The organism is Asticcacaulis solisilvae, assembly GCF_017875235.1.
Taxonomy (GTDB): domain Bacteria; phylum Pseudomonadota; class Alphaproteobacteria; order Caulobacterales; family Caulobacteraceae; genus Asticcacaulis; species Asticcacaulis solisilvae_A.
Genome location: NZ_JAGGMI010000001.1, coordinates 625,299 through 676,839, shown reverse-complemented (window position 1 = coordinate 676,839; position 51,541 = coordinate 625,299). Strand labels below are relative to the sequence as shown.

At 62.8% G+C, this 51,541-nt stretch carries 54 protein-coding genes and 1 pseudogene (1 of these 55 running past the window's edge); 32 read left to right on the top strand and 23 right to left on the bottom strand.

Translation table 11 applies throughout. The features are described 5' to 3' along the window. Positions 1-172: 172 nt before the first annotated feature. Genes kdsA through J2X24_RS03085 form a run of 3 tightly spaced genes read right to left on the bottom strand, consistent with a single transcriptional unit; the run spans position 173 to position 2,788 of the window. Entirely contained in the window at positions 173-1,021 is an 849-nt protein-coding gene (gene kdsA / locus J2X24_RS03095; RefSeq protein ID WP_209716352.1) for a 3-deoxy-8-phosphooctulonate synthase, read from the bottom strand. Beyond that, a complete protein-coding gene (locus J2X24_RS03090; RefSeq protein WP_209716349.1) occupies positions 1,021-1,803 on the bottom strand; it encodes a 3-deoxy-manno-octulosonate cytidylyltransferase in 783 nt (260 codons plus the stop codon). Before J2X24_RS03090 ends, kdsA begins: the two co-directional genes overlap by 1 nt. A 1-nt stretch (position 1,804) precedes the next feature. Next, entirely contained in the window at positions 1,805-2,788 is a 984-nt protein-coding gene (locus tag J2X24_RS03085) for a KpsF/GutQ family sugar-phosphate isomerase (protein ID WP_209716346.1), read from the bottom strand. 90 nt (positions 2,789-2,878) lie between these two features. On the opposite strand from J2X24_RS03085, the gene J2X24_RS03080 reads away from it, so the two are divergent. Then, positions 2,879-3,229, top strand: coding sequence for a hypothetical protein (locus J2X24_RS03080; protein ID WP_209716344.1), 351 nt, complete (start codon positions 2,879-2,881; stop codon positions 3,227-3,229). A 469-nt stretch (positions 3,230-3,698) separates the two neighbouring features. On the opposite strand, the gene J2X24_RS03075 is transcribed toward J2X24_RS03080, so the two are convergent. The 4 genes from J2X24_RS03075 to J2X24_RS03060 are packed head-to-tail and all read right to left on the bottom strand — an operon-like array spanning position 3,699 to position 6,526. Next, positions 3,699-3,998, bottom strand: a complete 300-nt coding sequence (locus J2X24_RS03075) for a winged helix-turn-helix domain-containing protein (RefSeq protein WP_209716341.1) — start codon at positions 3,996-3,998, stop codon at positions 3,699-3,701. A gap of 2 nt (positions 3,999-4,000) precedes the next feature. After that, positions 4,001-4,612 (bottom strand): hypothetical protein, encoded by a 612-nt coding sequence (locus J2X24_RS03070; protein ID WP_209716338.1) that lies wholly within the window; start codon positions 4,610-4,612, stop codon positions 4,001-4,003. Beyond that, positions 4,599-5,303, bottom strand: a complete 705-nt coding sequence (locus J2X24_RS03065) for a hypothetical protein (RefSeq protein ID WP_245344384.1) — start codon at positions 5,301-5,303, stop codon at positions 4,599-4,601. Before J2X24_RS03065 ends, J2X24_RS03070 begins: the two co-directional genes overlap by 14 nt. After that, complete coding sequence (locus tag J2X24_RS03060; RefSeq protein ID WP_209716335.1) at positions 5,303-6,526, bottom strand: acyltransferase family protein; 1,224 nt, start codon at positions 6,524-6,526, stop codon at positions 5,303-5,305. Before J2X24_RS03060 ends, J2X24_RS03065 begins: the two co-directional genes overlap by 1 nt. Before the next feature lie 153 nt (positions 6,527-6,679). Between J2X24_RS03060 and J2X24_RS03055 the strand changes: the two genes are divergently transcribed. After that, positions 6,680-7,543, top strand: coding sequence for an alpha/beta hydrolase (locus J2X24_RS03055; protein WP_209716331.1), 864 nt, complete (start codon positions 6,680-6,682; stop codon positions 7,541-7,543). Here the strand turns inward: J2X24_RS03055 and J2X24_RS03050 are convergent. Next, entirely contained in the window at positions 7,532-8,356 is an 825-nt protein-coding gene (locus J2X24_RS03050; protein WP_310002385.1) for a PA0069 family radical SAM protein, read from the bottom strand. The genes J2X24_RS03055 and J2X24_RS03050 overlap by 12 nt on opposite strands. Then, a complete protein-coding gene (locus tag J2X24_RS22465; protein WP_245344383.1) occupies positions 8,242-8,655 on the bottom strand; it encodes a hypothetical protein in 414 nt (137 codons plus the stop codon). The genes J2X24_RS03050 and J2X24_RS22465 overlap by 115 nt, the downstream gene beginning before the upstream one ends. A gap of 97 nt (positions 8,656-8,752) precedes the next feature. Between J2X24_RS22465 and J2X24_RS03045 the strand changes: the two genes are divergently transcribed. Continuing rightward, on the top strand, positions 8,753-9,358 hold the full coding sequence (locus J2X24_RS03045) for a peptidylprolyl isomerase (RefSeq protein WP_209716328.1): 606 nt from the start codon (positions 8,753-8,755) through the stop codon (positions 9,356-9,358). Here J2X24_RS03045 and J2X24_RS03040 read toward each other — a convergent pair. From J2X24_RS03040 to J2X24_RS03025, 4 genes are all read right to left on the bottom strand, one after another. Continuing rightward, complete coding sequence (locus J2X24_RS03040) at positions 9,355-10,350, bottom strand: SDR family oxidoreductase (protein ID WP_281064913.1); 996 nt, start codon at positions 10,348-10,350, stop codon at positions 9,355-9,357. The two genes, J2X24_RS03045 and J2X24_RS03040, sit on opposite strands and share 4 nt — an antisense overlap. A gap of 116 nt (positions 10,351-10,466) precedes the next feature. Then, positions 10,467-11,444 (bottom strand): hypothetical protein, encoded by a 978-nt coding sequence (locus J2X24_RS03035; protein WP_209716325.1) that lies wholly within the window; start codon positions 11,442-11,444, stop codon positions 10,467-10,469. Between the two features lies 1 nt (position 11,445). Beyond that, positions 11,446-12,444 (bottom strand): glycosyltransferase family 2 protein, encoded by a 999-nt coding sequence (locus J2X24_RS03030; RefSeq protein WP_310002382.1) that lies wholly within the window; start codon positions 12,442-12,444, stop codon positions 11,446-11,448. 9 nt (positions 12,445-12,453) lie between these two features. Further along, positions 12,454-13,617 (bottom strand): GNAT family N-acetyltransferase, encoded by a 1,164-nt coding sequence (locus J2X24_RS03025; protein ID WP_245344382.1) that lies wholly within the window; start codon positions 13,615-13,617, stop codon positions 12,454-12,456. Positions 13,618-13,805: 188 nt separating this feature from the next. Between J2X24_RS03025 and J2X24_RS03020 the strand changes: the two genes are divergently transcribed. The 4 genes from J2X24_RS03020 to J2X24_RS03005 all read left to right on the top strand — a co-directional run bounded on the left by J2X24_RS03020 (position 13,806) and on the right by J2X24_RS03005 (position 16,485). Then, the gene (locus tag J2X24_RS03020) at positions 13,806-14,243 is read left to right on the top strand and encodes a hypothetical protein (RefSeq protein ID WP_209716322.1); all 438 of its coding nucleotides are present in this window, start codon (positions 13,806-13,808) and stop codon (positions 14,241-14,243) included. Between the two features lie 3 nt (positions 14,244-14,246). After that, complete coding sequence (locus J2X24_RS03015; RefSeq protein WP_209716319.1) at positions 14,247-14,438, top strand: helix-turn-helix transcriptional regulator; 192 nt, start codon at positions 14,247-14,249, stop codon at positions 14,436-14,438. Between the two features lie 31 nt (positions 14,439-14,469). Continuing rightward, positions 14,470-15,393 (top strand): TraB/GumN family protein, encoded by a 924-nt coding sequence (locus J2X24_RS03010; protein WP_209716317.1) that lies wholly within the window; start codon positions 14,470-14,472, stop codon positions 15,391-15,393. A 105-nt stretch (positions 15,394-15,498) separates the two neighbouring features. Further along, on the top strand, positions 15,499-16,485 hold the full coding sequence (locus tag J2X24_RS03005; protein WP_209716314.1) for a TraB/GumN family protein: 987 nt from the start codon (positions 15,499-15,501) through the stop codon (positions 16,483-16,485). Here J2X24_RS03005 and J2X24_RS03000 read toward each other — a convergent pair. Beyond that, positions 16,482-16,646 carry a hypothetical protein gene (locus tag J2X24_RS03000; protein ID WP_209716312.1) on the bottom strand — a complete coding sequence of 55 codons (165 nt, stop codon included), beginning with the start codon at positions 16,644-16,646 and terminating at the stop codon, positions 16,482-16,484. The genes J2X24_RS03005 and J2X24_RS03000 overlap by 4 nt on opposite strands. Positions 16,647-16,822: 176 nt before the next feature. On the opposite strand from J2X24_RS03000, the gene J2X24_RS02995 reads away from it, so the two are divergent. Further along, positions 16,823-18,043, top strand: a complete 1,221-nt coding sequence (locus J2X24_RS02995; protein ID WP_209716309.1) for an aspartate aminotransferase family protein — start codon at positions 16,823-16,825, stop codon at positions 18,041-18,043. A gap of 131 nt (positions 18,044-18,174) precedes the next feature. Next, positions 18,175-19,113, top strand: coding sequence for an ornithine carbamoyltransferase (argF, locus tag J2X24_RS02990; RefSeq protein ID WP_209716306.1), 939 nt, complete (start codon positions 18,175-18,177; stop codon positions 19,111-19,113). Positions 19,114-19,218: 105 nt separating this feature from the next. Here the strand turns inward: argF and J2X24_RS02985 are convergent, their stop codons facing one another. Next, on the bottom strand, positions 19,219-19,440 hold the full coding sequence (locus J2X24_RS02985) for a hypothetical protein (RefSeq protein WP_245344381.1): 222 nt from the start codon (positions 19,438-19,440) through the stop codon (positions 19,219-19,221). A gap of 227 nt (positions 19,441-19,667) precedes the next feature. Here J2X24_RS02985 and J2X24_RS02980 point away from each other — a divergent pair. From J2X24_RS02980 to J2X24_RS02950, 7 genes and pseudogenes are all read left to right on the top strand, one after another. Further along, a pseudogene (locus J2X24_RS02980) lies at positions 19,668-22,634 on the top strand (SEL1-like repeat protein); the annotation flags it as partial. Between the two features lie 266 nt (positions 22,635-22,900). Further along, entirely contained in the window at positions 22,901-25,843 is a 2,943-nt protein-coding gene (locus J2X24_RS02975; RefSeq protein WP_310002381.1) for an ATP-dependent DNA helicase, read from the top strand. Between the two features lie 97 nt (positions 25,844-25,940). Further along, positions 25,941-26,996: a DUF2125 domain-containing protein gene (locus J2X24_RS02970; protein ID WP_209716301.1), complete on the top strand. Its 1,056-nt coding sequence runs from the start codon at positions 25,941-25,943 to the stop codon at positions 26,994-26,996. Positions 26,997-27,157: 161 nt separating this feature from the next. Next, the gene (locus J2X24_RS02965; RefSeq protein ID WP_310002380.1) at positions 27,158-27,976 is read left to right on the top strand and encodes a chorismate mutase; all 819 of its coding nucleotides are present in this window, start codon (positions 27,158-27,160) and stop codon (positions 27,974-27,976) included. 104 nt (positions 27,977-28,080) lie between these two features. Continuing rightward, positions 28,081-29,169, top strand: a complete 1,089-nt coding sequence (gene hisC, locus J2X24_RS02960; RefSeq protein WP_245344380.1) for a histidinol-phosphate transaminase — start codon at positions 28,081-28,083, stop codon at positions 29,167-29,169. 9 nt (positions 29,170-29,178) lie between these two features. Further along, complete coding sequence (locus J2X24_RS02955; protein ID WP_209716295.1) at positions 29,179-29,580, top strand: hypothetical protein; 402 nt, start codon at positions 29,179-29,181, stop codon at positions 29,578-29,580. Between the two features lie 77 nt (positions 29,581-29,657). After that, complete coding sequence (locus J2X24_RS02950) at positions 29,658-30,752, top strand: aromatic ring-hydroxylating oxygenase subunit alpha (protein WP_209716293.1); 1,095 nt, start codon at positions 29,658-29,660, stop codon at positions 30,750-30,752. Between the two features lie 73 nt (positions 30,753-30,825). On the opposite strand, the gene J2X24_RS02945 is transcribed toward J2X24_RS02950, so the two are convergent. After that, the gene (locus tag J2X24_RS02945) at positions 30,826-31,473 is read right to left on the bottom strand and encodes a TetR/AcrR family transcriptional regulator (RefSeq protein ID WP_209716290.1); all 648 of its coding nucleotides are present in this window, start codon (positions 31,471-31,473) and stop codon (positions 30,826-30,828) included. Between the two features lie 239 nt (positions 31,474-31,712). Here J2X24_RS02945 and J2X24_RS02940 point away from each other — a divergent pair, with 239 nt between their 5' ends. Further along, a complete protein-coding gene (locus J2X24_RS02940) occupies positions 31,713-31,916 on the top strand; it encodes a twin transmembrane helix small protein (RefSeq protein WP_209716287.1) in 204 nt (67 codons plus the stop codon). A 10-nt stretch (positions 31,917-31,926) separates the two neighbouring features. After that, complete coding sequence (locus tag J2X24_RS02935; RefSeq protein WP_209716284.1) at positions 31,927-32,475, top strand: cob(I)yrinic acid a,c-diamide adenosyltransferase; 549 nt, start codon at positions 31,927-31,929, stop codon at positions 32,473-32,475. Here the strand turns inward: J2X24_RS02935 and J2X24_RS02930 are convergent, their stop codons facing one another. Beyond that, on the bottom strand, positions 32,476-32,724 hold the full coding sequence (locus J2X24_RS02930) for a hypothetical protein (RefSeq protein ID WP_209716281.1): 249 nt from the start codon (positions 32,722-32,724) through the stop codon (positions 32,476-32,478). Between the two features lie 206 nt (positions 32,725-32,930). On the opposite strand from J2X24_RS02930, the gene J2X24_RS02925 reads away from it, so the two are divergent. The 6 genes from J2X24_RS02925 (at position 32,931) to J2X24_RS02900 (ending at position 37,865) form a co-directional block, all read left to right on the top strand. Beyond that, entirely contained in the window at positions 32,931-33,677 is a 747-nt protein-coding gene (locus tag J2X24_RS02925) for an electron transfer flavoprotein subunit beta/FixA family protein (protein ID WP_209716278.1), read from the top strand. Between the two features lies 1 nt (position 33,678). Further along, a complete protein-coding gene (locus tag J2X24_RS02920; protein WP_209716275.1) occupies positions 33,679-34,611 on the top strand; it encodes an electron transfer flavoprotein subunit alpha/FixB family protein in 933 nt (310 codons plus the stop codon). Positions 34,612-34,755: 144 nt separating this feature from the next. Further along, positions 34,756-35,631, top strand: a complete 876-nt coding sequence (locus tag J2X24_RS02915) for a 3-hydroxybutyryl-CoA dehydrogenase (RefSeq protein ID WP_209716273.1) — start codon at positions 34,756-34,758, stop codon at positions 35,629-35,631. Continuing rightward, complete coding sequence (locus J2X24_RS02910; RefSeq protein ID WP_209716270.1) at positions 35,631-36,077, top strand: hypothetical protein; 447 nt, start codon at positions 35,631-35,633, stop codon at positions 36,075-36,077. The genes J2X24_RS02915 and J2X24_RS02910 overlap by 1 nt, the downstream gene beginning before the upstream one ends. A gap of 43 nt (positions 36,078-36,120) precedes the next feature. Next, complete coding sequence (locus J2X24_RS02905) at positions 36,121-37,281, top strand: DUF418 domain-containing protein (RefSeq protein WP_209716268.1); 1,161 nt, start codon at positions 36,121-36,123, stop codon at positions 37,279-37,281. Between the two features lie 41 nt (positions 37,282-37,322). Beyond that, entirely contained in the window at positions 37,323-37,865 is a 543-nt protein-coding gene (locus tag J2X24_RS02900) for a hypothetical protein (RefSeq protein ID WP_209716265.1), read from the top strand. Here J2X24_RS02900 and J2X24_RS02895 read toward each other — a convergent pair whose 3' ends face one another. Further along, complete coding sequence (locus J2X24_RS02895; RefSeq protein WP_209716262.1) at positions 37,866-38,615, bottom strand: TlpA family protein disulfide reductase; 750 nt, start codon at positions 38,613-38,615, stop codon at positions 37,866-37,868. It lies immediately after the preceding gene. On the opposite strand from J2X24_RS02895, the gene argH reads away from it, so the two are divergent. Genes argH through J2X24_RS02875 form a run of 4 tightly spaced genes read left to right on the top strand, consistent with a single transcriptional unit; the run spans position 38,614 to position 42,304 of the window. Next, positions 38,614-40,047: an argininosuccinate lyase gene (gene argH, locus J2X24_RS02890; RefSeq protein ID WP_209716258.1), complete on the top strand. Its 1,434-nt coding sequence runs from the start codon at positions 38,614-38,616 to the stop codon at positions 40,045-40,047. The two genes, J2X24_RS02895 and argH, sit on opposite strands and share 2 nt — an antisense overlap. Beyond that, positions 40,044-40,409, top strand: a complete 366-nt coding sequence (locus J2X24_RS02885) for a hypothetical protein (RefSeq protein WP_245344379.1) — start codon at positions 40,044-40,046, stop codon at positions 40,407-40,409. Before argH ends, J2X24_RS02885 begins: the two co-directional genes overlap by 4 nt. 12 nt (positions 40,410-40,421) lie before the next feature. Next, positions 40,422-41,741 (top strand): diaminopimelate decarboxylase, encoded by a 1,320-nt coding sequence (lysA, locus tag J2X24_RS02880; protein WP_209716255.1) that lies wholly within the window; start codon positions 40,422-40,424, stop codon positions 41,739-41,741. Between the two features lie 26 nt (positions 41,742-41,767). Continuing rightward, positions 41,768-42,304, top strand: a complete 537-nt coding sequence (locus tag J2X24_RS02875; RefSeq protein WP_209716252.1) for a DUF4175 family protein — start codon at positions 41,768-41,770, stop codon at positions 42,302-42,304. Here the strand turns inward: J2X24_RS02875 and J2X24_RS02870 are convergent. Beyond that, positions 42,301-42,840: a phosphoribosyltransferase gene (locus J2X24_RS02870; protein WP_209716249.1), complete on the bottom strand. Its 540-nt coding sequence runs from the start codon at positions 42,838-42,840 to the stop codon at positions 42,301-42,303. The genes J2X24_RS02875 and J2X24_RS02870 overlap by 4 nt on opposite strands. 51 nt (positions 42,841-42,891) lie before the next feature. Beyond that, positions 42,892-43,977, bottom strand: a complete 1,086-nt coding sequence (locus J2X24_RS02865) for an MJ0042-type zinc finger domain-containing protein (RefSeq protein ID WP_245344378.1) — start codon at positions 43,975-43,977, stop codon at positions 42,892-42,894. Between the two features lie 111 nt (positions 43,978-44,088). On the opposite strand from J2X24_RS02865, the gene J2X24_RS02860 reads away from it, so the two are divergent. The 4 genes from J2X24_RS02860 to J2X24_RS02845 are packed head-to-tail and all read left to right on the top strand — an operon-like array spanning position 44,089 to position 47,208. Then, positions 44,089-44,844: a cell division ATP-binding protein FtsE gene (locus J2X24_RS02860; RefSeq protein WP_209716497.1), complete on the top strand. Its 756-nt coding sequence runs from the start codon at positions 44,089-44,091 to the stop codon at positions 44,842-44,844. Further along, the gene (locus tag J2X24_RS02855; RefSeq protein ID WP_209716244.1) at positions 44,841-45,737 is read left to right on the top strand and encodes a cell division protein FtsX; all 897 of its coding nucleotides are present in this window, start codon (positions 44,841-44,843) and stop codon (positions 45,735-45,737) included. The genes J2X24_RS02860 and J2X24_RS02855 overlap by 4 nt, the downstream gene beginning before the upstream one ends. Before the next feature lie 33 nt (positions 45,738-45,770). Further along, positions 45,771-46,457, top strand: a complete 687-nt coding sequence (locus tag J2X24_RS02850; RefSeq protein ID WP_209716241.1) for a YdcF family protein — start codon at positions 45,771-45,773, stop codon at positions 46,455-46,457. Positions 46,458-46,479: 22 nt separating this feature from the next. Next, complete coding sequence (locus J2X24_RS02845) at positions 46,480-47,208, top strand: lysophospholipid acyltransferase family protein (protein WP_209716494.1); 729 nt, start codon at positions 46,480-46,482, stop codon at positions 47,206-47,208. A gap of 3 nt (positions 47,209-47,211) precedes the next feature. On the opposite strand, the gene J2X24_RS02840 is transcribed toward J2X24_RS02845, so the two are convergent. From J2X24_RS02840 to secA, 3 genes are all read right to left on the bottom strand, one after another. Then, a complete protein-coding gene (locus tag J2X24_RS02840; protein WP_209716238.1) occupies positions 47,212-48,087 on the bottom strand; it encodes a hypothetical protein in 876 nt (291 codons plus the stop codon). A gap of 101 nt (positions 48,088-48,188) precedes the next feature. Beyond that, a complete protein-coding gene (locus J2X24_RS02835; protein ID WP_245344376.1) occupies positions 48,189-48,767 on the bottom strand; it encodes a hypothetical protein in 579 nt (192 codons plus the stop codon). Between the two features lie 142 nt (positions 48,768-48,909). Further along, positions 48,910-51,541, bottom strand: partial view of a preprotein translocase subunit SecA gene (gene secA, locus J2X24_RS02830; protein WP_209716235.1) — the 3' portion only. Its footprint extends 251 nt past the window's final position; the window shows 2,632 of its 2,883 coding nt (coding positions 252-2,883); the start codon falls outside the window, past its right edge; it ends in the stop codon at positions 48,910-48,912.

Here is a 51,541-nt window from a genome sequence, read left to right as displayed (position 1 = left end):
CCCACCCTCACGGCCGCATAACTCCGGCATCCAAAAATACCCAAACCCAAGTAACGGACAAAAAACAAACCCCGCCAAAAAGACGGGGTTTGTCAACAGTCTGAGCCTGCCCCAAAAGGGCAGGCTTTTTCTTTGATTTTAAAAGACTTGGGGCCACGGGCCCCAAACCCCATTACTTTCCCTTGGCCAAATCGTCGAACGCTCTCAGCGTGCCGATCAGCGCTTGCATCTGGTCGATGAAGATCATGTTCGGACCGTCCGACGGCGCGTGATCCGGGTCCTGGTGCGTCTCGATAAACACCGCCGACACCCCGACCGCACAGGCCGCCCGCGCCAGGATCGGCGCGAACTCGCGCTGGCCGCCCGAGGTGGTGCCCTGGCCGCCCGGCTGCTGCACGCTGTGCGTCGCGTCGAACACGATCGGATAGCCCGTCTGCGCCATGATCGGCAGGCCGCGGAAATCGGTCACCAGCGTATTGTAGCCAAACGAGGTGCCGCGATCGCACAGCAGGATCTTCTCATTGCCGGTAGACGCAATCTTCTTGGCGACGTTCTGCATGTCCCAGGGCGCCAGGAACTGGCCCTTCTTGACATTGATCGCCTTGCCCGTGGCGCCGGCGGCAAGCAAGAGATCGGTCTGGCGGCACAGGAAGGCCGGGATCTGCACGACATCGACAACCTTGCCGACGGGTTCGCACTGATGCGCGTCGTGAACGTCGGTCAGGACCGGGCAGCCGAACCTGTCGCGCACCGCCGCCAGGATATCGAGACCTTCTTCGATGCCGATGCCGCGCGCCGTACCGATCGACGACCGGTTGGCCTTGTCATAGCTCGACTTGTAGATGAACTTCGTGCCCGTCGGCGCACAGGCCTCGGCGATCTTCTCGGCCATCATCAGCGCGTGATCGAGGCTTTCGATCTGGCACGGGCCGGCGATCAGGGCGAAGGGCTCGTCGCCGCCGACCTTGATATTGCCGATCTCGACGATGCGGGTTTTGACGTGCTGGGGGGCGATGGACATCAGATTACACTTTCAATTCGAGCGACGTCGACGGGGTTGTTCAGCTCCCAGAAGACGCGGCCCTGGCCGTCGACTTCGACGCAGCGGATAGGCATGCCGTTTTCCAGGAAGCGCAGTTGCTCAAGTCCTTCCAGCGTTTCCAGCGGTCCGACCGGCCACGAGCCATAGGCCTTGAGCGCTTCGGGACGGTAGGCGTAGACGCCGACATGGTGGAAGACGGGAACGACATCGTCGGGACCGAAGCTGCGGCCCGTATAGGGAATGACTTCCTTGGAAAAATAAAGCGCGTTCATGTGGCGGTCGAAGACGGCCGTCGTGCCGCCGACGCGGCCATTGAGGCGGTCCTCGACGAAGTTGGCGTGGGTCTGGTGATCGCAGCGCAGGACCGGCGTCGCCATCTGCACGTCAGGATTGGCTTTCATTTCGCGGATCAGGTCTTCGACGAACCAGGCCGGCGTCAGCGGCGCATCGCCCTGAAGGTTGACATAGAGATCGGCGGTTTCATCGAGGTTCGACAAGGCGTCGGCCAGGCGCTCGGTGCCATTGGCACAACTTTCCGCTGTCATAACCACCTTGGCGCCGAAGGCTTCGGCGGCCTCGCGGATGCGATCGTCATCGGTCGCGACATAGACCGCGGCAACGTCCTTGACCGCCATGGCGGCTTCCCAGGACCGCTGGATCAGCGACTTCGGCACGCCGTCCTTGCCGGTCAGCACGACCAAAGGCTTGCCGGGATAACGGCTCGAAGCATAACGCGCGGGAATGATAATGATGGTTTTCAAGCTATTGCACTCCGGCGCGCAGGCAGTCGTGGATATGGATCAGACCGACGGGCGTGTCGCCTTCGACCACAAAGAGACAGGTGATCTTGCGCGCATTCATGATGCCGAGTGCCTCCGCGGCCAAGGCGTCGGGCGTGATGGTCAAGGGCCCCTTGTGCATGACGTCCACGGCCGTCTTTTCCATCAGGCCAGTCATGTTGCGGCGCAGGTCGCCGTCAGTGATGATACCCGTCAGTGTGCCCGCTGCATCGGTAATGCCGACGACGCCGAAGCTTTTGGCGGTCATTACTAATAACGTGTCGCTCATCGGCGTCTGTTCGGGCGTCAGAGGCAGGGCATCGCCGGTGTGCATCAGGGCGCTGACCAGCAGTAATTGCGCGCCCAGCTTGCCGCCAGGATGAAAGACCTTGAAGTCGAGCGGCTGGAAGCCGCGCCTTTCCATGACGGCGACGGCCAGGGCATCGCCCAGCGCCAGGGTCATGGTCGTCGAGGTCGTCGGCGCCATGCCGATCGAGCAGGCTTCCGGCGCATTCGGCAAGGTCAGGGCGATGTCGGCGGCCTTGAGCAGGGTTGAGCCCGGGCGCGACGCGACGCCGATCAGGGGAATCTTGAAGCGGCGCGTATGGGCGATGATGTCGCTGAGCTCGGACGTCTCGCCGGAATTGCTGAGGACGATGCAGACATCGTCCGGCGTGACCATGCCGAGGTCGCCATGTGACGCTTCGGCCGGATGGACGAAATAGGCTGGCGTGCCGGTCGAGGCCAGGGTCGCGGCGATCTTGCGCGCGATGTGGCCGGACTTGCCCATGCCGGACAGGATGATGCGGCCGTTGGACGCCAGGATGGTTTCGACCGCGTCGGCAAAGCTGTCGGGCAGGCCTCGCGCGAAGGCCAGCAGGGCCTCGCCTTCGGTGCGCAGCACGCGCGCGCCGGTGGCCAGGATGTCGGCGTGGGTGTCAGGAGATGGCTTGGGTATGGAACGCATTGTGTACCATATGAAAATGTCTGCTCCCTTTAGCAAGGTCGGCCGCATTGAACAATGATTTGATCCTGAGTCGATGGCCCTAGGTTGGGCGTGGGCGCACTTCACCGTGTTGTTACATTTGTCGGGAACGTCAAATTTTTCCGCACCGCAAAGAATCGGGTGGCTGAACCGGCGCGCTTTTTTGGCGACCGCTGTCATTTTTATCGGCTTTATGCGTTTGCTGTACGTATACAGATCATCCGGTATCGGCTTTTTATCGCCCTAAATAACGTCCATGAGGCGGCTGGAACCGATGGTTCTTTCGACATTGCAGCGTTTCATTCGGGCGGAGAAATCGCTGGCAAAGGACAGGTTCGCGACGCAAGGTCGCGATACGCGCGCGAAAAATATTTTCTTTTAATTCAAAGGTATGAGTGGTGTTTGATCCCATCCGGCAACTGACGGTCGGAAGGATTTTCAGACCCGGCTTGGACGCAGTGGACATCGCAAACACATCATGTTGTGGCCACATTCCGGGATTAAGACCGCATATGGAGCGGAATACCGCGAAATAAAGAAATCGACACTTGCGTCGAAAACGTTTGCGATGTAGGCTTTTCAACGAGGAAGCGAATTCCAGTTTGGTGAGACATATAAAAGGTACGTCTTCACCGTTAGTAAAGGGGCGTTGAGTCTAATGAAACCATCACCTGCCGTGTCTGTGTCCGTGCAAGAAGTCCAAACCATGACCCTCAGCAACCCCATGGGTTGGGTCTATGCCTTCTCGTTCGCGTCGGTCTTTTGGATGGTGTTGGCCATGCTCGTATTCGCCGCCACGCATCCGCCGCTGTTTGGCTGATATTCCACACATCTGGAATAAAAAGCGCCAGGTCTGGCATGATCAGACCTGACGCGACTTTGCTGCGCGGCGTCAGCGCTTTTCCACCAGCTTCGACAGAGCTTCCAGATAGTCGGCGAAAGCCTTGCGCCCGGCCGGGGTGATTTGCGCGCGTGTCAGCGGCTTGCGGCCCTGAAAGCTCTTGACGATCTCGATATAGCCCGCGTCCTCCAGCTTGCGCAGGTGGACCGACAAATTGCCCTGTGTCGCGTCGAGCAGGTCCTTCAACTCGTTGAAATCGGCCGCTTCGGCATCCGCCAGATACGCCATGATCCCCAGCCGCATGCGGCCGTGGATGGCGTCGTCCAGGCGATTGATGTCGAACGCGGCCATGGTCAGTCGGCCTTACTGTGCTGCATCATGACATAGCCGGGCGCGGCCATCAGAACGAACATGGCGGCCGTGAACACCAGCAGGTAGCTGCCGGTATCGCGGATGAGGAAGCCCAGGGCTATCGAGGTGGCGAACCAGCCGGCAGAGACGGCGCCCAGCCAAAGTTTCTTACGAATCATGTAGGCAACATACCAGCATGCGCCCTGCAAGGCCGCGACGACGGCAGGGTACAACAGCCAGATCAGAAAGTTGTTCTCGGTGATCGACACCCAGCCGATGGCGACGCACATGCTGAGATTGGCGAGGCCGGCGCTGCTGAAGGCTGCGTTCATGGCGCGCGTCGCGACGCCCTGCATCTTGTCGTGGCGGTTGCGCCACGCCAGCCAGATGATCCAGCCGACGAAAACGACGGTGGGCAGGATGCCATTGACGAGATAGAAAAGTGACGGCAGCTCAAGTTTCATAAGCAGCGGCACGGCATTCGTCAGGCACTGCAGCCCGTAGACCACGCCCCCGACCAGGAACAGTTCGCCCGCCGATCTTTGCGCCTTGGGGCCTTCGTTGACGAGGCCTTTCAGGAAGGCCAGGTCCTTTTGGGTTTCATTGATGTCCATGACGGTCCCCCTGGCGCGTCATCGCATAGCCCGGCGCGACCATCAGAACAAACAGTGCGACACCCAACAGCAGAAGGTAATTGGCAGTGTCGCGAATGAGGAAGCCGAGCGCCATGGCGGTGGCGAACCAGCCGGCGGACACGGCGCCCAGCCATAGCTTCTTGCGGATCATATAGGCGACATACCAGCAGGCGCCCTGCAGGGCCGCGGTCACCGGCGGATAGAGCAGCCAGATCAGGAAGTTCTTCTCACTAGACGAGACGTAGCCGAAGACGACGCACATGGCGAGATTGGCCAGCCCCGCGCCGCCAAACGCGGCATTCATGGCGCGCGTCGCCACGCCGTGCTGGCTGTCCTTGCGGCCACGCCACAGCATCCAGACGATAAAGCCGGTAAAAATAACCACGGGACCGAAGCCCACGAGCAGGAAGACCAGCGGCGGCCAGGCCAGATTGAAGGTGATCTGCAGCCAGTAGAGCACGCATTGCAGACCATAGCAGACGCCCGCGACCATGAAGACGTGCCCGGCAGTCGCCTGGGCCTTCGGGCCTTCGTTGACCAGGGCCTTGAGAAAGGCCAAGTCCTTCTGGGCGTTTTCGGCTTCGGCGTTCATGCGCGTCGTCTTCCTGTGGGAAGCGCCCGCGTCGAAATCGACGCAGGCGCTTTGGCGATAGAGAGCCGGAGGGACCATCAGGCTTCCTGAAGGGTGCCGGACGGCGTCTTTTTCCGGCGGCGTCGGCCGTTGAGAATCGTGCCGATGAAAGTGTAGCGCACGATCAGGCTGTAGCTCAACAGACCGGTCAACAGCGTGCCGAACAGGACAATGGCGACCTTGGCGGCGATGTGCCAGTCATAGTCCTTCACCAGGTACTGGAACAGCAGGACCAGAGGGATGTGGACGATGTAGATCCAGTAGGAGGCATCCGACAGGTAACGGACCAGCGGACTCTCGTTTTTGAGCAGGATGCGCGCGCCGCCGATCAGGAAGAAGGCGTAAGACCAGGCAGTCATGGGATAGGCGATGCAGTAGAGGGCATGGTCCGAACCCTTGACCAGTTCGGCGGTCGGCGCCGAGCCGCCGTTCAGGGTCAGGCAACCCCAGGTGCCGACAGCCGCGGCGATACCGTAGAGCCAGGTGCGGCTGGCCAGGTGATCGAGCAGGTCGGCGCGGCGGTGCAGCCACCAGCCGAACGTAAAGGCGGTGGTGTAGCCGGCGACCGCCATAGTGTTGGGAAACAGGCCCGTATCCGGTGTCAATATGCCCAGCCACATGTTCCAGGCGTCATTGAAGTAGAAGGCGGCGAAGAGCGGCAGGGCCAGGACCGGGATGATGAAGTCGGCCTTGGTCAGCATACCCGTCAATTTGTCGAGCATCCGGCCAAGTGGCGCGCCGATGCGGGTGACGTCGGTGACGATCTTGACGACCGCCGCGCCGGCGTAGAGCAGCAGCAGGACATAAAGGAACCACAGGTGGGTCAGCGGAAAGGTCTGGAGCGTAAAGCCCGGCGGCGGTGGGGGCGGGGCTGCGGCTGCGGGTGTGCCCGGCGCCGGCATATTGGCGACAATCATGATGGCGACGATGGCCACGAAGACGACCGGCCAGAAGGCGACCAGCGGAATGCCGACGCGCTTCAAGCGATTGCCAAGGAAGGCGCCGACATTGCCGTCGCGCTTTTGCAGCAGCAGGCGGGCGAAGAAGCCGGCCAGGACAAAGAAGGTCGTCATCCGGAAGATATGGATGACGTAGAAGGCCAGGTTGGCGCCGGGGTCGGTGACGGCGTCGCCGACGATCCAGAAACGCGGCTCCATGAACGACATGACGCCGTGAAATGCGATGCCCAGCAACAGGGCAAATGCGCGGACGGCGTCGAGGTCGTGCCAGCGCCCTCCTGTACTCTCAACTGAAGTGGTCATGGCGGTCTCTCCTGTTTCCATGACGGACATCACGTCCGATAACGACGATATACGCCAACTAGTTTGTTTTGTAAACTGGTTTGACGATGTCGTGGTTTTCGCCGTCACAAACCTCTGCTACAGAAGGGAAATCGCGATGCGGGGAGGGTAAGAATGGCTGCCAGGGGCAATATTTTCGTGCGCCGTCTGACGATGGCGCTGGGCGTTCTGGCCGCCGTCTTCGCCATCGCCTACCTGGCGGCGGTCGGCTATCTCTATGTCAACCAGCGCAACATCCTCTATACAATCAAGCCGGTGCCGGCGACGCGCGACACTGGCGGATTGCCGATAAAGGAAGTTACGCTCCTTACCCCGGACGGCGAAAAGCTGAATGCATGGTTCGAGCCGCCGCAACCGGGACAGCCGGTCTTCCTGTTCTTTCACGGCCAGGGCGGCACGCTCGACCTGGGCAAATGGCGCTATATCCGTATGCACAAGCAAGGCGTCGGCTACCTGGCGGTCTCCTATCGCGGCTATTCCAACTCGACCGGCAAGCCCACCGAACAGGGCCTGTTCACCGACGGCGTGGCGGCCTATGACTGGCTGAAGGCGCAGGGTTACAAGCCTGAGGACATCGTCATCCACGGCCATTCGCTGGGCACGGGTGTCGCGACCTATGTGGCGACCCAGCGCCCGGCGCGCGCGCTTATCCTGGAAGCGCCGTTTACCGCCACGGTCGACGTGGCGTCCGAACGCTATCCCTTCGTGCCGGTGTCATGGCTGATGAAGGATCAGTTCCGCAGCCATGAACGCATCAAGGACGTCCACATGCCGCTGCTGATCATCCATGGCGATCGCGACACTGTGGTCCCGTTCCATCACGGCGAGCGGCTGTTTGCCCTGGCCAATCAGCCCAAGACCTTTATCCGCATGCCGGGTTCGGAGCACAATACGCTGACGCGCGACGGCGCCTATGTGCGTTACTGGACGTTTCTTGGCCTCAAGCCGGTCCCGTACGCGCCCGACTCAGAAGAGTGACAGCTGGCGGTCGCCGCCGCGAAACAGGCTGAAATCCTTCTCAAAAGTCCACTGGTCGAGGCCATACTTGCGCACGGCGACGTCGAAGCGTTTGGCGATCAGGGCGGCGTGGACGCCGGTGCCGCTCATGCGCTGGCCGAACGCCGAGTCGTTGAGCTTGCCGCCGCGAATCTCGCGGATGTGGTTGAGCACCTTTTGCGCCCGATCGGGAAAGTGCTCGCGCAGCCATTCCTCGAACAGGATCTTGATTTCATACGGCAGGCGAACCAGCGTGTAGCCGGCGCGTCCGGCGCCGGCCTCGGCGGCGGCTTTCAGTATGTTTTCCAGTTCGTGGCAGGTCAGGCCGGGAACCAGCGGCGCCGCCAGCACGCCCACGGGCACGCCGGCCGCATTAACGGCGCGAATGGTGTCGATGCGGCGCTGGGGCGTGGCGGCGCGCGGCTCCATGACACGCGCGATGTCGCGATCGAGCGTGGTGACCGACAGGGTGACGCTGACAAGCTTCATGGCGGCCATCGGCACCAGCAGATCGAGGTCGCGCAGGATCAGGGCCGACTTGGTGATCAGGCTGATCGGATGGCGCAGGTCGAGCAGGACTTCGAGGCACGACCGGGTGATCTTTTCGGTGCGCTCGACCGGCTGGTAGGCATCGGTATTGATGCCCAGCACCATGGGCGCGGCCTTGTACTTCGGCGCCATCAGTTCTTCGCGCAGCAATTTCGCAGCATCGGGCTTGCGGAAGATGCGTGTTTCGAAGTCGAGCCCTGGCGACAGGTCGAGGAACGCGTGGCTCGGCCGGGCGAAACAGTAGATGCAGCCATGTTCGCAACCCCTGTACGATTGATCGACTGGCTGAAACCGACATCAGGCGAGGTGTTGCGGCTGATGATGCTGCGCGCCGTGTCGATGCTTAAGGTCGTCTTGCGCCGTTCAAGCTGCCGCCGGTCCTCGTGCGTCCAGCCATCGTCCCAGCCGTCGTGCACATCGTATCTGTCGGCGGCATGGAAGCGCTGGCTCGGCCGGTTTGACGCCGCGCCGCGCCCCTTGTGTGTGCGCTTGAGGACGGCATTGTCGTCGTTGACTTCGGGATGGTGGGTGACGGCCTTGGGCATGGCGCAAGGCTAAAATCTCGACCGGAACAAATCAAGAACAAAATGCACTTGCGATCAGACTTGGAACATCCGATAGTGCGGCCAAGAGGAGACGCGCATGAGACGGAATTTTCTGGCGGGCAGCCTGGCACTGGCAGGCGTGGCGGCACTGGGCGGCAAGGTTCAGGCGCGAGAGACGCCAGCCGAAAAGCTGGTGCGCATTCGCATGACGACCGGCCTGGGCGACATTGTCCTCGATCTCGACGCCGGCCGCGCGCCGCTGACGACCGCCAACTTCCTGCGCTATGTCGACAGTAAGAAGCTTGATGCCAGCGTCTTTTATCGCGCCATGAAAAGCCCGAACGATCGCGGCCTCGTCCAGGGCGGTGATAGCCGGCGCGCGCTTGCGCCCGTGGCCCACGAACCGACCAGCCAGACGGGCCTTTCGCACACCGACGGCACGATTTCGCTGGTACGCGGGGCGGCGGCGGGCTCCGGCAAGGGCGACTTCTTTATTTGCGTCGGCGATATGACGTTCCTTGACGCCGGGCCGGACGGCACCGACGACAAGCTGGGTTTCGCCGCCTTTGGCAAGGTCGTCGAAGGCATGGATGTGGTCCGCGCCATTCTCAATGCGCCAGTGTCGGCGACCGAAGGCGTCGGCGCCATGCAGGGCCAGATGCTGGCGCCCAAGGTGCCGATCGTGAAGACGCGCAGGGTTTAGCCTATCTTGCCGCCACCCATGGCGCCATAGATCGCGCCTGTCGTATAGGTGGCGTCGGTCGCCGCCAGCTGGACATAGATCGATGCCAGTTCCGCCGGCTGTCCGGGACGGCCAAGGGCGGTATTCTCACCAAACTTGACCAGCTTGTCCGGCGACTGACCGCCCGTGACCTGCAGTGGTGTCCAGATCGGTCCCGGCGCCACGCCGTTGACGCGGATGCCCTTCGGCCCCAGCTGCTTGGCCAGTGATTTGACGTAGTTGGTCGTCGCCGCCTTGGTCTGGGCATAGTCGTAGAGATTGCCCGACGGCTCCTCGGCCTGTTCCGACGATGTGCCGATGATGACCGATCCGGGCTTGAGGTTCGGCAGCGCTGCCTTGATGATCCAGAACGGCGCGTAGATGTTGGTTTTCATGGTCCAGTCGAACTGTTCCGTCGAAATGTCCAGGATCGACTCGTTGCTTTGCTGGCGCGCGGCGTTGAGGACCAGGATGTCGAGCCCGCCCAGGCCTGCGACGGCCTTCGACACCAGCGATGTGCAGAAGGCTTCGTCGCGCAGGTCGCCGGGAATGGCGACGCCCTTTCGGCCAGCCTGCTTGATCAGTGCAATGACTTCCTGGGCATCGGCCTCTTCGTCGGGCAGGTAGTTGATGGCGACGTCGGCGCCTTCACGGGCATAGGCAATGGCGGCTGCGCGGCCCATGCCGGAATCGCCGCCGGTGATCAGCGCCTTGCGGCCCAGCAGGCGGCCGGAACCCTTGTAGGTCTTTTCACCATGGTCCGGCACGGGCTGCATCTTGCCGGCCAGGCCGGGCCACGGCTGCTTCTGGTTCTTGAATGGCGGCTTGGCATATTTTTCGGTCGGATTAGTGACTGGCTGGGCTGTGGGTGCCTGCGCGACGGCGGGCGCCGCCAGCGCTGCCGATGCCGCGGCGGCCACGCCGGCGCCGCTGACGATCTGACGGCGCGACACGCCGCTGTTTGACTTGTCCATCTGGATACACCTTGCCGCCACGCGGCCGTTTGAGGAAAACGTCGCGGATTATCCGGGTGTCTCCGTCAATTTACGATGCCGTCAGGCAGCGCGATCATCAGGTGAGGGCAAAGACTCTATTCGGCAGCTATCGGCGCGCTTGGGCGTTCCGGCGGCGTGACGCCTTCGTCGAAGAGGATTTCGCCCGGGCGGCTGGCATCGAGATGGAAGCTCGGTTTCAGCGGGCTCTTGTTGCCCTTGTAGCCGCCCAGCAGCTTGATGGCGCGGGCATAGGCGATCTTGAACGGCTCCAGCCAGACATTGCGGTTGGCCAGGCTCGGTTTCAGCCCGAAGAAGCGGCGCAACAGGCCATTGGCGTAGATCAGGTTGGCGCGCCAGATCGCCTTAGGCGTCATGAACTCGATCGACAGCGAGACATTGACCATGTCGCGATTGACGATGCGATGCGGCGCGTTCTGGACCCAGGTCAGCATTTCACCGGGCTTCAGGTCGTGGACATAGGCGAGGCGATCATAGGCCGGATCGAACGGCATTTGCTCATCGGATTCCCGCAAGGCAATGCCTTCCAGCGCGGCGTCGCCGACGCACGGTGCCTGGGGCGGATAGAGGTAGACGGTCTTCACGCCGCGGATCTGCCACAGCATGACCAGCGGAATATCCAGGTGATAGAAGACGTGGCCGTTGGGCGATGAGATCAGCAGGCCGAGGTCGGGCTTCAGCGTCGAAATGCCGGTTTTCGCCGTGATTTCCTCGAACATGCGGTCGCACAGGGCGCCCACCAACGGATCATGATGGTTCACCTTGCGCAGGTTCAGCCACAGCCGGCCGGCGCGCACGCCTTCCATCAGCTGGCGGCCATCGAGATCGCTGCCGTCCTTGTGGCTGCGGCGTCCGAAGAACCACTGCTTCCAGTTGGTCGGATCGTAGCCCATGGTGAAGACTTCGACGCCTTCGCGCGGAAAGCGGTCGATCAGCGCGATCAGCGCCTCGTCGGAGAACAGATCCGAGGTGTGCAGGTCGTGCGTGAACAAAAGATTGTCGCGCGTAAAGCGCTTCTGATGTTCGGGTGTCCAGTGCAGCAGGTCGTTTTGCATCTTATCTCCCCGGCGCGTTGGCGCGCAGCAGGGCCTGGCCGTAAAAGCCGATCTTGAACGGCGGGAACCACATCAGCTTGCCGAAGCCGCGCGCCGCCTTGTCGAGGCGCGGGGCGCTGTCGCGGCTGCCCATCAGGTAAAGGGCGCCGCCGATGGCGGAAAAGAGCAGGCCCTGAACCACGCCCTGCAGCATCCAGCCCAGGCATGTCAGCGGCTTATGGCCGAGCGCCGCCGAAAAGCTCGGGCCTTGGCCGTAGGCGAAGGCGCGGCGGAGGGTATAGTTGAGCGTCGAGCGCGACGGCGGCACGTCCTCGAAGACGGTGGCCTCCGCCGACCAGGCCATGCGCACGCCCTTGGCCTTAAGGCCATAGAACAGCTTGTCGTCCTCGCCGCCCATGTCGTTGTGCTCGGTGCAGAAGGGCTTGTTGGCGGGCATGACGGCGCGGCGGATCAGGCTGTTGCCGCAGCCGTAATAGACGTCGATGGCCTGCGAGGCATCGGGCCCCTTGCGCGAAAAGAAGGCTTCGAAATAGTGCGGGTACTGGACGCCATCGTCCATCAGGCGCGCGGCCACGGGGCCGAAGACCACATCGGCGTCGAACCGGGTTTGCGTGGCCAGAAGCGCTGACAGCCAGGCCATCGGCGCCTCCTCGTCGTCGTCGAGAAAGGCGATGAAGTCGCTGTGGGCGGCGGCCACGGCCGTGTTGCGCGCATTGGCCACGCCGGTCTTGGGCTCGTGGACGTAAGCGACGGCGATCGGCGCCGTGGCAGCGAAAGCCGCGACCTGGGCGCGGGCGGAGGCTTCCGGGCTATTGTCGCAGATGATCAGGCTGAGGTTAACGTCATCCATACCCGTCTGCGCGACGACCGAATTCATGGCCAGAGCCAGGCCCTGGGGGCGGCGGAAAGTCGGGATGATGACGCTGACGCTACGCGCAGGCGTGCGGCCGGAAACGGAACTGGCGGGAAACGGGAGGGTGTCCATCGTCACAGTATGCACGAACTCCGTTTAGCCTTGGTGAACCCGCTGGCGTTTTGCGGCGCTGGAAAAGGCAAACGCCACGCCACGCATGCGGCTGAGCGTATCGAGTTCCAGAGTCGCGATATGGTCGAAGCGGCGGTTGAGGCGGGCAACGGCGTCATCGATGCGTGTACCCAGTGCCTTACGCGTATCCAGGGTGATGCGCTCGATGCGGGCCTGCAGGCGGGCCGGCGGCGCGTCCGAATAGACGCGGGCATGGCGGACGGGGAAGGTGGTGTTGGAAAAGATCGCCTTATACTTCTGGTCGCCGGTCGACAGGTCATAATAGTTGACCCCCGCTGCGCGCAACGGCTCCGGGCACAGGTTCAGGAACAGCTGGCCAGGCGAAAAGGCCGAAAAGGCGGGATCGTAGCTTGACACCCAAGGATGGGCGCGGTCGCCAAGCCGGACGCCGAAATGGTAGAGGGTGGGTTTGCCCCCGGCCATCATCGTAATCATAAAGCCGTGCAGGCCGCTTTCCGGGGCGGCCATAAGCTTTGCGAACAGACGCCGGACCCAGTCCGCCGCCAGGAAGTCGTGCAGGCCGGTGTCGCGCGTCTGCTGGCGCTTCAGCGCGATCATGGTCGCGAAATGCGCTGGGTCGCGGTCGCCGACGATGAAGCTTAAAGGTCCGTGCGCCTCTTCGATGTGCCGCGTCAGGCGGCGGATATTCTTCAGCAGCTTCTTGAAGGCGTTGTTCGAGGTATCGCCTTGCGTCATGTCTATGGCAAAGGCGTCGTCGTTTTCCGCGTCCGGCGTGTCCCCGAACACATGGTAAGGGTCAACAAGGCCGATGGCCTGGTAGGAATTGATGCCGGCGGCTTTCAGGACCTCGCCGATGCGCAGGCCCGGCAGCGGATGGGTGATCAGGGCGCTGTAGTCCGAAAACGGCGCGCCGGCGGGGCGGGCAAAGGCGCCGGGGCGAATATGGACCGGCAGGAAACCGACCGTCTTGCCGCCACGGCGCACGACCAGCACGCGCACGTCGTCGCGCACGGAAGCGACGGCCTGGGCGAAGTCAGGAGAGAGCAGGGGCGAACGGAACGCCGGCGTCTGCGACTGCATGGCGCGCCAAAGTGCGATGTCGTGATCCGTCAGATCACCTACCCGGATGCGTTCGCACGTTAGCATGACAGCCTTTGATACACTCATTATCGACAGTCCGTAAAACTGCAAGAGCCGGGCCATGGTTGCACTTTAGCACACGCATTCTGACAGAAAATGCTGCGACGCACGAAAATCGGTCAAGATGTCAATGTTGCGCGACTTTTTGACAAGTGTACTTGACATCGTCAGAAAATGTCGTGTAAAGGGTGCTTGTCATTTTCAAGGGGCACATCATGGATGTTCGGAGTCTCAAGCGTATTTTCCTGGGGCATATGGTCCTGACTCTGGTGCTGGGCGTCGTCGCGGGATTTCTGGCTGGGCGCGGCCTTGTCAGCGGGGTGCTGGCTGCGAAGATGCTGTTTGCTTTTGTCGTCGTCAGTCTGATCGCCGCTCTGCCGCTTATTTTTATGTGGTGGTCGAAAGTCGATGAAGCTGTTCGCGAGGCCCACAAATGGGCTTGGTTCTGGGGCGGAAGCACGGGTCTGTTGCTTGTCCTGCCGCTTAATGCCGCGTTCATGCTGACAGACTGGGCTTTTTATCGGCAGTATCTCGCCTTGCTGCATGCCGGCAGCGGCTTTGGAGAGTTCGCCGCCGGAATACTCACGGCGGTGCTGTGCATGTCGATTGGCTACGTTATTGCCTGGGCGTACTGGTGGTGGAAACGCAGGTAGGCCATGCATAACCGCATCAAGATATTGCGTGCCGAAAGAAACTGGTCACAAGCTGAGCTGGCTGACCGACTGAAGGTTTCGCGCCAGACCGTCAATGCCATAGAGACGGGCAAGTACGATCCGTCCCTGCCGCTGGCCTTTGCGATTGCCGCCCTGTTCGGGCTGAAGATCGAAGACATTTTTTCGCCGGAATGAACCGGCACGACGTCTCAAAAGGGGATATTTCATGATCATCAGAACCTTCGTGGCCAACAGCCTGCACCGGGCGGCCGGATTCGTGCTGGGCTTCGCGGCGCTTGGCCTTGTCTTCACCAGTTTCGCGCCCGTGGAAGCGCGCGCCGAGACACCGACGCCGCTGATGTGGGTCGTCAGGGACGCGGATTCGACGGTTTACCTGTTCGGCAGCATTCACCTGATGAAGCCCGGCACCGAATGGCAGACGCCCAAGGTGAAGGACGCCTTCGCCAAATCGGACACGCTGTGGCTGGAATTGACCGACATGGACGATCAGGCCAAGATGATGGGCCTGGTCCGGCAGTACGGTTTCGATGTCAGCCGCAAGGTGACCGACGGACTGACGCCTGAGGAAATCGCCAAGCTGGAAAGTATTCTCACCTCCAAAGGCATGGCGCTGCAGAGCGTCATGCCGATGCGGAAATGGATGCTCAGCCTGGTGCTGTTGCAGCTGGAGTCGGCGCGGCTGGGCTATGATCCTATGACCGGCGTCGACCTTACCCTGCTCAGACTGGCGCGTGAACGCCAGATGCCGATATCCGGTTTTGAGACGGCCGAGGACCAGATGAAGATGCTGGCGGCGGGCAGCGAGGAAGAAGACCTGGTCGGCCTGCGCCAGATGCTGTCCGAGGTGGGCCAGGCCGACAATACGCTCGATCGCCTGTTCAATGCCTGGAAGCGCGGCGACGAGGCAGGGCTGAACGCCGAAATGAACAAGTTTGACGCCGAAAACGATCCGGCTCTCTATCAGCGCCTGCTCGTCGATCGTAACGCCAAGTGGGTGCCGCAGATCGAGCAGATACTGGCCGGCAAGGGCACCGTCTTTGTCGCCGTCGGTGGTGGACATCTGGTCGGCAAGGACAGCGTCATTGCCATGCTCAGGGCGCGCGGCATCACGGCCGAAAAGGTAAACTAAAGCTTAATATCCGGCATCCGGCTTGCAGGCACGCCCTTCGTCTTCCATCGACGAAGGGCGTTTTGCATGAATTCGAGCCAGATTCGCCAACGGATACGTATTGGCATGGCGGGCACCCCCGAATGGGTGCGCGATACCTGTATCGGACTGCTGGCCGGTGCTTTGGCGGTCATGGCCTGGACGGCCCTTGAGCCTTCTGATGTAACGCAGCGCAATGTGCCTGTGGTCCTGCCGGCGGTGATGTCGGCCGATGCGCGCGAAGCCGTAGCGGGTCCGACGGGTGCGCCGCTGCTGTGGAAGGTGACCAACGGCGAGGCGACCGTCTATCTCTTCGGCAGCGTCCACGCCCTGCCGCCCGGCGTGGAATGGATGGATGCGCGCCTCTTCCAGGCCTTCGACACGGCTGACGCCGCCTGGTTCGAAGTCCCCGATCTCGACAAGATGCCGGAGTTCAAGGGCTTTGAGGAAAAGGCCTTCTCGGCGCGGCCGGGCCTGACCAAAGGCTTAAGCGATATCGAGATCCGCGAACTCGAAACCCTGCTGCATCGCTATAATTCCACGCTGAAGGAGGCCGAGCGCGTCCGCCCTGCGGTGATGGCGGCCTTTGTCGGTCAACTCAGTTCCGCCGCCGGCGGTTTCGATACCGATCGCGGCGTCGACTGGATGCTGTTCAACCGCGCCAAGGCGCTCAAGATGAAGACCGGTGGCTTCGAAAGTCACAGGGCGCACTACGACTACCTCTATGCCCTCGGTAAAGGAGCGGACGAAGGCGGCACGGCGGCGCTGAAACGCGCCCTGGCCATCCATTTCGGCCGCGACCACGACAGTCTCGAAGTCCTGGTCAAGACTTGGCGGACCGGCGACCAGCGCGCGATGACCGAGAGCCTGGCGGAAGAGAAGGCGCGCGGTCCGCAGAGCTATGATTTGCTGCTCACCAGCCGCAACGCCAAGTGGGTGCCGCAGATCGAGACCATGCTGAAAGGTGACCAGACGACCTTTGTCGTCGCCGGCGCCGCGCATTTCACCGGCCCCGACAGCGTCATCGCCATGCTGCGCCAGCGCGGCTATACTGTGGAGCGGGTTGATCCTTAGCGCGTAGTGCCCAGCGTCTCTAAATGGGCTTTGAGGGCCTCAAGGTTGGGAAACTCGATGTACTCGCCGCGTTCGATCGCCCTCACGCCCAACTCGGCAGCTTCGCGCAGGGCCTGGAGTTTCCGGGCATTTTCGGCGGCTTCATCTTCGAGCGGCATCATGTGGCGTATTCAGCAATTGAGATCCCGGCATGATACTCAAATCGCAATATTAACAAAGCCAATATTGACTTTGCCGGCTGTTTTCCTCAAAAGGCCCGCCTAAGCCCCAATCAGCTTAGATGTCTGTCCCTTCCGTTACGTAACGGAGGGGATTTCTCTTTGGGGAGTCCTCGGCCATGAACCAGTCGGCCAACACGTCGGAAGATCATCTGTTCGGAGTCTATGCGCGCGCGCCTATCGAGGTCGAGCGCGGTGAAGGCGCCCGCCTGTATGACCGACGCGGCCGCATGTTCCTGGATTTCGTGCAGGGCATCGCCACCAACGGCCTGGGCCACGCCAATCCGGTGCTGATCGAAGCCATGACGGCTCAGGCGAAGAAGCTGTGGCACGTCTCCAACATCTTCACCATTCCCGGTCAGCAGGAACTGGCGGCAAAGCTGTGCGCCCACAGCTTTGCCGATCAGGTCTTCTTCACCAATTCGGGCACAGAGGCGGTCGAGTGCGCCCTGAAACTGGCGCGCAAGTACCACGCCGCCCGCGGTAACGAAGAGCGCATCGACATCATCGGCTTTGCCGGCGCCTTCCACGGCCGGACCTATGCGGCCGTGACGGCGGCGGGCAACGAGACCTATCTGGCGGGTTTCGGTCCGAAGTTGCCGGGCTATGTCAATGTCTCGCTCGACGACCATGACGCCATCCGCGCGGCGGCCGAGGCCCCGACGGCGGCGGCGATCATCGTCGAGCCGGTGCAGGGCGAAGGCGGTGCGCGTGCGTTGTCCGACGCCGAACTGCAAATGCTGCGCGACCTGTGCGACGCGAACGGCCTGCTGCTGATCTTCGACGAAATCCAGTGCGGCATGGGGCGGACCGGCAAGCTGTGGGCCTATGAATATGCGGGAGTCGAACCCGATGTCATGACGGTCGCCAAGGCGCTGGGCGGCGGTTTTCCGGTCGGCGCCTGCCTGGCCACGCGCGACGCCGCGTCCGGCATGACGGTTGGCGCCCACGGCTCGACCTTTGGCGGCAATCCGCTGGCCATGGCGGTCGGCGAGGCGGCGTTCAACGAGATCGTCCGTCCGGAGTTGCTCGACAATGTCAACCGCGTCTCCGGCTATCTGCGTCAGCAATTGGCCGGCCTGCGTGACGCCTATCCCGACATGATCGAGGACGTGCGTGGCAAGGGCCTCTTGGTCGGCATCAAGGTCAAGCCGAACAATCGCGAGATCATGACGCTGGCACGCGACAACGGCCTCCTGATCGCCGGCGGCTCGGACAACTGCGTCCGACTGCTGCCGCCGCTCAACGTCACCGAGGACGAGGCCCGTGAAGCCATCGGCCTGCTGGAAAAGACCTTCCTGGCCGCCCGCGAAGCCGCAAAGGCCAAGGAAACAGCATAACGTATAAAGAACGCTCTTCGCCCTCCCTACGAAGTGGGGAGGGGGGACCATCTGCGGAGCAGATGGTGGGCGGGGCCCCTTTTTGCCTCAGCGCCCCCTTGGTGGTGAAGAAGATAACAGGGACTATCCGAATGACCCGTCATTTTCTCGACATTTGCGACCTGACGACGGAAGAGCTGCGCGCCATCGTCGACGACGCCCACGCCCGCAAGAAGCTGCGCCAGGGCTGGCCGAAGGGCCGTCCCGATGCCGACGCACCGGCCAGGGACTGCGTCCTGGCCATGATCTTCCAGAAGAACTCGACGCGCACGCGCTTCTCGTTCGACGCCGCCATGCGCCAGCTGGGCGGCCAGGCGATCATCTCGACCGCGTCCGACATGCAGCTCGGCCGCGGCGAGCCGATCGAGGACACCGCCAAGGTTTTGTCGCGCATGGTCGATGCCATCATGATCCGCGCCAACGAGCACGACGATGTGCTGCGCCTGGCGCGTGCCTCGACCATTCCCGTGATCAACGGCCTGACCAATTTCAGCCATCCGTGCCAGATCCTGGCCGACATCCAGACGATCGAGGAGCATCGCGGCGCCATCGAGAACAAAACCCTGGCCTGGATCGGCGACGGCAACAATGTCTGCAATAGCCTCATACACGCCGCGGCGCGCTTCGGCTTCACGCTGAACATCGCCTGTCCGGACGCCTATAAACCTGCGATGGCCGCCATGGTCTTCGCCTCGGAATCGCGCGCGAAAGTCACCGTGACCAGCGACCCATTCGCCGCCGCCAAGGACGCCGACGTCGTCCTGTCCGACACCTGGGTGTCAATGGGTGATCTCGACCATGACGAGCGCCTGGCGGCCTTCCAGCCCTACCAGGTCAATGCCGAGCTAATGAAGACGGCGCGTTCGGACGCCCTGTTCCTGCACTGCCTGCCGGCCCACCGCGGCGAAGAGGTGACCGACGAGGTCATCGACGGCCCGCAGTCGGTCATCTGGGACGAGGCCGAAAACCGTATTCATGCCCAAAAAGCAATCCTCTCCTGGGCCCTGAACGCGCCATCCTTGGCCGATTAGTGCGTTGGCTGCGCTTGCAGGTACGAGGGTACCTGCGGCGCTTGCCGCCTGCTACTCGACTCAAGGCTGACGGTTCAGCCAGCTGGAGCCATTCGGCTTGGGAGATCAGTAAGGCCGGTCGTGGCCGGTGGTGAAGCCCAACTCGTTCAGCAGGTGGACGAGCATGATGAGCGCGGCGGTGAAGGACAGCATCATCAGGAAGCGCCACGGGATCATGCGCGGGCCTGTCCGGCGCAGGTCGTGCGGCCGTGCACCCATGAAACCGAAACCAATTGTCAAAAGACTGGAAACGGCGAACAGAATCACGGTAATGGGCAGGGTCAGCATAAGGCCCCATATGCAGGGTCCGGCGGACGGCGGCAAGAACACACCCGATTTATTTGTCATCGGACGGACGATCATGCTATGCGCCGCACCTCTTCTCCCGAAAAGCGAAAACCAGCGATATAGTTTCCACAGAAGAATGCGTGATCTCAAGATATAGTGGTTAACAAATGGTTTACACTCAACATAATGCGGTTTACGTTTCGGGCTCGTACCGGTAGGGGAATCGCATGAGCGCGAATGCACCTTGGAGTGTAAAGGGAATCGATGCCAAGGCGCGGGAAGTCGCCAAGGATCTGGCGCGCCGTTCGGGCATGACGCTCGGCGAGTGGCTGAACCAGATGATTCTCGAAGGTGAGGATGTCGGCGCGGCGATCAATCGTGAACGCGAGCGCGAACAGGCGCCGCAACACCCCGATCAGCAAGCCATGGCGCGCCGCCGCCCGCCGGTTTTTCGCGAGACCCACAATGATATCGATGAAGCGCCGCGCCGTGCCGCGCCGTTTTCGTCCGGTTCGCGCCCTCTGGCCGCGCGCGAACTGTCGTCAGCCGACCTGCGCCGCCACTCGATCTTCGACAGCCGCCCGCGTGAGGACGACGATCGCGCCGCCTCAGCCGAAATGGGCCGCGTTGCCAGCGCGCTCGAATCGTTGAGCGCACGCATCGAGGGTTCCGAATCCCGTTCCGCCAATGCCGTGCGCGGAGTCTCGTCGGCGGTCGAATCGCTGCTGGGCCGCCTCGAACGCAGCGAAGCCGGCCTTGCCGCCGCCCAGGCCGAGACGCGCGATCGCCTGGAGGAACATACGCTCGACCTCCAGACCTCGCTGGAACGTCATGAAGAGAGCCGTGAAGCCCTGTCGACCCGTCTTGAGCAGGCCGAGCGCCTGATCGACGCCCAGGCCGAGCGGCTGGAAGGCCTGTCCGGTCATCTGCGCGAAGAACGCGAGCACGTCGCGCGCCTGGAAACCCAGCTGAAGAACCCGGCCGTACAGGAGACCGTTCGCACGGTCGAAGGCGCGCTCGGCAAGCTGGCCAATCAGCTTTACGAAGGCGAGCAGCGTCATCGCGACGTCGTCAAGGACGTGCGCGAAGACATGGTCGGCCTGTCGCATCGCCTGGCCCAGCTGGAGCTGCGCGATCCGGAACGCGCCGCGCAGAGCGTGATCGACAAGGTTGTCGCCCGCATGGCCGAGCGTCTGGAACAGGCCGAAGCCCGCACCTCGACCGCGATTCGTGCGCTGGAACAGGCCTTTACCACGCTTGACGCCCGCCTCAACCGCGCCGAAGAGCGCGGCGATGTCACCGATCCCGAGCAGGTCGCCTCGCTGAAGCGTCTGGCCAGCGACCTGTCGCGCCGTGTCGACGACAGCCGCGCCGAGCTGATGAACGCGCTGCAGGACCGCAGCGCCGCCTCGGCCGACCAGCTGCTGCGCACCCTGTCCGAGCGCGTCGACCAGTCGGAGCGTCGTTCGGCCCAGGCCATCGAGCGCCTGGGGCAGGACGTGTTGCGTGTCGCCGACACGATCAATCGACGCGTCGCCGGCGTCGAAGCCGCCCAGGACAGCCACCGCGAAGCCTTCGAACGTATTGGCCGCGAAGTCGGGCGCGTCCAGGAGACGGTCGACCAGCGCTTCGGCCGCACCGAGACCAGCCATGCCCAGGCGCTGGAGCGCCTCGGTTCCGAAATCGCGCGCATTTCCGAACGTCTGTCTCAGCGCATGGCCGAGTCGGAACGTCGCGTCGGGCTGGCGGTCGAAGGCGTCGGCCAGGTCATCGAGCAGCATCGCGACCAGTCGCGCAGCGAACTCGGCGATCGTATCCGCCAGTCGGAGGAACGCACGGCGAAACTGCTGGAAGAGGCGCGCAGCCGCATCGACCAGAAGCTGGCCCAGGTCCAGACGCAGAGCCTGCTGTCGGAAAGTGGCCTGAACGCCGCGCCGCGTAAGTCTCGCCCGGCCGCCAGCGACCTGCCGAACCCTTTTGCCTTCGAGGAGTCCGAAGGGGAGGCGTCTAAGCCCGCCGCTACGCAGCAGGTGTGGCGCGATGAGGTGCTGAAAGGCTCGCACCTGCCGGACGATGAAGCTCTGGACCTGACCGGGCAATTGCTTGAGCCCGTTACGGCGCCCCAGGAGCCGATGCCCGCACCGGTGTCGATCACCAAGACGGAATCTGCCGCAAAGGAAAGCTTCGCGCCCGATTTCGACCCGTTCATCGAAGAAGATCTCGAATACGATCTGGTCCCGGTCGGCAAGACGGCCAACGAGGACGAAAGCGATCCGTTCGCCGACATCGACGTGTCGAAAAAGACGGCCCCGCGTTTCGAGGGACAACGTTTCGAAGGCGCCCGTGCCGCCGCGGCACCCTCGCCGCGCACCACCTTCGAACTCGATGACGACGATGCGATCGATGAAGCGCCCAAGGCGTTCGGTGGCCGCGACTTCGTAACCGAAGACGCCGATGGCGGCGTGTCGGTGTCGACGCGTGACGCCCTGGCCGCCGCGCGCGCCGCGGTTCGCGCCACGATGATCGACGATCAGGAACGCCGGCCGGGCGCCCTGAGCGGTTTGGGCCTCAAGCCGGCTGCCCGCCGTGGCGTCGGCCAGCCGCGCGCCGCCAAGGACAATACGGTCGCGAAGGCGCTCCAGGCCTCGGCAATCGCCGTCGTCATCGTCGGCGCCGCAGCCGGCAGTTACGCGCTCCTGCAGCAGGAGCCCGCCGCGGGCACGGTTCCCCAGGGCGCAAAGACTCCGGTCGCCGCCGTCGTGACCCAAACCGCCGACGAAGGCCTGCTGCGCGCCAAGTATCAGTCGGCGACGCGCCTGCTGGATGCGCGCGCGCCCGGCGCCGTCGAAAAGCTCCAGGAGGTTGCCAACCAGGGCTACGCGCCGGCGCAGTTCATGCTGAGCGGCATCTACTCCGGCGAAGGCAACTACGTCGATCCGAACCCGCAGGAAGCCCGCAAGTGGGCCCAGCGTGCAGCCGACGGTGGCGTGGCGCGCGCCATGTTTAATCTTGGTACCATGTATTACAACGGCACCGGCGGTCCGCGTAACCAGATCACCGCCGCCATGTGGTTCCGGCGCGCGGCCGAACGCGGCGTCAGCGACAGCCAATACAATCTGGGTCTGCTCTACGCTCAGGGCGACGCCATGCCGCTTAACCCGGCCGAAGCCTATAAGTGGTTCACCATCGCCGCCGAGGCCGGCGACAAGGATGCGGCCCGTGAAGCCGCGGCCATTCGCGACAACCTGACGCCCGACCAGCGCCAAAAGGCCGAAGCCGCCGCCGCCGCGTTCGAACCCCTGGGCGATGGCGCTGCCAGCGAAGCCTCCACGCCCGCGCGCGGTTAAGCTTTTTGCATTGTAGCAATGCTTAAGCGGAAAATCGCTCGCACTCTTCTGCGCGTGGCTTCTGTAATGACAAGTGTCTTGGCGGGCGGCGTCCGCCGGGCTAGACTCCGGACGTGAGCGAAGATGTCATCCTGTCGCAGCCATCCGATGTCTGGTGGCGCGCACTGATTCCCAAACAAGCCCTGGGCTTTTCCGCCGACCGGCCCCATGTCGGCGACGGCTTTGTCACGCGCGGCGTATCGACGCCGGAACTGCGTGAGTTGTGGGGACGCGAAGGCCTGATCGTCGCCAATGCGCCGCTCGTCCGCAACCGGCTGTTCAGCAATCGCGGCCACCGCGAAGCTGGCCATTTCGACGTGCTGGAACTGTTCGCCTTTGTCCGCCCCGCCCAGTTCTGCGCGCCGTCGCCGGCGGGCCTCGCCCTGGCGTGCGGCTTTGCCGAACCCGAAGACGCCCGCGCCCGCTCGCTCGTCCTGTTCGATGTCATTTCCATTCTTCTGGAAACCTTGGCGCAGTCGCCGCTCGGTTTCCGGCTGGCGGCGCAGTCGGGCGTCAAGCTGATGATGCGGCACGGCTGGGTATGGGGCGAACTGGTCCAAGCGGCGCTCGACCGTACCGAGATGCCGGCCGACTATGTGGCGCCGCCGCCGCTGGAAATGTGGTCGCTTCTCGAAGAGTGGGAGGATCAGGCGCCCGAGGGTAATCCGCGCGCCGTCGCCCTGTCCGAGGACGAGGTTGTCGAGGAACTGGATGCCGGCCTGAACCGGGCAAGACTGGCCGAACGTCGCCCGGAGCAGCGCGATTTCGCGGTCAGGACGCGCGACATCTTCGCGCCGAAATGGGTGAAGGACCAGCCCAACATGCTGCTGGCCGAAGCCGGCACCGGCGTCGGCAAGACGCTCGGCTATCTGGCGCCGGCCCACGCCTGGGCGCGCAAGGCGCAAGGGCAGGTGTGGGTGTCGACCTATACTCGCGCGTTGCAAAAGCAGATCTATCACGACACGCGCGCCCTGTTCGACCGCGAGGCCGAACGCCAGCAGCAGGTGGTGGTACGCAAGGGGCGCGAAAACTACATGTGCCTGCTGAACTTCCAGGAACGGCTGGTTTCGGCGCAAACCGGCCCCGAAGTCATCATGGCCGTGCTGATCGCGCGCTGGGTGCTTTATACGCGCGACGGCGACATTATTGGGGGCGACTTCCCGACCTGGCTGCCGTCGCTGCTGCCGGTGACCTCACCGGCGGCTGTGTTCCAGACGCTGACGCCGTCCGCCCTGGTCGACCGGCGCGGTGAGTGCACCTATGCCGCCTGCCCGCACTATCGCGTCTGTTTTATCGAAAAATCGGTGCGCAAGGCGCGTTCGGCGTCGCTGGTCGTTGCCAACCATGCGCTGGTCATGGCGCAGGCGGCCTATGACTTGCGCGATCGCGCGCGCGCCGAATTGGCAGCGGAAATGAACGGCGAGGACGTCCAGGGCGATGTCGAGCCGCAAGCCAGTCTGTCGCGCATCATTTTTGACGAAGGCCACCACGTTTTCGAGGCCGCCGACAGCGCCTTTGCCACCCGCCTGTCGGGCCTGGAGGCCTTTGAGCTGCGGCGCTGGATCCGCGGCAATGAAGGCCGCTCACGGCGGGGCAGGGGGCTGGAGTCGCGCATCGGCGATCTCCTGAAGACCGACGCCGCCAAAGATGCGATGCGTGAGCTGATCCGCGCCGCCGCTGTCCTGCCGGCTGACGGCTTCTCCCAACGCATCACCGTGCGCACCCAAAGCGGCAATGGTCTGGAGCCGGTCGGGCCGATCGAGGCCCTGCTGGTCGAGGTGCTGGGCCAGATCGACATCCGCCAGGGTGAGGCAAAGCCGCGCTCTCGCTTCGTGCCGGACAATGACCTGGGTGGGGAATGCGAAGCCCATCCGTGCCTTGAGAGCGTCGGCGTCGCCGCCAAGCTGGCCGCGCGGGCTTTGGCTGGGATCGAGGCGCCGCTATTGGCCCTGTGCCGGGCGCTGGAGGACATTCTGAACGATGCTTCCGGAGATCTGGAAGCGCCGGAACGCGTGCGCATCGAAGGCATATTGCGCGGGCTGGAACGGCGCGCGCGCATGCTGCTGCCGGCGTGGCGGTCGCTGTTGCAGCAGCTGGCGCTGGAAGACGGCGACCTGACCGATGACGACAACAAGCCGATGACCATCGACTGGTTCTCGGCCGAAGTCCATCGTGGCCGCGTGGTCGATGTCAGCATGAACCGCCACTATGTCGACCCCAGCCTGCCCTTGGCCGAGTTCGTTCTCAAGCCGGCGCACGGCGTACTGGTGGCTTCGGCGACGCTCAGCGACGGCACGCGCGACGAAACCACCGAGGACGTCTTCTCGCTGGCGCGGCAAAGGACAGGCGCCAACCACCTGGTCATGGGCGCCAAGACCACGCGCATCGCCTCGCCCTTCGACTATGCCAGCCAGGCGCGGCTGTTCGTCGTCACCGATGTCGGCCGCGACGATCCGCGCGCCACGGCGGCTGCCATGCAAAAGCTGTTCATTGCCGCGCAGGGCGGCGGCCTTGGCCTGTTTACTGCCATCCGCCGCCTGCGCGCCGTCTATGACCAGATCAACCAGCCGCTGGCCGAAGCCGGCCTGTCGCTCTATGCCCAGCACGTCGATCCGCTCGATGTCTCGGACCTGATCAGCATCTTCCGCGCCGAGCACCATTCGTGCCTGCTGGGCACCGACGCCGTGCGCGACGGCATCGACGTGCCGGGCAGCGCGCTGCGCCTTATCGCCTTTGATCGCGTGCCGTGGCCCAGGCCGGATACCCTGCACAAGGCGCGGCGCCAGCATTTCGGCAACAAGCTCTATGACGACGCCCTGACGCGGGCGCGCCTGGCCCAGGCCTTCGGGCGGCTGATCCGCAAGAAGGACGATCGCGGCGTCTTCGTCATGCTTGACTCGGCAGCGCCGACACGGATGTTCTCGAGCCTGCCAGAAGGCGTGACCCTGCAACGGTGCACCCTGGCCGAGGCGATCGACTCGATCCAGCGCTTCCTGTTCCCGCCGGATATTCAATAGTGTCTTGGCAGTAGCAGTCTTGGCAGTCGCCATATTGCGGTTTTATCCGTCGCATGATCTGTCTAGATTAACCATCTAAACTTCGAGGGAACCGGAAATGCCCGACACGCACGCCGACCTGCCGCCCGCCCCGCCGCCGCGTAAACGCAGCAAGATCGGCCTGTTTGGTCCCGCCCTTCTGGTTGTCGCGCTCGCCGCCGGCTGGAGCGCCTACTGGTTCTATGTCGCGCATAATGTCGAAACGACGCTGAAGGCCCAGCAGGAGGGGTTGGTGCGTCAGGGATATCGAGTCAGCGTCGCGCCCTATCAGGTCAGCGGCTATCCCTTCCGTGTCAGCGTCAATTTACGTAATCTCAGCATCATTGCCCCGTCGGGTCGGGGCATCGACTTTCCGGAACTGGACGTTGCCGCCAATGCCTACATGATCACCAAGTGGGTCGCCGTGGCTCCCAAAGGTGCGACGCTCCACCGTGGCGGCGATCTCGGCACGCTGGCGGTCAGCGGCTCGTCCTTGCGTGCCAGTCTTTCCGGCATTACCCGAACGGTCCCGAACATTGCCATCGAAGCCAATGACCTGAGCCTGGTGCCGTCCAACGCGGCCAAGCCCTTCACCTTCGATTCCGCCAAGAAGTTCGAAGCCTATGTCCGTCCGAATGCGGCTGCGTCGAACAGCGCCGATGTGCTGGCCCGCGTCAGCCAGGCGCACGGCCAGGCCAGCCGATTTGTCGGCGACTTCAGTCCTGGCAAGCCGCTCGACATGCACGTCGAGGCCACGCTCAACACCGTCACCGCGTTCCAGGGGCGCGACTTCGCCACCGGCCTGAAGGCCTGGAAGCAGGCGGGCTCGGTAACGGCCTTCAGGAGCGAGTTGAAGAATGCCGAACTGACCGTGATGGCAACAAGCGACAAGCTGACCTATGACGCCAATGGCAAGCCGGTTGGTCGCCTGAACGCCGAAATGACCGGCACCTTCCGGCCGCTCGACGTGCTGGCGGCAGCGGGCCTGATGTCGCGCGAGAATATGACGGCCATGGCGCCGCTGCTCAACATGACGCTGGCGACCGTCGGCGCCCAGAAGCTGGCCGTCGATTTTCGCGATGGCGGCGCCTTCGTCGGTCCGTTCAGGGTCTCCGAGGCGCCAGACCTGCCCTAGGTCTGACGCCGGAATCTGGTATAGTCTGAAACCATAAAACCTTTGTGGAATATGGACTTGCGGTTGCACGGCCATGGGCATAGTGTCGGCGGCTTGTTACGCTGGGGCAGGGCACCGCCTGATTATTCGTCCTGTCGCAGCGCCTATGCCCGGAGACCCGCGTGGATATCGAAAATCCGCTGACGCTTGCCGATCTGCGCCTGAAGATCGACGCGCTTGATAGCGAACTGTTGCGGCTGGTCGATGAACGCGCCGCGCTCGGCCGCGCGATCGGCGAGGCCAAGGCGCGCGAGGAGGCCAAAGCCCGCGAAAATGCAAGCGCGTCGGCCGTGTTGCTGCGTCCCGACCGCGAAGCCATGCTGATCCGCAAACTGCTGAAGATGCCGCGCAAGGCCGCTTCCGACGGTGTCGTGGTGCGGGTTTGGCGCGAACTGATTTCCGAAAACCTGCGCATCCAGGGCCAGGCCGCCGGCGGACTGCACCTGACCTTGAGCGCCAGCGACCAGTCGCGCGAAGTCCTGGTCTGGGCGCGCGAACGCTTCGGCTTTGCCCCCACCTATGGCTATGTCAACGACCCGGCCGCCGTCATTGCCGCGGCGCGCGACGCGCGCAATCTCGGCGTCGTCAGCCTCGATCCGCGCGGCGGCCCGTGGTGGGCGCGCCTGCTGGCCGAGCCCAGGGTGCGTGTTATTGCCGCGCTGCCAGAACTGTCGACCAGCCGCCCGCACGCCCTGGCCGTCGCCGCCATCGCGCCGGAGCCGACGGGCGACGACCTGACCTTCTGGGTCAGCGACTCGCCGGCGCGCGAAAACGTCCTGGTCGAAACCCTGTCGGAACGCGGCTTTGCGGCCGAATGGCTGTGCACGGCGCAGGGCCTGAAGCTCTTCGCGCTCAGCGGCTATGTCCAGGAGCATGACCCGCGCCTTGGCGGCGCCCTTGGCTCACTGAGTGGCATTATTGGCGCAGCGCCGAGAATTTAGTTTCTCTTGTAACTTTAACGGCAAAATCTTCGTGCGTTCCTGTCTGTCCGTGGCTAAAAGCCTTGGCAACAAAAGACGCAAGGCGCCCAATGACTGATATCGTAATGGATAAACCCACCCCCAAGGCCGGTATTCTGGACATCGCTCCCTATGTCGGCGGCAAGTCGAAGATCGACGGCGTGGCCGAGCCCATCAAGCTGTCGTCCAATGAAAATCCGCTCGGTTGCTCGCCCAAGGCCCTGGCGGCCTATCAGGATGTATCGGCCAAGCTGTTCCGCTATCCCGACGGCCACGCCAATCCCTTGCGCGCGGCGGTCGCCGAATATCATGGCCTCGAGCCCGATCGTCTTGTTTTCGGCAATGGTTCCGACGAAGTCTTTTCGCTGCTGAACCAGGTCTATCTCGAAGCCGGCGACAATATCGTCACCGGAGAGCATGGTTTCCTGGCTTATCGCATCTCGGCCCTGGCTTGCCAGGCTGAGGTGAAGCTGGCGCCTGAACCGGATCAGCGCATCGAGATCGCCGAACTGCTCAAGCTTGTCGATGAGCGCACCAAGATCGTCTATGTGTCCAACCCGGCCAACCCGACCGGCACCTGGAACACACCCGAAGAAATCGCCGAGCTGCGCGCCGCGCTGCCGCCGCACATCCTGTTGTGCGTCGATGAGGCCTATGCCGAATTCGTCGATGCGCCTGACTGGGAGACCAGTTTCGACATGGCGCGGGCTTCGGACAATGTCATCGTCACGCGCACCTTCTCGAAGATTCACGGCCTGGCCGGCCTGCGCATCGGTTTCGGTTATTGCCCGAAGCCGGTGATCGAGGCCATCGAGCGCATCCGCCTGCCTTTCAACATCAACCTGCCGGCGCAGTTTGCGGCGATCGCCGCCCTTGAGGACGCGGCGCACATCGAAGCCTCGCGTCAGCTTGTGCTGAACTGGCAGCCGCGCATGGTCCAGCAGATCCGCGCCATGGGCTATGTCGTCCGGCCGTCGGCGGGCAACTTTCTGCTCATCAATTTCCGTGACCGCGCCGAAGCTGAAGCCGCCAATGAATACCTGATGACGCAAGGCCTGATCGTGCGTCATGTCGCGAACTATGGCCTGGCCCAAGCTCTGCGCGTGACCATAGGCAAGGACGCTGAGAACACGGCATTCCTTGAGGCGCTTGGCCGGTTTGCTGCAAAGGCGTAGGAAAGCGGAATGGACGCGGTTTTAGCAAGGTTAAACACTTGTCCGAAACTTTCACTTCGGAAGCTTAGTCATGAAGAGGACGGCCCCTTATCTATAGTTGTGGATGTATACGAAAATACTCAGATAGCTGAAAGCTATGAACTGATATGGTACGATTACGTCTCATATGCTGTGACCAGCGATAATTACCCTCCTAGTGGCCTCTTAAATCAAAAAAGGAGCGCAGGGTATTTGTGCGAAGTTCCGCTTTCCGAATTCAAAGCTTTTGTTGAACGGACCAAAGCGTATCTTTTTGATCCTGAAGACAGACCTTTGAGAAGTTGGCAGGTGGTTACATTTACCCGCTACGTTGAAGTGGTTTCTTACTCATATATGGAAATCAAGCCAGTCAATGGTACTATGGGAAGTTGATAGGAACGCAAACGTGTCGCACTTTGTTTCCGTTCGGGTTATGCTAAACACTTGGCACGTTTAAGCCGGAATGGACTATGCCCGATCAAAGCGCCCTGACACCTTCCGCCCGCATTGTCTTCGGTCAGGGCTTGCTCAAGGATTGCTGGTGGTTCGCGGCCCTGTCCGGTGACCTGAAAGCCGGCAAGCTCCAGCGCTATGTCATCCTGGGTGAACCCGTTCTGCTTGGCCGTGACCTCGACGGCAAGGCCTATGCTATCCGCGACATCTGTCCGCATCGCGCAGCGCCTTTGTCGGCGGGCCAGATGGTGCGGACGGACAAGGGCTGTGTCGTGCAATGCCCCTATCACGGCTGGACATTCAACACGTCGGGCACCTGCACTTCGGTGCCGTCGTTGACCGCAGACCAGCCGATGGATGTCGAGCGCATCAAGGTCCGCGACTACGCCATTCGCGAACAGCAGGGCATGGTCTGGATCTATATCACCGCCGATGCCCGCCGCCCGACCGAGCCCGATCACGAGCCGCCGGTTTTGCCGGGTGTGGTTGGGGGGGATCCATTGATCGTCGAGACCATGGATTTCGACAGCCATATCGACCATGCGGTCGTCGGCCTCATGGACCCGGCGCACGGGCCTTACGTCCATCAGCAGTGGTGGTGGCGCTCGGCCAAGAAGCAGTTGTCCAAGATCAAGTCGTTCGAACCGCGTGAATACGGTTTCGCCATGGTGCGCCACGCCCCGTCGTCAAACAGCCGCGCCTACAAGATCCTGGGCGGGGCGCCGGCGACCGAGATCACCTTCCGCCTGCCGGGCATCCGCTACGAGCATATCGAGGTCGGGGACAAACAGGTGCTGGGCCTGACCTGCCTGACGCCGGTCGACGACAAGACGACGCGCATCACGCAAATCTTCTGGTCGGATCATGGCCTGTTCCGGTTGATCTCGCCGATCTTCCGCTATGGCGCAAAGGCCTTCCTCAAGCAGGACGGCGACATGGTGAACCTGCAGAACGAAGGCCTGAAATACGATCCGTCGCTGCTGTGGATCGACGACGCCGACACCCAGGCCAAGTGGTACCAGCAGCTCAAGAAGGAATGGCTGGCGCACCGCGCCGAGAAGCGCCCCTTCGTCAATCCGGTTAAGCCGGCGACATTGAAGTGGACGAGCTAACCACTCTTCTTCACAAAAACAAAAAGCCCGGCATCGGGAGATACCGGGTTTTTTGTTTTATGGCGCTTGAAGCTTACGCCTTGGCGGTTTTGAGGCCGGCGACGACCAGGCCAATCTGCACCGACAGGCTGTCGGACAGTTGGGCGACGTCGAAGCCCGCGCCGTTGTCGGACTTCTGGAAGGCCCGGCGGAGGTTGGCGAAACACAGGTCCTCAAGGATTTCGGCGGCACAGTCAACGCGCGCGTCGGCGGGGATTTCCTTGGCGACCTGGGCGGCCTTCAGGGTATCGAAGAGGGTCTCGCGCACCATGTCGGACAGGCGGGCCACTTCGGTCAGGCTGGATTGTTCGGCGCTCCACCGCATGACGAAGGCCGACAGAATAAGGCGCGCATTCACCTGAGCGGCCTCATAGCCGCGCATCAACTGCTGATGCAGCCGTTGCACGAGGTCCAGCGACGTATCGCGTGCGTCCTGCATCACACGGATAACGCGGCTGTTTTCTTCCTCGACCACGGTCAGGAAGATTTCGTTCTTGTCCGCGAAATTCGCGAACAGAGCGCCCGTCGAAAGGCCTGCGCCGCGGGCGATGTCGCGTAAGGTCGCGGCTTCGAAGCCGCGCTCACGAAACAGCGTCATGGCCGATTCGAGAATCTTCAGGCGGTTACGCTCCTTGGACTGGGCTCGAGTGCCCAGGGGAAGCGTTTCGGCGGTATTTTTCATTCTACTGTTGTCACTCTGATCGTACATCTTACTACACACACAACCTTCCCTAAGGTCAATTTCCCCCTCGGGCCTAACACTCTTAGTATGGGCCAAACGCTGGCGCAATCCGCAACCGTCGAATTTTTTGTGACGTAATCTCGCCTTAATTCAATGACTTCGTGCCATTTCGAGATATTGTGGGCTGCGGTTACCATATAGGTCTCGACATTTACGCGCGAAAGGGGAATAGAGGCGTCATGAGTACTTTTCTTTTCATCCTGGCGTTGATTGCCATGCTGGCCGTGGCCGGAATCCTGTTCACAGGAATCTTCGGCATGGTGCGCGGCGGCGAGTTTAACGCCAAGTGGGGCAACAGGCTGATGCGCTGGCGCGTCATGGCGCAGGGCATTGCCATCGTCCTGCTGATCGCGCTGGCCTGGGCCTGGCAGCACGGCAAATAGCCGTAAGTCCTTGGTCAAGCTCAACAAGATCTATACCCGCACCGGCGACGACGGCACGACTGGTCTGGCCGATGGCTCGCGCAGGCCGAAGTCCGACGCGCGACTGGCCGCCATCGGCAGCGTCGATGAAGCCAATGCCGCCATCGGAGTGGCGCGGCTTTATGCCGCAGAGGGCGTAGATGCGCTGCTGGCGCGCGTCCAGAACGACCTGTTCGATCTCGGCGCGGATCTGGCCACACCCTCGGACGACGTGTCATGGACGCCCCTGCGCATCAAGGCGCATCAGGTCGATGCCCTCGAAGCCGCGCTGGATTCCCATAATGCCGAACTGTCGCCGCTGACGTCGTTCATCCTGCCGGCGGGAACGCCCCTAAGCGCGTATCTGCATATGGCGCGCACCATTGTCCGCCGCGCCGAGCGCGATACGGTCGCCATGATTGAGCCGGTCAATCCGGACGTGATGAAGTACCTGAACCGCCTGTCGGACCTTTTGTTCGTCCTGGCGCGGCACGCCAACGATCTTGGCCGGGGCGACGTTCTATGGGTGCCGTCTAAGTGATTATTTCTTTTCGGCCGTAGCGGCCGCCGGCGCCGCCTTATCCGTCGCGGTTTCGATCGGCCGCTGGGTGAAGTTCGTAATGTTCACGGGCGTATAGCACTTCCAGTCCTTGTCCGACCACCACTTGGCGGTCGCGTCGCACTTCTTCTTCGGCTTGGTATAAAGGAAGTCATAGGCCGCGACGCCGGTCGAGGCGACGAGGAACACGCCCAGGAAGATGTATTTCAGGTACGGGATATAGCTTTTCATGAGCCTTGCGAACTGGCGGGATACTGCGGCCGGTTATGCGCCAATCCCACCGCGAAGACAATGCTTTTGGCCTGATATGCAAGCGGATGATTGACATTGCGCGCGTCGAGCGTCACTTATCGGCCCAACCGCGTATATTGACGCGAACGTCAACTTTTGTTAAGGCTGCAGGAAAGGCCGAAAGGCCTGGAAACAGAGGTAACGTCATGAAGATACTCGTGCCCGTCAAACGGGTTCTGGACTACAACGTCAAGGTCCGCGTCAAGGCTGACCAGTCGGGCGTCGACCTGTCCAACGTCAAGATGTCGATGAACCCGTTCGACGAAATCGCCGTCGAAGAAGCGACCCGCCTGAAGGAAAAGGGCGTCGCCACCGAGATTGTCGCCGTCTCCATCGGGCCAGCGCAGGCGAAAGACACGATCATCACGGCCCTGACGATCGGCGCCGATCGCGGCATCCTCATCCAGACCGATGTCGATGTCGAGCCTCTGGCGGTCGCCAAGCTGCTGAAGGCCGTGGTCGAACAGGAAAATCCCGACCTGGTCATCATGGGCAAACAGGCCATCGACGGCGACAACAACGCCACGGGACAGATGCTGTCGACGCTTTTGGGCTGGCCGCAGGCGACCTTCGCCTCGAAGGTCGTCGTCGAAAACGGCGAGGCGCAAGTCACGCGTGAAGTCGATGGCGGTCTGCAGACGCTGGTCGTCAAGCTGCCGGCGGTGGTCACGACCGACCTGCGCCTCAATGAGCCGCGCTATGCGTCTCTGCCCAACATCATGAAGGCCAAGAAGAAGCCGCTCGACATGAAGACGGTCGCCGACTACGGCGTCGATGTCACGCCGCGTCTGAAAGTGGTCAGGGTCACCGAGCCGCCCAAGCGCGGCGCGGGTGTAAAGGTCAAGGATGCGGCCGAACTGGTCGCTAGCCTCAAGTCGGCGGGAGTGCTCTGATATGGCGGTACTGGTTATTGCGGATCACGACGGCGCGCACCTGCGCGACACGACGCATAAGACCGTGACGGCGGCCAAGGCCCTGTCGGGTGAGGTCGACGTGCTGGTCTACGGCGACGGCGCCCAGGGCGTAGCTGATGCCGCCGCGAAGATCGACGGTGTGCGCAAGGTCCTGCTGTCGCAGTCGGCCGGCCTGAAGGCCGAGATCGCCGAAGACGTGGCGGCCTTGATCAACGGTCTCGCCGGTGGTTACGATGCCGTGGCCATCCCGGCTTCGGCCTCGGGTAAGAACTTCGCGCCGCGCGTTGCCGCCCTGCTTGACGTGTCGCTGCTGTCGGACGTCATCGAGGTCGTCGATGCCAACACGTTTGTGCGCCCAATCTACGCCGGCAACGCCCTGGAAACCGTCCAGACCAGTGAAGCCAAAAAGGTCCTGACCGTGCGCACGACCGCCTTCAGGGCGGCCGGCGAGGGCGGTTCGGCCGCGGTCGAAACGGTGGCGGCACCGGCGGCTGCGGACGGGACGCGCTTTATCGGTGAAGAAAAGGTCGTGTCCGACCGTCCGGAACTGGGCGCTGCCAAGATTGTCGTCTCGGGCGGCCGGGCGCTGGGCTCGGCGGAAGAGTTCAAGGCGGTCATCGATCCGCTGGCCGACAAGCTCGGCGCCGCCGTTGGCGCGTCGCGCGCCGCCGTTGATGCCGGCTATGCGCCGAACGACTATCAGGTCGGCCAGACCGGCAAGGTCGTCGCGCCCGGTCTCTATATCGCTGTTGGCATTTCCGGCGCCATCCAGCACCTGGCTGGCATGAAGGATTCGAAGGTCATCGTGGCCATCAACAAGGATCCGGAAGCGCCGATCTTCAGCATTGCCGACTATGGTCTGGTCGAAGATTACAAGACCGCCATCCCGGCGTTGATGGGCGCCCTAGGGTAATTCCCGCTATCCCAATAGCAGGTTGATGTCTCACACCTCTCCGGTAATCCGGGGAGGTGTGATCACTTACTGCTTTTCATATTGCATTGCGCAATAATGCGTCCTATCCCAAATCAAAGCGCTTTCATTTGTAAGGATTCCGCCATGGACATCAAATCAGTCGGCATTATCGGCGCCGGTCAGATGGGCGCGGGGATCGCCCAGGTCTGCGCCCAGTCGGGCTATGCGGTCGTCCTGTTCGATCAGTCGGCCGACGCTGTCAAAAAGGCCTTCGAGCGCATTGAAAAAGGTATCAACCGCCTGGTCGAGAAAGAGACGATCTCGGCTGACGACGCCAAGGCCGCGCTTACCCGCCTGACACCGGCGGCCTCGGTTCAGGAACTGTCGGACTGCGACCTGGTCATCGAAGCCGCGACCGAAAACGAGCAGGTCAAGAACGCCATCTTCAGGTCGGTATGCGAGCACCTGAAGCCCGAAGCCATGCTGGCGTCCAACACCTCATCGATCTCGATCACCCGCCTGGCGGCGGCCACCGACCGGCCGGGCCGGTTCATCGGCCTGCACTTCATGAACCCGGTGCCGATCATGAAGCTGGTCGAGATCATCCGCGGCATCGCCACCGAACCGGAAACCTATGCCGCGGCGGTCGCCTTTGCCCGCAGCCTCGGCAAGACGACCGCGAACTCCGAGGACTTCCCGGCCTTTATCGTCAATCGCATCCTGATCCCGATGATCAACGAAGCGATCTATACGCTGTACGAAGGCGTCGGCACGGTCGAAGCCATCGACACCGGCATGAAGCTCGGCACCAACCACCCGATGGGGCCGCTGGAACTGGCCGACTTTATCGGGCTGGATACGGTTTTGGCGGTCATGAACGTCCTCTATGAAGGCCTGTCGGACAGCAAGTATCGTCCGTGCCCGCTGCTGGTGAAGTATGTCGAGGCCGGCTGGCTGGGCCGCAAGGTCGGTCGAGGCTTTTACGACTATCGCGGCGAGAAGCCCGTTCCGACACGCTGATGGCCCAAAGCGCTCCGCTGGAATTCCGAAAGCCGGTGACGACGTGGAACATCACGGCCGTCTTCCTGGCGCTTGTCCTGCACGGGACCATGTGGTTCGTGGCCCGGCTGGTCTTCGGCGACAGCCAGGCGGTATCGGCGGCGCAGGGCCAGATGATCCTGGCGTTGATGTGGATGATCGGGGCGATTGCCATGTGGTGGATCAATCCGCCGCCGTCGCGCCTGCACGCCGTGTTGCTGGTCCTCGGGTGCGCGCTGTTCGTCACCGTACTGGGCAGCGCCGTCGCCTTCATCAAGTTCACGGTGCTGGATGGCGGCCAGGCGACGCAGGAACTGTTTTCGTCCTTTTTCATTTTCGGCGGACTGATGGTCCTCGCGCAGCTCGTCCTGGCCATACCGTCGGCGATCCTGTTGCAGACGGTGGCTTTGAAGCGTAGCGTGGCCTGAGACCGACAAGAGGGCAAGGGGCATGGACAGGCCGCGGAGATGGGTGAGCCTGGACACGATCCGGGGCCTGAGCATTCTTGGCATCCTGATCGTCAATGCGCTGGATTTCGCCCAGCCGCTGGCGGTCTATGGCAATCCCACTCTGTCACCCGTGCCGCTGACCTCGAATGACGGCCTTGCCTATTTTTTTGTCGAAACCTTCGCGCGCGAAAAGTTCGTCACCCTGTTCTCGCTACTGTTCGGCGCCAGCCTGTTCCTGGTCGGCGAAAGTGATCCGAAGGCGCCGCGCCGCCGCCTGATCTGGCTGGCGATTTTTGGTCTGATCCATGGCGCGCTGATCTGGCATGGCGATATCCTGCTGCTCTATGCCCTCACGGGGCTCGTCTTCATGCAGTGGCGCGACTGGCCCGCACGCAGGCTGCTGGTCACCGGCATGGTTGTCTATGGCGTCAGCATTACGGGCATGACCCTGCTCGAATACGTTTCGGCGCTCGTCACCCAGCAGATCGATACGCCCCGGACCAGTGTCGATGGGCTGGTGGCGCTGGTGCGGTCGGGTTTCTGGGGCGGAATAGAGGGCAATTTTCAGCAGTGGACCGGGCTGATCGTTGCCGAGATCATCGTCTATCTGCCGGTGACGCTCGGCCTGATGATGATCGGGCTAGGCCTGTTCAAGTCGGGCTTCCTCAAGGGCGACGCGCCCATCTGGGTCTATGGGATGGCGGTCATGGTCGGCGCGGTCTGCCTGGTGGCGACGGCAACGGTGCAATTGCGTTTCCTCATGGCGGGCTATAGCGCCACCGATTTCGCCGCTGTCTATCATTTCGTCACCAGCCTGACGCCGGTCTTCATATCGCTTGGCTATGCCAGCCTGCTGATGCTGCTGCTGAAGGTCGGGCCGCTGCGCCTGCTGCTCTACCCATTGCAATGCGCGGGCAAGATGGCCTTCACCAACTATCTGGTCCAGTCGCTGGTCATGACGTCGCTGTTCTTTGGGGGGCGGGCGCCGGTGGCCCTGTCGGAGGCCTGGGGGCTGCCGTGGTTCGGCCAGATGAATATGGCGGCGCTGATGCCGATCGTGGTGACGATCTGGATCGCGCAGCTGGTCGTTTCGACCGCCTGGATGTCGGTCTTCCGCTATGGGCCGTTCGAATGGCTGTGGCGCAGCCTGACCCAGCAGCGGCTGGTGTCGATCGGGAGGTAACCGGCGTTGACGGAAGGGCAAGGTCGTGCGTTCCTGATCACATGAAGCGCCTTATCAAGATTGTTGCGGTATGCGTGGCAGTGCCGATTTGTGCGCTGGCGATCTGGTTTGTCACTCTGTTGTGGAGCTCTCCGGACTATGCCGCCACTAGCAGTTGCCCGTTGGCTGATATCGACAGGACCAATTCCGCACTCGAGCGAGAGCACGATTTTGGGAAAGCCGTTCATATGCGTCTCTGGCATGAGCGCGCGACCTTCCATCAGAACAGCCGAACGCTCGAAAGTAATTTCCAGTGGTTGGCCAATAGGATTGCATTTAGCAGTTGGGACAGGCGCAACACCATCGCATTCTACTGTGACCACGCCTATGTCAGGTTAGGTAGCGAAAGACCGGTTACCTATCTGCCTTTAGCCGCCTCCCGCTTAAGGCCTGAAGCAAGTAGCGACGACGAGGCCTGGGACCTGGCAATCTGCCTGTCCCATTCAAGCTTCTCGTCTGATTTTCCTGATGGCTATCCGACCGTCTCGCGACTTCGGGACGTATGTAAAATCCGCAAGGCTAATCGCATCAAACGCGGCGAATAACTACTCCGCCAGCAGTTTGTCGATCAGCGCCTTGACTTCGGGCGTGTCCCAGGTCGCTTCGCCGTCGAGACGCGCCACGGCGCGGCCCTGCTTGTCGATGATCAGCGTCGCCGGCATACCCTGGACCTGCAGCTTGGTCGGGGCCTCGAACTTGGTATCGACATAGACTTCCAGCGGTTCCTGCACGTCAATGAAAGACTTGACGTCGTTGAACTTGGGCTCCTCGTCGACGCTGAGCGGCAGGACTTTCACGCCCTTGCCGGCATAGTCGCGCTGGAGATTGGCCAGGGTCGGCATTTCGAAGCGGCAGGGCGCGCACCACGTCGCCCAGACGTTCAGCACCACGACCTGGCCCTTGAAGTCGGACAGCTTCACCGGCTTGCGGTCGCGATCGACGAACGGCACGTCGGCGACGGTCCGGCGGTCGGCATAGGTCACCAGATGGGCAATCGAGCCCGTGGCGTAGCCTTTCAGCGGGCCCGCGGCCTCTTCCGACGGACCGGCCTTGACCTGGTCGGGCAGTTTCATGTTGGTTGCGAAATAGAAGGCGCCGCCACCGGCCGCCGCCAGCACCACGGCGACAATGGCGACATAGAGCCACGTATTGGCGCGCTTTTTCGGCGGTTTTCCACCGCCATGCCCCTTGGGTTCGGGCTTGGCCTCGGCTATAGGCGTGTCGGCCGCGCTTACCGGTGCGGGCTTCGGCGCGGGTTGAGCCGCCAAACCGTCATTATCCAAAGGGTTATCCATGACCGATCATTCCGACGCGAAGGCCCCCCAGACTCCCGCGCGCGTCAATTCGCAGGGCCAGGACATGTGGGGCGGACGGTTCAGCGCCCGGCCCGATGAAATCATGCAAGCCATCAATGTTTCCATCGATGTCGACAAACGCCTGTGGCGCCAGGACCTAGCCGGTTCCCGCGCGCACTGCGCCATGCTCGCGGCGCAAGGTATCATAAGTTTTGACGATGCCAAAACAATCGCAACCGGACTGGATACGATCGAAGAGGAAATTCAGTCCGGCGTGTTTCCTTTCCGCCACGAATATGAAGACATTCACATGAATGTCGAGGCGCGCCTGCGCGAACTGGTGGGACCGGCCGCCGGCCGCCTGCACACCGCGCGCTCGCGCAACGACCAGGTGGCGACCGATTTCCGCCTGTGGGTGCGCGAAACGGTGGACCGCACGGTCGGCCAGCTCAGCGACCTGCAGGCCGCCCTTTTGCAGCGCGCCGAACAGTATGCCGACGCCCTGATGCCGGGCTTCACCCACCTTCAGCCCGCCCAGCCGGTGACCTTCGGCCATCACCTGATGGCCTATGTCGAAATGTTCGGCCGCGACCGCTCGCGCTTCATCGACGCGCGCAACCGCATGAATGAAAACCCGCTGGGATCCGCTGCCCTGGCCGGTTCGCCGTTTCCGATCGACCGCTTCGCGACATCCAAAGCTCTGGGCTTCGACCGGCCGATGGGCAATTCGCTGGATGGCGTATCGGCGCGCGACTTCGCGCTGGAATCCCTGAGCCATGCCGCCATCTGCGCCGGCCACCTGTCGCGCCTGGCCGAGGAAATCGTCATCTGGACGACGCCGCAGTTCGGCTTCGTGAAGCTGTCGGACAGCTTCTCGACCGGATCGTCGATCATGCCGCAGAAGCGCAACCCTGACGCCGCCGAACTGGTGCGCGCCAAGACCGGACGCATCAATGGCGCGCTGATCGCGCTGACGACCGTTATGAAGGGCCTGCCGCTGGCCTATTCCAAGGACATGCAGGAAGACAAACCGCCGGTTTTCGAAGCCTTTGACGCGCTTGACCTGGCGCTTAGGGCCATGACGGGAATGGTATTGGATCTTGACGCCAATACCGAAAAAATGCGCGCGGCCGCCGGCGCGGGCTTTTCCACCGCAACGGACCTGGCCGATTGGTTGGTCCGTACACTGAACATTCCGTTTCGTGATGCGCACCATATTACCGGTGCGGCGGTCAAGCTGGCCGACGGGCGGGGTGTGGATTTGGCGCAACTTCCCTTGGCGGACCTGCAAAATCTGGAAGCCAGGATCACGGATGATGTGTATAAGGTGTTAACACCCGAAGCCTCGGCCGCTTCCCGCCAGTCCTATGGCGGCACGGCGCCGGATCAGGTCAGGCTGCAAATCCAGCGCTGGAAGGAAATTCGCTCATGATGACGCCCGTCAAAACCCGTCTTGTCACGACCCTGGCCCTGGGCGCCGTTTTGATCGCGGCGTCGTCTTTAAGCGCCTGCGGCAAGCTCGGCACCCTTGAGCAGGCGCCGCCTTTGTTCGGCCGCGGCGCGGTGTCCGCCTCGTCGTCTTCGGGGCCGGAAGTGACGAAGAATGCCGCTGGCGGCGATACGGCCACGCTCGACGACACGAATGCCAAGCGTGAAACCGAACGCGCCAAGCCGGACAAGAATGCCCGTCCGACCGCGTCCGATTACTATACGAACAACACCAAGGTTCAGGACGCGCCGCTGGAAGGCTTCGGCAATGCCGCGCGCGTCGACAACAACAATCCGAACAAGTAAGCCGTCTTTGAAATGAACCACTTCGAGTACCGCGACGGGGATCTGCATTGCGAAGGGGTGTCGCTGAGCGACATCGCGCGCGAAGTGGGCACGCCGGCCTATGTCTACAGTTCGGCGACGCTTGAGCGGCATTACGCGATCTTTGCCGGCGCGCTCGATGCCCAGCCCGCGTTGAAAAACCCCAAGGGTGAGAGCCCGCTCGTCGCCTATGCCATGAAGGCCAATTCGAACCTGGCCGTGCTGACGACGCTCGCTGCCCGGGGCTGCGGCGCCGACACAGTTTCGGAAGGTGAAATCCGCAAGGCGCTCAAGGCCGGTATCCCGGCGCACAAGATAGTCTTTTCCGGCGTCGGCAAGACCGATGCCGAAATGGCGTTCGCGCTGAAAAGCGGCATCTATCAGTTGAACGTCGAATCGGCGCCCGAACTGGAGCGGCTGGCAAAGGTCGCCGCCTCGCTCGACATGGTCGCGCCGATCGTTATCCGCATCAATCCGGGCGTCGGCTCGGGCGGCCATGCCAAGATCACCACGGGCGGCGCCCGCGACAAGTTCGGCGTCTCGGCCGAAGAAGCCCTGCGCATCTATGCCGAGGCAGCCGCCCAAAAGCATATCGCGCCCATGGGCATTGCCTGTCATATCGGCTCGCAGATCACCGACCTGACGCCGATGCAGTCGGCCTTCTCGCGCATGAAGGGCTGGGTCGAGGATCTTCGGGCGAGTGGTCTCAGCGTCGAACGCCTTGACCTCGGTGGCGGCCTGGGCGTGCCCTATTTCAATCAGAAAGAACCGCCGAGCCCGCAGGACTTTGCCGAGATGGTCGCCCTGACCGTCGGCAATCTCGATGTCCGCTATACGTTCGAGCCCGGCCGGCTGATCGCCGCCAATGCCGGCGTGCTGATCTCGCGCGTCATCCACGTCCATGAACGCGCCGATTCCGGCCAGAAGTTCCTGGTGCTCGACGCCGCCATGAACGACCTGCTGCGCCCGGCGCTTTACGACGCCTATCACGACATCCGCCCGGTGGCGGCGCCTGAGGGCGAGGCCACGGAAGTGTACGACGTGGTTGGTCCCGTGTGTGAAACCGGCGACACCTTCAGCCGCGACCGCGCCCTGCCGGCGCTGAAGGCCAATGATCTCGTCGCCTTCATGACCGCTGGCGCCTACGGGGCCGTCATGGGAAGCGAATACAATACCCGTCCGCTCGCCCCTGAGGTGTTGGTGCGTGACGCGGATTGGTCCGTCGTGCGTGCTCGGCCGAGTTACGAGCAGATGATGGCCGACGAAGCCATTCCGGCCTGGTTTGCGCCGGCGCCGCGTGCCGTATCCGCGTGAATATGATGAAGGGGGAAGCAGTCGTCATGTCGTCGGTTAAGAGACCTTCTTCGCTCTCGAACCTTAGCCGCGCCCTGTTCTGGACCCGGACCGTCATGGTCTGGGAGCGGGTCCTGCCCGCCGTATTTCCCTTCGTCCTGTTCGTCATGCTGGTCGCCGTCGCCGCGCAGTGGGGCCTGTTCCTGCATCTGCCGCAACTGGCGCATCTGGCGGTTTTGAGCGCAGGCCTGGTGGTGGCGGGCGTGGCGTCGGTACGCGCCGCCTTGCGCTTCCGTAACCCGACCTTCACCGAGGTCAATACCCGCCTGGCGGTCGACAACGGCGTCAAGCCGGAACGCCTGCTGGCCATGCGCCATGAGATATCGCAGCCGCAGTTGCGCATCGGCAAGGCCAAGGCCGGGATCGCGGCGGCCGATCCTTTCGCCCTGCGCTTCGTGGCGCTGGTGGCGGCAATGCTGGGCTTCCTGATCTTCGGCCCCGTCCCGGTAAGCCAGGTCGTGGGCGGCTTCCTGCCGTTCGATGCGGCCAGGACCTTCGTCGATACGACGTTGGCGTCCAACTAATCCATGGCGCCGATATAGGGCAGGGCGCGGTAATGGCCGCCGCTGTCCAGCCCGTAACCGACCAGGTAGCGGTTAGGGGCTTCCCAGGCCGCGAAATCGACGTCGGTCTGGCGCGGCTGGCCGTCCTGCGCCGGATCGGGCTTGCGCGCGAAGACCGCCGTCAGCACCTCGGTGGCGCCGGCCTCGCGGCAAATGTCAGCGGCGATCGTCAACGACTTTCCGGTATCGAGCACGTCGTCGATAATCAGCACCTGGCGGCCTTCGACGGGGCGCTGTAACGGCGCGCGGATCAGAAGCGTGCCGCTTTCACGGCCATCGCCATAGGAGGACAGCCAGAGGGCGTCGAACGCCAGGTTATGGCCGAGTCGAAACAGGGCGCGGGTCAGGTCGGCGGCGAACCAGATGCCGCCGGTCAAAAGACAGACGCCGACGCAGTCGGGCCGCAGACGTTTGGCTATCTCTCGTGCGACGCCGTCAACGCGGTCGCGCACCTCGTCTTCGGTCAGCAGGACGGTCGGCATGGAGATGTTGGTCATCTGCGAGCTTTTTCATGATGCCCGCTGGAAGGCAAGCGCGTTTAAGCGCGTTTAGTGGTGACCTGTGGCGGCCGGAGCATGGCTTTCGGTCTTCTTCGCGGGCGCCAGGCTGTGGGCCGAGGTCGGCTGGGCCAAACGTAGCGCAGGCGCCGGTTGCGTTGCCAGTGGGGCGGCCGGCGCACCGTGTGGATCGACGGCATGCGCATCGGGGGCTTGCGCGGCGTGGCCTTCGGCACCGGCCGCAGGCGCGCCATGGGCATCGGCAGGCGCATCGTGACCGTGCCCGGCCGCGGGCGTGGCGTGATCGCCGGCGGCTTCGGCGTGTTCCGCAGGGGCGTCGTGGCCGACTTCGTCGCCATGACCGGCGGCTTCGCCGTGACCGTCCTCTTTGCCGTGTCCGCCTTTAAGGCCCTTGCCCGACTTCATCGCGTTCATGGCTTCGAGGTCAAACTTGAGGTCGAGCGTCGAGACGAGATTACGCGGGTCGGCGACGTCGAAAGTCAGGGTCTGGACGGCGTGCGGCGCCACCATCAGGTCGCCCGGCGGCATCAGCACCGAATCGAAGGGGTTTTGCGTCGAATCGTAAAGGGTGACGCGCACCGGCGGCACCGGCACGGCCTTGTTGCTCAGGTTCTTGATCTGGGCCTTCACCGTCACGACAAAGCGGCCGCCCTTGAAGGCGACCTCGGCCGTGTGCTTTTCGAACTGCAGGTGGGTCGGATTGACCTTGAGACCGACCATGGCATAGGCGCCGGCAATGCGCGGGAAGGCTTTGACGATATCGACGCGCAGCACATAGGCCAGAACGAAGGTCGCGATGGCCACGGCGGCGAGACCGCCCCAGACCATGCCTTCGATGGCCAGGGCGCGCAGCCGCTTCTTGTCCTCAAGCATGGCACGGTACTTGCCGGGCAGCTTCTTGGCCTTGACCTGGAACAGCTCTTCCTTGGTCTTGGGCGCCTCTTCCTTGAGTTCCAGTTCGTCCTTTGCACGGCCTTCGGAATAGCGCAGGTCGATCGGCGTTTCGGCGTGCCACGTCGTCTTGCAGGCGGTGCAGCGCACGGTGCGTCCCCGAAGGCCGATGGCGGCTTCGTTCACCTTGTATTGCGTTGCGCAATTTGGGCAGCTGAGGATCATGGGCGAGGGTGCGAAGAACTATATTTGCCGCGTTCGTGACACGGCTTCTTAACCTTATTCACCCAAAAGTCTTAACAACTGATCAAGCCGCCGGAAGCGCGTCCCTTGCCGATGACTCCAAGCCCCGAAGACAGCCGTATCGCCCCCGCCGGGAACACCGTGGTCGATTTCCGCGATGTCAGTCTGGGTTACGGCAACATGGCGTCGACGGACGACCCTTTGATATTGAAATCGCTGAACTTTCAGCTTCCCGCCGGATCGTTTCACTTCCTGACCGGACCGTCCGGCGCGGGCAAGACTTCGCTGCTCAAGATGATCTATCTGGCGCAGACTCCGTCGTCCGGCGAGATCGCCCTGTTCGGCGAAACCATCCGCCCGGGCGACCGTCTGCAGAGCGCGACTCTCCGCCGGCGGTTAGGCATAGTTTTTCAGGAATTCCGCCTGCTCGAACACCTGAACGTTTTCGACAACGCCGCCCTGCCGCTGGTCGTCCACGGCCAGTCGCGCAAGCAGTACCATGAGGACGTCTCGGAGCTTCTGACCTGGGTGGGGCTGAGCCATCGCCTCGACGCCATGCCGCACATCCTGTCCGGCGGCGAAAAGCAGCGCCTGGCCATTGCCCGCGCCGTCGTGACGCGCCCGACCCTGATCCTGGCCGACGAGCCGACGGGCAATATCGACTACGCCATGGGCATGCGGATCATGCGCCTGTTCATCGAGCTCAACCGGCTGGGCGCGACCGTGCTGATCGCGACCCACGACGAAAGCCTGGTGCGCGCCTCGGGCATGCCCGTGCTGGAACTTAAGGGCGGCGAACTGTACCGCCGCGACTTGCGCACCCCCCGGCCGACGGGAGGTGAGGGATGATCGGGCTGGCCCGTCTGTGGCGTACCAGGGAGACCGGCGCGCGTACCCTTCTGCCGTCGCAGGACGAGCGCGAGGTCGCGCTGCACTACGTTATTGGTTTCCTGTGTTTCCTGTCGTGCATGGCGCTGCTGATCGTCATCGCGTCGGACCGCGCGGCGCAGGGCTGGGCGCGCGACATCCGCGCCGAGGTCACCATCCAGGTTCGGCCGACGGGCCTTGAAAGCGGCTCGGTCGCCGCCGCCGCCGCCGCCGAGGTCCTGGCCGGCGTCAAAGGGGTCGAAGAGGCCCGCGCCATTGAACCCGAGCGCGCCAAGGACCTGTTAAAACCGTGGCTGGGCGATGTGGTGCTGGACGACCTGCCCATCCCCAACCTGGTCGAGGTTAAGCTGACACCCAAAAGCCCGGCCAAGCCGCGCGCCATGATGGACGCGCTGGCCAATGCCAATATCGATGCGACGCTTGACGACCATTCGGTGTGGCTCAAGGATATCGAGAAAAGCGCTCTGATCATCCGATTGATCTTCCTTGGCATTTTCCTGATGATTGGCTCGGCCGCCGCCGCTGTGGTGGCCTTTGCGACACGGGCGGGGCTGGCGGCGCGCGGTGATGTTGTCGAGGTCCTGTCGCTGTGCGGGGCGACCGACACCTTCATCGCCGAACGCTTCCAATACCGCTTCGCCCGCATGGCCTTCGAATCAGGCCTTTTGGGATCAGCGGCGGCGGCGATCGTCATGGCGTTAATAAAGGTGACCGGTCCGTCGCAAAGCTTCGCAATGGCTCTTCCCTTTTCGTGGCATGACCTGTTAGTATTAATACCTTGCCCGGTTCTGGTCGCCATGATCGCCATGGTCACCGCCAGACTGGTGACCCTGCGCCTGCTGGGTCGTTCGTGAACAGGTTGACGAAGGGGAGAGGGCGTTAAACCTATGCGGCCATTGATCGCTATCGGTGTGGTGCTTTTGGTGTGGCTGGCGGGCCTGTTCGCCTTTGCCGGCCGGGTCATCGACTCGACGCCTGCCATCGACCCGGAACAGCCCGCCGACGCCATCGTCGTCCTGACCGGCGCCTCGGACATGCGTCTCAAGGAGGGCATGCGCCTGCTGGAGCGGCGCAAGGGCCAACGCCTGTTCATTTCCGGCGTCAACCGCGAGGTCAAGCGCGCCGAACTGCTGAACGTGACCGAAGGTTCCAGGCGTCTCTATGAATGCTGCGTCGACCTGGGCTACGAGGCTGAAAACACCGTCGGCAATGCCCGCGAGATCGCTGACTGGGCGCGCGGCCACGACTTCTACAAGCTGATCGTCGTCACCTCCGACTACCATATGCCGCGCTCGCTGCTGGAACTTAAGGCCGACATGCCGGACGCCGAGTTCGTCGCCTTCCCGGTGCAGTCGCCGGATCTCGATACGCGCAAGTGGTGGAAGTCGCCGAAGGGCACGCGTCTGCTGGTCCTGGAATATACCAAGTACCTCGCCATCCTTGGCCGCGACTTCATCCTGTCGATTTCGCGTGCTTTCGGGGACAAGGGCGCGCATAACAAGGTCGAAGCCGGTTCGGAAGACGGCGCCGCCGCCAGCCTTGCTGCATCCTCACAGGCGGCCCAAGCCAAGTGAGTCCCCAAAAGTGCGTGCTGTGATTACGCGACTTCGGTCGCTCCTCTTCATGTTATGGCTCTACGCCTCGATGGCCTTTATCGCTGTCCTGTGCTCGCCGGTCCTGCTCCTGCCGCATAAGGCGTCGATGCGCGTGATCCGCTGGTGGGCGGCCGGCGTGCTGTTTGGCGCGCGCTGGATCGTCGGCGTCAAGGTCGAGTTCCGCGGGCTGGAACACCGGCCATCGGGGCCGGCCCTGGTTGCCGGCAAACACCTGAGCATGCTCGACACCATCGCACCCTTCGTCGTGCTGGATTGTCCGGCCTATGTCCTCAAACAGTCCTTGATGTATCTACCTTTTCTCGGCTGGTACGCGTGGCGGACGCGCATGGTGGCCATTAAGCGCGAAGACGCCGCCAAGGCGCTGAAAGGCATGGTGACGGCCTGCCGCGACCGCCTTAAGGAAGGCCGCCAGATCATCATCTTCCCGGAAGGGACGCGTTCGGACGTCGGCGATGATCCTGCCTATAAGCCGGGAGTAGCGGCGCTCTATCGCGATCTGGACGTGCCGTGCCACCTGATGGCGACCAATTCGGGGCAGTTCTGGCCGGGGCACGGCATCGATCGCAAGCCCGGCACGGTGGTGTTCGAATTCCTGCCGCCGATTCCGGCCGGTATGAAGCGTGGTGAACTGATGACCGAAATGAAGGCGCGGCTTGAAAGCGAGTCCAACCGGCTGATCGCCGAACACGCGACGCCTAAACAGCGTTAAGGTTTATTCGCCGTCTTCGAAGCGCTGAAGGATCTGGATCTGGGCGGCAGCGATGTTGAGCTCGATGCGGCGGTCGAGCTTGCCGTCGTCCTTGAGCCGCAGATCGGTCAGCTTGCGCTGGGCGTCGCTATCAAAGGCCGCGATCAGCTGCATGAGTTCCGGCTTGCTGAGGCTATTGGCCTGCAGGCGGGCATCCATGTTGAGGATCTTGTCTTCCAGCTCGGTCTGGGCGGCGGCGGCGATGGCGGCAAGCCGGTACTTTTCGGGATCCGACAAACCGGCGATGTTCACGTGGTTGTTCACCTCGGTGATGATAAGGCGCATGTGCTGGGTCGACACGAAGTGCCGGACCAGGGCGTCGGTGCCGTCGACACGGTAGATGGTACGGACCAGCGCGATGCGCTCTTCCAGGTCCGGATCGGCGGAAGCCGTGGCGGCGATCTGGGCCTTGTCATAGGCGGTCAGGCCGCCCGGCGTCTGAAAGGCTTCGACGACCGCGCGGGCGGTGGCGCGATCGAGGTTCTGCATGGTCGGAATGGCTGGCACGCGGACATTGCCAGCCGCCAGGCCGCGCGAGACGGCCGCATCATCGATGCTCCCTGAGGTTAGGCTCAGCACGCGGTCGATGGCTTCGGCGCTGGCCTTGGGCAGGGGCTGGGTGACCTCCGCGCGCGGCGCGGCGGCGACGTCCATGACGCTGCCCGACCCTTGCGCGGTCAATGAGCCCGGCGCCTGCGGATTGTTGTCGTGCAGGACCTTGCTCTGCTCCAGGAACTTCTGGAGGTCGAGGGCTGGCGGCGTCAGGTCAGGGGCGACGGCCGTCTGGGCGTTTACCGCCGATGCGGTCAGCGCGGCAATGGCCGTTCCGGTCAAAAGCAAACGAAAAACTGCGAGCCGCAAAACGGTTCCCCCGAACATATCTGATGTAAATCGTCAGCCGCTCTGCCTGTACCCGGCAGTCCCCTTAGCTGTCGTATTTTTTAGCTATCAACCGAGTCCTTGAAGGTCTTGATGATCTTGACCACGGCCTGGACCATATAGTTCTGGACCTCCTCCGTGCTGTTCTGCGCCGTCACGAACTTGCCGGCATTATACTTGGCGGCGGCGACCGACGCATTGGCGTTGATCAGCTGCTGGATTTCATCGGCGCTGAACGACTGCGACTGGCTGCGCGCGATGCTGTCGAGCACATTCGCCTCGGTTTCCTTCAGCACGGCGTCAGCGACGGTGTTGTAGCGGGCTTCCTCGGCCGGCGTCATGGCCGATTTGCCTGCGCGTTCCAGCACGACCAGGCGGGTCTGGGCCTTCGTGGCGTCCAGCGCCGTACGAACGCCGCGCGTGACGCCGTTCAACTGCATCAGCTGCTTGTAGAGGTCGATTTTCTTCTGGGCGGCGGCGCTGTCGGCGGCGTCATTGAGCTGCGCCAGGGCGGGCTTGGCCATGTCACCGGCGGCGACCGGCATGTCTGAATAGGCGACGACTTCCTGAGCGACGGCCGAGCCCGATACAAGGGCAAGAGCGGCCGCGGCAAATGCAAATCCGGCAGCAGGTATGCGCATGCAGATTTCCCCTAACCAAAAAAGTTAAGAGACGATACCGAAAGCAGGTCCACGTGGCAATGATTGAATCGGAAATGCCGGATCACAAAGGCGATGGTGTTGTTTTTAATCCCCTCTCCCCGCTTGCGGGGAGAGGGAGATGTTACACCAGCGTGCCGTGGCAGTGCTTGAACTTCTTGCCGGAGCCGCAAGGACACAGGCCGTTGCGCGGCGTGCCTTCCCAGCCGGCCGGCAGGGCCGAATGCGGCAGTTGTTCGCGCTGTTCCTGCGTCAGGTCGCTGGAGAGCGTAGGCGCTCGCTCGTTCTCGCCCGTCAGCGGATCGAGGTGCACTTCCTGGAACTGGCGGCCCGAAGGCGACATGTCAGGCAACGGCATGGGGGGCGCCGCCAGTTCTTCTTCCGGCGGCTGGAAGCGGATTTCCATGGTCATCAGCCAGCGCGTGACCGAGTGGCGCAGATTGACCAGCAGGCCTTCGAACTGTTCGAACGCTTCGCTCTTGTACTCGTTCAGCGGATCGCGCTGGCCGTAGCCGCGCAGGCCAATGACGGCGCGCAGATGGTCGAGATACATCAGGTGCTCGCGCCAGTGCATGTCGATCATCTGCAGCAGGAACTGCTTTTCGAGCGACTTCATCTGCTCTGGGCCAAGCATCTGCAGGCGTTCCTCCATCTTGGCCGCCGCCAGTTCCTGGATGCGCTCCTCGATCTCCTCGTTGGCGATGCCTTCCTCGGCCGCCCAGACTTCCAGCGGCAGGTCGAGGCCGGTCAGGGCCAGGACCTGTTCCTTAAGCCCCTGGATGTCCCATTGTTCGGCATAGGCCTTGGGAGGCAGGTGGCGTTCGACGAGATCGCTGATGGTCTCCTGACGCATCTCGCTGATCGTGTCGGACAGGTCGTCGGCGTCCATGAACTCCTGGCGATGCTGGAACACGGCCTTGCGCTGGTCGTTGACCACGTCGTCGTATTTCAGCAGGTTCTTGCGGATTTCATAGTTGCGCTGCTCGACGCGCTTTTGCGCGGTGGCGATGGCGCCGTTGAGCAGCGGGTGGGTGATGGCTTCGCCTTCCTCGACGCCCAGCGTCTTCATCATGGAGTTCAGGCGGTCGCCGGCGAAGATGCGCATCAGGTCGTCTTCGCACGACAGGAAGAACTTGGAGCGGCCGGGGTCGCCCTGGCGGCCGGTACGGCCGCGCAGCTGGTTGTCGATGCGGCGGCTTTCGTGGCGTTCGGTGCCCAGCACGAACAGGCCGCCCGCGGCCAGGGCGCGCTGTTTCAAATCGGCGACCTGGGATTCGATCTCAGCCTTGCGCGCCAGAATCTGCTCGGACGTCACTTGGTTGCCGGCGGCGTCCTGTTCGCTGATCCAGGCCTGGACGCGCATGTCGACATTACCGCCCAGCTGGATGTCGGTGCCGCGGCCGGCCATGTTGGTGGCGATGGTCACGGCGCCCGGCACGCCGGCATCGGCGACGATTTCGGATTCCTGTTCGTGGAAGCGGGCGTTCAGGACGTTGTGCGGGATACCTTTGCCGGACTTGGCGACGATGTCGTAGGCGTCTTCGCCGAGCTTCAGCAGTTCCTTCTTGTCGGCATTGGCGTATTGCGGCTTTAGCGTGCGCGACTGCTCGACCTTGTAACTGTAGTTATTGAGGAATTTCGACAGCTCTTCGGATTTTTCGATCGAGGCGGTACCGACCAGGATCGGCTGGCCCTTGACGTAGCAATGGGCGACCTGCGCCGCGATGGCGGTGAACTTTTCCGTCTCCGTCCGGTAGACCTCATCGTTGTCGTCGATGCGCTGGATGGGGCGGTTGGTCGGGATTTCCAGCACGTCCATCTTGTAGATGTCGCCGAATTCCTGCGCTTCGGTCGCCGCTGTGCCGGTCATGCCCGACAGCTTCTTGTACATGCGGAAGTAGTTCTGGATGGTCACCGAGGCCAGGGTCTGGTTTTCCGGCTGGATCTCGACCTTTTCCTTGGCTTCGATCGCCTGGTGCAGGCCTTCGCTGAGGCGGCGGCCCGTCATCATGCGGCCGGTGAATTCGTCGATCAGGATGATCTCGCCGTCCTTGACGATATAGTCCTTGTTCAGCGTGTAGAGGGTGTTGGCGCGCAGGGCCTGGTTGGCGTGGTGAACCAGCGACACGTTGACTGAGTCATAAAGGCCCGTCGAATCCTCGGCCAGGTAGCCGCCGGCGGTCAGGATTTCCTCGAGTTCCTCGCTGCCTTTCTCCGACAGCAGGACTTGGCGCTGCTTTTCATCCAGCTCGAAGGTTTCCGGGTCCTTGATCAGCTCGCGGATGGTGGCGTCGAGGATCTTGTACAGTTCCGAACGATCTTCGGTCGGACCGGAGATGATCAGCGGGGTGCGGGCTTCGTCGATCAGGATCGAGTCGACTTCGTCGACAATACAGAAGTTGTGGCCGCGCTGGACCATTTCCTGGCGGCTGTAGGCCAGGTTGTCGCGCAGGTAGTCGAAGCCGAATTCGTTGTTGGTGCCGTAGGTGACGTCGGAATTATAGGCCTGCTTGCGCTGGCCCTGCGACAGGCCCTGGACGATGACGCCTGTGCTCATGCCCAGGAAGCGGTAGACGCGGCCCATCCATTCAGCGTCGCGCTTGGCCAGGTAGTCGTTGACCGTGATCAGGTGAACGCCCTTGCCTTCAAGCGCGTTGAGATAAACGGGCGCGGTGCCGACCAAGGTCTTGCCTTCACCGGTGCGCATTTCGGCGATGCCGCCCTTATGCAGGATCATGCCGCCGACGAGCTGGACG

Excerpts from the sequence above, each read along its gene's own strand:
- kdsA (WP_209716352.1), bottom strand. The coding sequence starts at position 1,021 with ATGTCCATCGCCCCCCAGCACGTCAAAACCCGCATCGTCGAGATCGGC.
- J2X24_RS03085 (WP_209716346.1), bottom strand. The coding sequence starts at position 2,788 with ATGCGTTCCATACCCAAGCCATCTCCTGACACCCACGCCGACATCCTG.
- J2X24_RS03075 (WP_209716341.1), bottom strand. The coding sequence starts at position 3,998 with ATGGCCGCGTTCGACATCAATCGCCTGGACGACGCCATCCACGGCCGC.
- J2X24_RS03070 (WP_209716338.1), bottom strand. The coding sequence starts at position 4,612 with ATGGACATCAATGAAACCCAAAAGGACCTGGCCTTCCTGAAAGGCCTC.
- J2X24_RS03065 (WP_245344384.1), bottom strand. The coding sequence starts at position 5,303 with ATGGTCCCTCCGGCTCTCTATCGCCAAAGCGCCTGCGTCGATTTCGAC.
- J2X24_RS03060 (WP_209716335.1), bottom strand. The coding sequence starts at position 6,526 with ATGACCACTTCAGTTGAGAGTACAGGAGGGCGCTGGCACGACCTCGAC.
- J2X24_RS03055 (WP_209716331.1), top strand. The coding sequence starts at position 6,680 with ATGGCTGCCAGGGGCAATATTTTCGTGCGCCGTCTGACGATGGCGCTG.
- J2X24_RS22465 (WP_245344383.1), bottom strand. The coding sequence starts at position 8,655 with ATGCCCAAGGCCGTCACCCACCATCCCGAAGTCAACGACGACAATGCC.
- J2X24_RS03045 (WP_209716328.1), top strand. The coding sequence starts at position 8,753 with ATGAGACGGAATTTTCTGGCGGGCAGCCTGGCACTGGCAGGCGTGGCG.
- J2X24_RS03040 (WP_281064913.1), bottom strand. The coding sequence starts at position 10,350 with ATGGACAAGTCAAACAGCGGCGTGTCGCGCCGTCAGATCGTCAGCGGC.
- J2X24_RS03035 (WP_209716325.1), bottom strand. The coding sequence starts at position 11,444 with ATGCAAAACGACCTGCTGCACTGGACACCCGAACATCAGAAGCGCTTT.
- J2X24_RS03025 (WP_245344382.1), bottom strand. The coding sequence starts at position 13,617 with ATGAGTGTATCAAAGGCTGTCATGCTAACGTGCGAACGCATCCGGGTA.
- J2X24_RS03020 (WP_209716322.1), top strand. The coding sequence starts at position 13,806 with ATGGATGTTCGGAGTCTCAAGCGTATTTTCCTGGGGCATATGGTCCTG.
- J2X24_RS03015 (WP_209716319.1), top strand. The coding sequence starts at position 14,247 with ATGCATAACCGCATCAAGATATTGCGTGCCGAAAGAAACTGGTCACAA.
- J2X24_RS03010 (WP_209716317.1), top strand. The coding sequence starts at position 14,470 with ATGATCATCAGAACCTTCGTGGCCAACAGCCTGCACCGGGCGGCCGGA.
- J2X24_RS03005 (WP_209716314.1), top strand. The coding sequence starts at position 15,499 with ATGGCGGGCACCCCCGAATGGGTGCGCGATACCTGTATCGGACTGCTG.
- J2X24_RS03000 (WP_209716312.1), bottom strand. The coding sequence starts at position 16,646 with ATGATGCCGCTCGAAGATGAAGCCGCCGAAAATGCCCGGAAACTCCAG.
- J2X24_RS02995 (WP_209716309.1), top strand. The coding sequence starts at position 16,823 with ATGAACCAGTCGGCCAACACGTCGGAAGATCATCTGTTCGGAGTCTAT.
- argF (WP_209716306.1), top strand. The coding sequence starts at position 18,175 with ATGACCCGTCATTTTCTCGACATTTGCGACCTGACGACGGAAGAGCTG.
- J2X24_RS02985 (WP_245344381.1), bottom strand. The coding sequence starts at position 19,440 with ATGCTGACCCTGCCCATTACCGTGATTCTGTTCGCCGTTTCCAGTCTT.
- J2X24_RS02970 (WP_209716301.1), top strand. The coding sequence starts at position 25,941 with ATGCCCGACACGCACGCCGACCTGCCGCCCGCCCCGCCGCCGCGTAAA.
- hisC (WP_245344380.1), top strand. The coding sequence starts at position 28,081 with ATGGATAAACCCACCCCCAAGGCCGGTATTCTGGACATCGCTCCCTAT.
- J2X24_RS02955 (WP_209716295.1), top strand. The coding sequence starts at position 29,179 with ATGGACGCGGTTTTAGCAAGGTTAAACACTTGTCCGAAACTTTCACTT.
- J2X24_RS02950 (WP_209716293.1), top strand. The coding sequence starts at position 29,658 with ATGCCCGATCAAAGCGCCCTGACACCTTCCGCCCGCATTGTCTTCGGT.
- J2X24_RS02945 (WP_209716290.1), bottom strand. The coding sequence starts at position 31,473 with ATGAAAAATACCGCCGAAACGCTTCCCCTGGGCACTCGAGCCCAGTCC.
- J2X24_RS02940 (WP_209716287.1), top strand. The coding sequence starts at position 31,713 with ATGAGTACTTTTCTTTTCATCCTGGCGTTGATTGCCATGCTGGCCGTG.
- J2X24_RS02930 (WP_209716281.1), bottom strand. The coding sequence starts at position 32,724 with ATGAAAAGCTATATCCCGTACCTGAAATACATCTTCCTGGGCGTGTTC.
- J2X24_RS02925 (WP_209716278.1), top strand. The coding sequence starts at position 32,931 with ATGAAGATACTCGTGCCCGTCAAACGGGTTCTGGACTACAACGTCAAG.
- J2X24_RS02920 (WP_209716275.1), top strand. The coding sequence starts at position 33,679 with ATGGCGGTACTGGTTATTGCGGATCACGACGGCGCGCACCTGCGCGAC.
- J2X24_RS02915 (WP_209716273.1), top strand. The coding sequence starts at position 34,756 with ATGGACATCAAATCAGTCGGCATTATCGGCGCCGGTCAGATGGGCGCG.
- J2X24_RS02910 (WP_209716270.1), top strand. The coding sequence starts at position 35,631 with ATGGCCCAAAGCGCTCCGCTGGAATTCCGAAAGCCGGTGACGACGTGG.
- J2X24_RS02900 (WP_209716265.1), top strand. The coding sequence starts at position 37,323 with ATGAAGCGCCTTATCAAGATTGTTGCGGTATGCGTGGCAGTGCCGATT.
- argH (WP_209716258.1), top strand. The coding sequence starts at position 38,614 with ATGACCGATCATTCCGACGCGAAGGCCCCCCAGACTCCCGCGCGCGTC.
- J2X24_RS02895 (WP_209716262.1), bottom strand. The coding sequence starts at position 38,615 with ATGGATAACCCTTTGGATAATGACGGTTTGGCGGCTCAACCCGCGCCG.
- J2X24_RS02885 (WP_245344379.1), top strand. The coding sequence starts at position 40,044 with ATGATGACGCCCGTCAAAACCCGTCTTGTCACGACCCTGGCCCTGGGC.
- lysA (WP_209716255.1), top strand. The coding sequence starts at position 40,422 with ATGAACCACTTCGAGTACCGCGACGGGGATCTGCATTGCGAAGGGGTG.
- J2X24_RS02875 (WP_209716252.1), top strand. The coding sequence starts at position 41,768 with ATGTCGTCGGTTAAGAGACCTTCTTCGCTCTCGAACCTTAGCCGCGCC.
- J2X24_RS02870 (WP_209716249.1), bottom strand. The coding sequence starts at position 42,840 with ATGACCAACATCTCCATGCCGACCGTCCTGCTGACCGAAGACGAGGTG.
- J2X24_RS02865 (WP_245344378.1), bottom strand. The coding sequence starts at position 43,977 with ATGATCCTCAGCTGCCCAAATTGCGCAACGCAATACAAGGTGAACGAA.
- J2X24_RS02860 (WP_209716497.1), top strand. The coding sequence starts at position 44,089 with ATGACTCCAAGCCCCGAAGACAGCCGTATCGCCCCCGCCGGGAACACC.
- J2X24_RS02855 (WP_209716244.1), top strand. The coding sequence starts at position 44,841 with ATGATCGGGCTGGCCCGTCTGTGGCGTACCAGGGAGACCGGCGCGCGT.
- J2X24_RS02850 (WP_209716241.1), top strand. The coding sequence starts at position 45,771 with ATGCGGCCATTGATCGCTATCGGTGTGGTGCTTTTGGTGTGGCTGGCG.
- J2X24_RS02835 (WP_245344376.1), bottom strand. The coding sequence starts at position 48,767 with ATGCGCATACCTGCTGCCGGATTTGCATTTGCCGCGGCCGCTCTTGCC.